Annotated in this window: 39 protein-coding genes and 1 pseudogene (2 of these 40 running past the window's edge); 15 read left to right on the plus strand and 25 right to left on the minus strand. The window is 71.4% G+C overall.

Going from position 1 to position 57,671, the window contains the following annotated elements; genetic code table 11:
• From ACWD3O_RS22240 to ACWD3O_RS22250, 3 genes are all read right to left on the minus strand, one after another.
• A protein-coding gene (locus ACWD3O_RS22240) for a DUF1996 domain-containing protein (RefSeq protein ID WP_451417077.1) crosses the window boundary here: on the minus strand, positions 1 to 203 show its 5' portion. It extends 880 nt beyond the left edge of the window; 203 of the gene's 1,083 nt are visible here — the first part of the coding sequence; its start codon is at positions 201 to 203; its stop codon lies off the left edge, out of view.
• A gap of 86 nt (positions 204 to 289) precedes the next feature.
• Entirely contained in the window at positions 290 to 2,455 is a 2,166-nt protein-coding gene (locus tag ACWD3O_RS22245; protein ID WP_451417078.1) for a discoidin domain-containing protein, read from the minus strand.
• Positions 2,456 to 2,772: 317 nt separating this feature from the next.
• Positions 2,773 to 4,968: a discoidin domain-containing protein gene (locus ACWD3O_RS22250; RefSeq protein WP_451417079.1), complete on the minus strand. Its 2,196-nt coding sequence runs from the start codon at positions 4,966 to 4,968 to the stop codon at positions 2,773 to 2,775.
• Between the two features lie 425 nt (positions 4,969 to 5,393).
• On the opposite strand from ACWD3O_RS22250, the gene panD reads away from it, so the two are divergent.
• Positions 5,394 to 5,813 (plus strand): aspartate 1-decarboxylase, encoded by a 420-nt coding sequence (gene panD, locus ACWD3O_RS22255; protein ID WP_451409404.1) that lies wholly within the window; start codon positions 5,394 to 5,396, stop codon positions 5,811 to 5,813.
• A 69-nt stretch (positions 5,814 to 5,882) separates the two neighbouring features.
• On the opposite strand, the gene hemE is transcribed toward panD, so the two are convergent.
• Positions 5,883 to 6,932: a uroporphyrinogen decarboxylase gene (gene hemE, locus ACWD3O_RS22260; protein ID WP_451417119.1), complete on the minus strand. Its 1,050-nt coding sequence runs from the start codon at positions 6,930 to 6,932 to the stop codon at positions 5,883 to 5,885.
• A gap of 214 nt (positions 6,933 to 7,146) precedes the next feature.
• Between hemE and ACWD3O_RS22265 the strand changes: the two genes are divergently transcribed.
• The 5 genes from ACWD3O_RS22265 to ACWD3O_RS22285 all read left to right on the plus strand — a co-directional run bounded on the left by ACWD3O_RS22265 (position 7,147) and on the right by ACWD3O_RS22285 (position 14,204).
• The gene (locus ACWD3O_RS22265) at positions 7,147 to 7,857 is read left to right on the plus strand and encodes a DUF3000 domain-containing protein (RefSeq protein WP_451417080.1); all 711 of its coding nucleotides are present in this window, start codon (positions 7,147 to 7,149) and stop codon (positions 7,855 to 7,857) included.
• Positions 7,858 to 8,620: 763 nt separating this feature from the next.
• Positions 8,621 to 9,280, plus strand: coding sequence for a helix-turn-helix transcriptional regulator (locus ACWD3O_RS22270; RefSeq protein WP_356129336.1), 660 nt, complete (start codon positions 8,621 to 8,623; stop codon positions 9,278 to 9,280).
• Positions 9,281 to 9,369: 89 nt separating this feature from the next.
• Positions 9,370 to 10,671 carry an HRDC domain-containing protein gene (locus ACWD3O_RS22275; protein WP_451409402.1) on the plus strand — a complete coding sequence of 434 codons (1,302 nt, stop codon included), beginning with the start codon at positions 9,370 to 9,372 and terminating at the stop codon, positions 10,669 to 10,671.
• Positions 10,672 to 10,860: 189 nt separating this feature from the next.
• Entirely contained in the window at positions 10,861 to 12,078 is a 1,218-nt protein-coding gene (locus ACWD3O_RS22280) for a thiolase family protein (RefSeq protein WP_451417081.1), read from the plus strand.
• Positions 12,075 to 14,204, plus strand: a complete 2,130-nt coding sequence (locus tag ACWD3O_RS22285; RefSeq protein WP_451417082.1) for a 3-hydroxyacyl-CoA dehydrogenase NAD-binding domain-containing protein — start codon at positions 12,075 to 12,077, stop codon at positions 14,202 to 14,204. Before ACWD3O_RS22280 ends, ACWD3O_RS22285 begins: the two co-directional genes overlap by 4 nt.
• Positions 14,205 to 14,323: 119 nt before the next feature.
• Here ACWD3O_RS22285 and ACWD3O_RS22290 read toward each other — a convergent pair whose 3' ends face one another.
• Together ACWD3O_RS22290 and ACWD3O_RS22295 are read right to left on the minus strand one after the other, a co-directional pair.
• A complete protein-coding gene (locus ACWD3O_RS22290) occupies positions 14,324 to 15,460 on the minus strand; it encodes a hypothetical protein (protein WP_451417083.1) in 1,137 nt (378 codons plus the stop codon).
• Between the two features lie 61 nt (positions 15,461 to 15,521).
• Positions 15,522 to 17,009 (minus strand): hypothetical protein, encoded by a 1,488-nt coding sequence (locus ACWD3O_RS22295; RefSeq protein WP_451417084.1) that lies wholly within the window; start codon positions 17,007 to 17,009, stop codon positions 15,522 to 15,524.
• Between the two features lie 173 nt (positions 17,010 to 17,182).
• Here ACWD3O_RS22295 and ACWD3O_RS22300 point away from each other — a divergent pair, with 173 nt between their 5' ends.
• Positions 17,183 to 18,031 carry an endonuclease/exonuclease/phosphatase family protein gene (locus ACWD3O_RS22300; protein WP_451409397.1) on the plus strand — a complete coding sequence of 283 codons (849 nt, stop codon included), beginning with the start codon at positions 17,183 to 17,185 and terminating at the stop codon, positions 18,029 to 18,031.
• Position 18,032: 1 nt separating this feature from the next.
• Here the strand turns inward: ACWD3O_RS22300 and ACWD3O_RS22305 are convergent, their stop codons facing one another.
• Together ACWD3O_RS22305 and ACWD3O_RS22310 are read right to left on the minus strand one after the other, a co-directional pair.
• Positions 18,033 to 21,884 carry a bifunctional glycosyltransferase/CDP-glycerol:glycerophosphate glycerophosphotransferase gene (locus ACWD3O_RS22305; RefSeq protein ID WP_451417085.1) on the minus strand — a complete coding sequence of 1,284 codons (3,852 nt, stop codon included), beginning with the start codon at positions 21,882 to 21,884 and terminating at the stop codon, positions 18,033 to 18,035.
• 420 nt (positions 21,885 to 22,304) lie between these two features.
• A complete protein-coding gene (locus tag ACWD3O_RS22310; protein WP_451417086.1) occupies positions 22,305 to 23,432 on the minus strand; it encodes a hypothetical protein in 1,128 nt (375 codons plus the stop codon).
• A 121-nt stretch (positions 23,433 to 23,553) separates the two neighbouring features.
• On the opposite strand from ACWD3O_RS22310, the gene ACWD3O_RS22315 reads away from it, so the two are divergent.
• Positions 23,554 to 23,925 carry an NTP pyrophosphohydrolase gene (locus ACWD3O_RS22315; RefSeq protein WP_451409394.1) on the plus strand — a complete coding sequence of 124 codons (372 nt, stop codon included), beginning with the start codon at positions 23,554 to 23,556 and terminating at the stop codon, positions 23,923 to 23,925.
• An 84-nt stretch (positions 23,926 to 24,009) separates the two neighbouring features.
• On the opposite strand, the gene ACWD3O_RS22320 is transcribed toward ACWD3O_RS22315, so the two are convergent.
• The 10 genes from ACWD3O_RS22320 to acnA all read right to left on the minus strand — a co-directional run bounded on the left by ACWD3O_RS22320 (position 24,010) and on the right by acnA (position 39,673).
• Positions 24,010 to 25,518: an amino acid permease gene (locus tag ACWD3O_RS22320; protein ID WP_451417087.1), complete on the minus strand. Its 1,509-nt coding sequence runs from the start codon at positions 25,516 to 25,518 to the stop codon at positions 24,010 to 24,012.
• A 444-nt stretch (positions 25,519 to 25,962) separates the two neighbouring features.
• Positions 25,963 to 27,888, minus strand: coding sequence for a 1-deoxy-D-xylulose-5-phosphate synthase (dxs, locus tag ACWD3O_RS22325; protein WP_451417088.1), 1,926 nt, complete (start codon positions 27,886 to 27,888; stop codon positions 25,963 to 25,965).
• 223 nt (positions 27,889 to 28,111) lie between these two features.
• Positions 28,112 to 29,410 (minus strand): sugar ABC transporter permease, encoded by a 1,299-nt coding sequence (locus ACWD3O_RS22330; RefSeq protein WP_451417089.1) that lies wholly within the window; start codon positions 29,408 to 29,410, stop codon positions 28,112 to 28,114.
• Positions 29,407 to 30,198 (minus strand): ATP-binding cassette domain-containing protein, encoded by a 792-nt coding sequence (locus ACWD3O_RS22335; protein WP_356129362.1) that lies wholly within the window; start codon positions 30,196 to 30,198, stop codon positions 29,407 to 29,409. Before ACWD3O_RS22335 ends, ACWD3O_RS22330 begins: the two co-directional genes overlap by 4 nt.
• Positions 30,199 to 30,474: 276 nt before the next feature.
• Positions 30,475 to 31,578, minus strand: a complete 1,104-nt coding sequence (locus ACWD3O_RS22340; protein WP_451417090.1) for a sugar ABC transporter substrate-binding protein — start codon at positions 31,576 to 31,578, stop codon at positions 30,475 to 30,477.
• Positions 31,579 to 31,705: 127 nt separating this feature from the next.
• A complete protein-coding gene (locus tag ACWD3O_RS22345) occupies positions 31,706 to 32,908 on the minus strand; it encodes an ROK family transcriptional regulator (RefSeq protein WP_451409389.1) in 1,203 nt (400 codons plus the stop codon).
• Between the two features lie 196 nt (positions 32,909 to 33,104).
• Complete coding sequence (locus ACWD3O_RS22350) at positions 33,105 to 34,052, minus strand: carbohydrate ABC transporter permease (RefSeq protein WP_451417091.1); 948 nt, start codon at positions 34,050 to 34,052, stop codon at positions 33,105 to 33,107.
• Positions 34,053 to 34,055: 3 nt separating this feature from the next.
• The gene (locus tag ACWD3O_RS22355) at positions 34,056 to 34,982 is read right to left on the minus strand and encodes a carbohydrate ABC transporter permease (protein ID WP_451409387.1); all 927 of its coding nucleotides are present in this window, start codon (positions 34,980 to 34,982) and stop codon (positions 34,056 to 34,058) included.
• A 100-nt stretch (positions 34,983 to 35,082) separates the two neighbouring features.
• Positions 35,083 to 36,549 carry an N-acetylglucosamine/diacetylchitobiose ABC transporter substrate-binding protein gene (gene ngcE / locus ACWD3O_RS22360; protein ID WP_451417092.1) on the minus strand — a complete coding sequence of 489 codons (1,467 nt, stop codon included), beginning with the start codon at positions 36,547 to 36,549 and terminating at the stop codon, positions 35,083 to 35,085.
• Positions 36,550 to 36,955: 406 nt separating this feature from the next.
• On the minus strand, positions 36,956 to 39,673 hold the full coding sequence (gene acnA / locus ACWD3O_RS22365; protein ID WP_451417093.1) for an aconitate hydratase AcnA: 2,718 nt from the start codon (positions 39,671 to 39,673) through the stop codon (positions 36,956 to 36,958).
• Between the two features lie 303 nt (positions 39,674 to 39,976).
• Between acnA and ACWD3O_RS22370 the strand changes: the two genes are divergently transcribed.
• Together ACWD3O_RS22370 and ACWD3O_RS22375 are read left to right on the plus strand one after the other, a co-directional pair.
• The gene (locus tag ACWD3O_RS22370; protein WP_451409384.1) at positions 39,977 to 40,171 is read left to right on the plus strand and encodes a DUF4236 domain-containing protein; all 195 of its coding nucleotides are present in this window, start codon (positions 39,977 to 39,979) and stop codon (positions 40,169 to 40,171) included.
• A gap of 138 nt (positions 40,172 to 40,309) precedes the next feature.
• Complete coding sequence (locus ACWD3O_RS22375; RefSeq protein WP_451409383.1) at positions 40,310 to 41,839, plus strand: UDP-N-acetylglucosamine 1-carboxyvinyltransferase; 1,530 nt, start codon at positions 40,310 to 40,312, stop codon at positions 41,837 to 41,839.
• A gap of 112 nt (positions 41,840 to 41,951) precedes the next feature.
• Here ACWD3O_RS22375 and ACWD3O_RS22380 read toward each other — a convergent pair whose 3' ends face one another.
• Together ACWD3O_RS22380 and ACWD3O_RS22385 are read right to left on the minus strand one after the other, a co-directional pair.
• Complete coding sequence (locus ACWD3O_RS22380) at positions 41,952 to 43,205, minus strand: McrC family protein (protein WP_451417094.1); 1,254 nt, start codon at positions 43,203 to 43,205, stop codon at positions 41,952 to 41,954.
• A complete protein-coding gene (locus ACWD3O_RS22385; RefSeq protein ID WP_451417095.1) occupies positions 43,202 to 45,055 on the minus strand; it encodes a DUF4357 domain-containing protein in 1,854 nt (617 codons plus the stop codon). Before ACWD3O_RS22385 ends, ACWD3O_RS22380 begins: the two co-directional genes overlap by 4 nt.
• A gap of 256 nt (positions 45,056 to 45,311) precedes the next feature.
• On the opposite strand from ACWD3O_RS22385, the gene ACWD3O_RS22390 reads away from it, so the two are divergent.
• Entirely contained in the window at positions 45,312 to 45,932 is a 621-nt protein-coding gene (locus ACWD3O_RS22390; RefSeq protein ID WP_451417121.1) for a hypothetical protein, read from the plus strand.
• Positions 45,933 to 46,100: 168 nt separating this feature from the next.
• Here ACWD3O_RS22390 and ACWD3O_RS22395 read toward each other — a convergent pair.
• Positions 46,101 to 46,310, minus strand: a pseudogene (locus tag ACWD3O_RS22395) (hypothetical protein); the annotation flags it as partial.
• On the opposite strand from ACWD3O_RS22395, the gene ACWD3O_RS22400 reads away from it, so the two are divergent.
• The 3 genes from ACWD3O_RS22400 (at position 46,309) to ACWD3O_RS22410 (ending at position 50,970) form a co-directional block, all read left to right on the plus strand.
• The gene (locus tag ACWD3O_RS22400) at positions 46,309 to 46,569 is read left to right on the plus strand and encodes an ATP-binding protein (RefSeq protein ID WP_451417096.1); all 261 of its coding nucleotides are present in this window, start codon (positions 46,309 to 46,311) and stop codon (positions 46,567 to 46,569) included. The pseudogene ACWD3O_RS22395 and the gene ACWD3O_RS22400 overlap by 2 nt on opposite strands.
• Positions 46,570 to 46,672: 103 nt before the next feature.
• Entirely contained in the window at positions 46,673 to 47,098 is a 426-nt protein-coding gene (locus ACWD3O_RS22405; RefSeq protein WP_451417097.1) for an effector-associated constant component EACC1, read from the plus strand.
• Entirely contained in the window at positions 47,095 to 50,970 is a 3,876-nt protein-coding gene (locus ACWD3O_RS22410; RefSeq protein WP_451417098.1) for a caspase, EACC1-associated type, read from the plus strand. The genes ACWD3O_RS22405 and ACWD3O_RS22410 overlap by 4 nt, the downstream gene beginning before the upstream one ends.
• An 18-nt stretch (positions 50,971 to 50,988) precedes the next feature.
• On the opposite strand, the gene ACWD3O_RS22415 is transcribed toward ACWD3O_RS22410, so the two are convergent.
• The 4 genes from ACWD3O_RS22415 to ACWD3O_RS22430 form a co-directional block, all read right to left on the minus strand.
• Complete coding sequence (locus tag ACWD3O_RS22415; RefSeq protein ID WP_451417099.1) at positions 50,989 to 52,026, minus strand: beta family protein; 1,038 nt, start codon at positions 52,024 to 52,026, stop codon at positions 50,989 to 50,991.
• A 627-nt stretch (positions 52,027 to 52,653) separates the two neighbouring features.
• Entirely contained in the window at positions 52,654 to 54,021 is a 1,368-nt protein-coding gene (locus tag ACWD3O_RS22420; RefSeq protein WP_451417100.1) for a cytochrome P450 family protein, read from the minus strand.
• 81 nt (positions 54,022 to 54,102) lie between these two features.
• Entirely contained in the window at positions 54,103 to 54,285 is a 183-nt protein-coding gene (locus tag ACWD3O_RS22425) for a hypothetical protein (protein WP_451417101.1), read from the minus strand.
• Positions 54,282 to 56,297, minus strand: a complete 2,016-nt coding sequence (locus tag ACWD3O_RS22430; RefSeq protein ID WP_451417102.1) for a prolyl oligopeptidase family serine peptidase — start codon at positions 56,295 to 56,297, stop codon at positions 54,282 to 54,284. The genes ACWD3O_RS22425 and ACWD3O_RS22430 overlap by 4 nt, the downstream gene beginning before the upstream one ends.
• A 228-nt stretch (positions 56,298 to 56,525) precedes the next feature.
• On the opposite strand from ACWD3O_RS22430, the gene ACWD3O_RS22435 reads away from it, so the two are divergent.
• Positions 56,526 to 57,671, plus strand: partial view of an MFS transporter gene (locus ACWD3O_RS22435; protein WP_451417103.1) — the 5' portion only. The gene runs 132 nt beyond the window's last position; only the first 1,146 of its 1,278 coding nucleotides appear in the window; it begins with the start codon at positions 56,526 to 56,528; its stop codon lies off the right edge, out of view.

Raw genomic sequence — 57,671 nt, forward strand, 5'->3', positions numbered from 1 at the left:
GCCGGTATGTATCCGTCGCCGTCGGGGTCGTCGCCGGACGCCCGGGTGGACACCGCCGCCGTGTGCCCGGTGTGCCCGGCGGCCGACGCGGCCGGGGTGTCACCGGGGCCTGCCGCGGTGGCGACCGTGCCGAGGCCGAGCACCGATGCGACGAGGGCGGTGCCGAGAAGGAGCGCGGGGAGTTGCTTCGAACGCCATGTCATGAAGGGCCTCCAGCCCAGGAGTGGGGGGGGGTGGGGACCCGGCAGGGGTTGGAGCGCCGCCCCCGCCGGGGGCCTGGCGTGGTGCGTCAGCTGTAGACGCCGAACTCGTGGAGCGAGTAGCCCCAGCCCGTCCCCCTGGACGTCAGGTGGAGACGGACGTGCCGTGCCGTCGCGGCGACGTCGATGGTGTCGACGTCGCCGTTCCCGGTCGTCGTGGAGTGGACCGTGCGCCAGGTGTTCGCGTCGTCGGACACCTGGACCTCGTAGGACCTGGCGTAGGCCGGATCCCACACCAGTTGGATCTTGCGGACGGCCGTGGAGGCGCCGAGGTCGACGCGGATCCATTGCGGGTCGCTCCAGTCGCTGGCCCAGCGGGTGTCGGCCCTGCCGTCGGTGGCCTTGGCGGGCTCGCAGGGGCAGTCGCCGTACGACGCCTGGTGGGAGGACGCGGTGGTCGGCTTGTTCAGCGCCACGTTGGTGCCGGTGACCGGCGGGGCGACGACCTTGACCGACCTCGTCTCGATGCCGGCGTTGCCGCGTCCGTCCTCGGCCTGGATGTACACCTTCCACACGCCGAGCTTCTCGGGCGCCGTCACCGCGAAGGCGCCGTTGCCGGTGGAGCGCCAGCGGGCCTCGACGAGACGCTTGTCGCCGTTCGCGTAGTTGCCGCTGAGGAAGACCTTGTACGTGATCGCGTCGCCGTCCGGATCGCGTACGTCGGCGCGCACGGTGAACTCGCCGCCCGCGGGGGCGGAGGAGGCGGGGCCGACGGTCATGTTCGTGATGACCGGGGGCGTGTTGTCGCCGGTCGTCGACCCGGTGTAGGCCTTCTTGACGGCGTAGTAGGACAGCCGCTTCAGGCCGTCGGGCAGGAGGTTGAACCAGACACCGCCGAAGTCGTGCTCGATGCCGTAGTGGAAGAGGGTGGCGCCGAGGGCGACGCCCCGGTGCCCGGTGACGCAGTCCCACGCCTTGGTGTACCCCTCGGCCTTCTGCACGTCGGTCGGCTCGTCGGGCACACCGTTGGCGTCGTCCGGCACCTCCCATTCACCTGCCGGTCCGCCCTCGGTGATGATGTACGGCTTGGTGTAGCCGCCCTCCTGCCAGTCCTCCCGGACCCCGCAGATGTCGCCGTAGGAGTTCATCGAGTACAGGTCGAGGTCGGGCGCGTTGCGCTTGTAGTAGGGCCAGGCTCCCGTCCAGGCGTCGGTCGAGGTGACCGGGTGGTCCGGGTCGATCGAGTGGATCTTCTTCGCGACGTCGTTGACGAAGGTGGTGTAGGCGTTGCGCTGGGCCTCGAGTTCGGCGCCGCCGTAGCAGTTCTGCAGGCCGAGCACCGACTCGTTGCCGACGTTCCACATCAGCGTGGCCGGGTGCGACTTGTAGGTCTCCACCCAGGTGGCGAACTCGGTCAGCATGGTGTTCTTGTACGTCGTGTCGGTCACGTAGTTCACGCAGCCGCCGCTGCCCGGACCGCCGCCCGGCTGGAGCCAGAAGCCGTTGATCACGCGGATGCCGTTGGCCGCAGCCGAGTCGAGCAGCGGTTTGGTCCCGCCGTCGGTGCCCCAGGTGCGGATCGTGTTGACGCCCATCGACTTCACGTCGGGCATGTACCGGGGTGCGTCGGCGATGGCCGGGCCCCAGGTCAGGCCCTTCACGGTGTACGGCTGCCCGCCGACGGTCAGTCGCCAGTCGCCCTGGGAGCCGGTGACCTGGACCGCGCCCGTGGCGGGCGGTGTGCCGCCCGTGGTGCCGTAGACCTGGAACTCCCACAGGGAGTAGCCGTAGCCGCCGGAGCGCTCGGTGCCGAGCATGCGGACGTAGCGGCCGGAGCCGGATACGGCGATCTCGTCGGTGCCGCCGTCGCCGCCGGTCACGCTCCGCAGCGTGCGCCAGTCCGTGCCGTTGTCGGATGCCTGGATCTGGTAGCTCTTGCCGTACGCGCCTTCCCAGGTCAGCACGGTGCGGCTCAGGTCGGACCGCTGTCCGAGGTCGACCTGGAACCACTGCGGGTCGCTCCACGAGCTGGCCCAGCGGGTGCCGGTGAGGTTGCCGTCGACGGCGGCCGAGGGGGCGTACCCGGCGCCTTCCTGGGACGAGGCGGTGGCGGGCCGCCCCTGCGAGAGCAGGGTCTCGGCCGCCTGGGCGGGCGGTGCGGCGAGGCCGAGGGCCGAGGCCGTCAACGCGCCGAGGGTCAGCAGGGAGAGGCCGGCGCGGCGGGCCGGGACGGCCGGTAAGAAGAGTCTGGACACTTCTGCTCCTGGCAGGTCGGAGTGCCGGACGGGGAGCGCTCTCCAGGGGGATCCCGGTCCCTGTTCGGCGCGTGGGCCGCGGCGCGGCGTACCGGAAGGGGCCCGGCACGGTCGCAGCGGGGGGGTGCGGAGGTGGTGCGGGGGTGCGGAGGTGGTGCGGGGGTGCGGAGGTGTGCGGGGTGCGGAGCCGGGGGCCGCGTTCGGGCCGCCGCGGGCCGCGGGCCCCTCCGGGCCGGGGCGCGGGCTGTCACCCGGACCGGAGGGGAGTCAGTGCCTGCCCGCTCGCCGGATCGTCCGGCGAGCGGGTGATCGGCGTGTCAGGGGAAGGACACGAGCATCGACGGCACGGTCGTGGTCCCCGCGGGGACCGTGGAGGCTCCGGTGTCGTTGATGACGTGGTTGTAGTGGCCCATGCCGCCGAGGGACACCACCAGCAGGCTGTGGAACCTCACCCCCGGCTTGACGGGGGTCTTGAAGCCGTGGTGCTGCCGGATCGACGGGTCGACGTTGTAGTTGCAGTAGCTGCCCAGGCCCCACGCCTCGTGGGTGTCGACGGAGTCGTCGACGCGGTAGGCGGCGTAGCCCTGGGTGGAGCCGTTCTGGATGGCCGCCTGGTTGGGCGCGTCGTACGCCTTCTCGTTCTGGTAGAAGATCGTGCGGCCGCGCTCGCCGTACCACTCGACGTCGTACTTGTTGAAGTGCTCGACGAACAGGCCGGTGGCCAGGACGTCGTCGCCGTTGACGCGGACGCCGTAGTCGGCGCGGTTGGTCTCCCAGCCGACGCCGTCGCCGTGGTCGGCACGCCAGACCCAGGTGTGGTCGATGATGGTGTCGTCGCTGTTGACCACCATGCTGGTGGTGGCCTTGCCGGCGTGCGCGCCGCCGATTCTGATGTAGACGTCCTGGACGGTGGTGGGGTTGGCGGCGTGGTCGGCGGAGGCGTTCTGAGGTCCGACCTCCAGCAGCGTCGGGGAGTTGACGGTGCCGGCGTCGATGAGGAAGCCGGCCAGGCGCACGCCGTCGACGTCGGCGACGCGCATCGCGGTCACCCCGTTGTCGGGGATGATCGTGGCCAGCCCGAGGCCCAGGACGATCGTGTTCGCCCGGTCGACGTTGATGGTCCGGTCCACGTGGTAGACGCCCGGCGTGAACAGCAGGTGCAGGCCCTGGGCGAGCGCCTGGTTGATCGTGGCGGCGGTGGCTCCCGGCTTCACGACGTAGAACCGGCTCAGCGGAATCGACTCGCCCTGCGGGGTGCCGCTCGCCCAGGTGGTGCCGCGGGCGTTGGTGCGCTTGGCCGGCGCGAAGACCTTGTACTCGTTGCCGTCCAGGTAGAGGAAGGGCTTCTCGCGGGAGATCGGGGTGGTGTTCAGGGTCGTGTAGCGGGGCTCGGGGAAGCTGGTGGCCGGAGCGCCCTCGACGCCGGAGAAGACCTGGTTCCAGACGGAGTTGGACCAGCCGCCGATGGCGCTGTCACGGGTGTACCACTGCTGCTGCGAGTAGTTGCCGACCTGACCGTCGATCTTGGAGTCGGCGATGTAGCCGCCGCTGGCCCAGCCGTAACCGTTGGGCGCGAGGTTCAGCCCGCCCTTGACGTGCATGCGGCGGAAGGACGCCGCCTGGGAGACCGCCCACCGGTTGGTGCCGCTGACCGGGTTCAACGCCAGGTTCTCGGCGGCCCGCCAGAAGTTCTGCGTGGCGTTCCCGTTGAACCAGCCGGCGTCGACCGTGACGTCGCCGTTGATGGTCGTGTCGTCGGGCTTCAGGCCGAGACCCGCGATCTGGGTGTAGAAGCCGATCTGGGCGTTGAGGTTGCTGTACGTGCCCGGCTTGAAGAGGAACGCGTGCCGGCCGTTGCCGAACTGCGCCGACTCCTGCTGCCGGAACACCTCGTCCAGCTTCGCCTGGATGCCCGGCGTCGACGGGTCGAAGACGTGCACGTTCGGGCCGAGGTCGCCGCCGCCGGGCAGTTGCGGGCCTCCGGTGCCGCTCTCGCCGTACACCTTGAACTCCCACAGGGAGAAGCCGTACTGGGTGGCGCGGGCGGTGCCGTACATCCGCACGTAGCGGGCGTCGCCCGTCACCGTGACGGTGTCCGTGCCGCCGTCACCGGTGGCGGTCTGGTAGGCCGTCGACCAGTCGGTGCCGTTGGTGGAGAGCTCGATGCGGTAGCCCTTGCCGTACGCCGTCTCCCAGTTCAGGACGACCTGGCTCACCTTGGTGGTCGCACCGAGGTCGACGCGGATCCACTGCGGCTCGGAGTGGGCGCTCGACCAGCGGGTGCCGGTGTTGCCGTCGACGGCGGCGGTGGCCGGCGTGCCGCCGTTCTCCTCGCTGGAGGCGGTGACCGGCTTGCCCTGGGAGAGCAGTACGGGCGCGGCCTCGGCCTTCTGGACAGGTGCGAGGGTGAGCAGCGTTGCGGCGACAGCGGTGACGACCGCGCCGACGATGCCTCGGCGTACGAGTCTGCGGGGTGGCGGCGGCGCCAGTGACGGTATGCCAACTACAGCCATGCGGGGGCTCCTTGGGCACGAAAGGGGAACGAGCGAGCGCTCTCGGGAACCTTGCCCGCCACGGGACGGGACCGTCAAGGATCCGTCACCACTTATCTTTCGTCTTTCATTAAGACCGCGCGATACACTGGGTCCCTCTGCTCGGAAACCGGTCCGGAACGGGTCCGCTCCGCCCCGGCCGCCAGTGACGGTCCTCACGGGACACCCCTGGGGCAGGGCTGCGTAGGCTTGTGCCGACGCCCCGGCAGGTCGGGAGAGCCGACCTCCACCCACCTGGCGAAGCGTCGGCGAGATCGGCAAGTGGTCGGCATGAGCCCCGAAGAACCTTGGAAGAGCCACCCGCACGTGCGCCACGTTGTAAGGTGAAAAAACAGCCCTTGACCTGCAAGAACGCAGGCAGGGAGCCTACCTCCAGGAGTACCCCGATGCTGCGTACGATGTTCAAGTCCAAGATCCACCGCGCCACGGTGACCCAGGCCGACCTGCACTACGTGGGATCGGTGACGGTCGACGCCGACCTGCTGGAGGCAGCGGACCTGCTGCCCGGCGAGCTCGTGCACATCGTCGACATCACCAACGGCGCCCGGCTGGAGACCTACACCATCGAGGGCGAGCGGGGGTCCGGGGTCATCGGGATCAACGGCGCCGCCGCGCACCTCGTCCACCCCGGTGACCTGGTCATCCTCATCAGCTATGCCCAGGTCGACGACGCCGAGGCGCGGAGCATGAAGCCGAGGGTGGTGCACGTCGACGAGGCGAACCGCATCGTGGCGCTGGGCTCCGACGCCTCCGCGCCGGTACCGGGCACCGACCAGCGGCGCAGCCCGCAAGCCGTCGAGGCCTGACCCCCGGGCGGCGGCGAAAACACCGCGGCCCCGCCGGAGCGGGGCCGCGCACCGTCGACGGGCGGTATGTCAGCGGGCGGTCTGCTCGTGGACGTACTCGGTGAGGCGGGTCAGTGCGCCGGGGTCGGTGGTGGGGAGCACCCCGTGGCCCAGGTTGAAGATGTGACCCTCGAGCCCGGAGGCCGCGTCCAGCACCTCCCGCGCCTTCGCCTCGACCGCCTCCGGCGTGGAGAACAGCACCGCCGGGTCGAGGTTGCCCTGCAGCGCCTTGCCGGGGCCGACCCGCCGCACGGCCTCGTCCAGCGGGACCCGCCAGTCGACGCCCACGACGTCCGCGCCGGCCTCGCCCATCAGCCCGAGCAGCTCGCCCGTGCCGACACCGAAGTGGATCCGCGGCACCTCGTACGGGGCGACCGCCTCGAACACCTTGCGCGAGGCCGGCAGCACCGAGCGCCGGTAGTCGGCCGGGGCGAGCGCGCCCACCCAGGAGTCGAAGAGCTGCACCGCGGAGGCGCCGGCCTCGATCTGCACCTTGAGGAAGGCGGCGGTGATGTCGGCGAGGCGGTCCAGCAGGTCGGCCCAGAGCTGCGGGTCGCCGTACATGAGCGCCTTGGTGTGCTCGTGGTTCTTGGACGGGCCGCCCTCGACCAGGTAGCTGGCCAGCGTGAACGGCGCGCCGGCGAAGCCGATCAGCGGCGTGGAGCCGAGCTCGGCGGTGAGCATCCGGATCGCCTCGGTGACGTACGAGACGTCCTCCGGCGTCAGGTCCCGCAGCCGCTCGAGGTCGGCGCGGGAGCGGATCGGCTGCTCCACCACGGGGCCGACGCCCGGCTTGATGTCCAGGTCGACGCCGATCGCCTTCAGCGGGACGACGATGTCGCTGAAGTAGATGGCCGCGTCCACCCCGTGCCGGCGGACCGGCTGCAGGGTGATCTCGGTGACCAGCTCGGGCCGCATGCACGACTCGAGCATCGGGATGCCCTCGCGCACCTTCAGGTACTCGGGCAGCGAGCGCCCGGCCTGACGCATGAACCAGACCGGCGTGTGCGGCACCGGCTCTCGGCGGCACGCCTTGAGGAAGGCGGAATCGGCGACGGCGGGGTTCTCGGGCTTGTCCATGGCACTCACGCGGGAATTCTCCCATGCCCCGGATGTCCGCCGTCGCCGACTCCCGCCGACCGGCCCCCGGCCGGTCGTCCGCCCGAGAGCGAACGGCCCGTCGGGCAAACCTCGGGCAAACCTCGAAAGTGTTCGCGCAACGCGATGAGGCCGCACCGCGCGTGCGGGGGTGTCCTTCACGCCACGGGGACCCGCCGCGCCGTATCTTCTGCGCATGGCTGCGGCTCAGGGACGACTGACGGACGGTGCCGGTGGAGCGGGCGACGGGAAGGACGGGGAGCGGGAGCTGAACGCGGACGCCTGGGCGCCACTGCCCTTCCGGGCCGCCGTCGACGCGCTGCGGACCGCGCGGCCGAGGCCGCGCGTGGAACTCGAGCCGGTGACCCCTCCCCGGCGGCTGGCGCCCTACGCCTACGCCCTGGAGGCGGCGGTGCTGGACGACGAGGGCGACGAACTCGCCGACGGACGCCTGATCCTGCTGTACGACCCGGACGGGCACGAGGCCTGGCGGGGCGCCTTCCGGATGGTCACCCTGGTCCGCGCCGAGCTCCACGAGCCGGAGATGGCGGCCGACCCGCTGCTCCCGGAGGTCTCCTGGTCCTGGCTGACCGGCGCGCTCGACGCCCGCGGCCTCGGCTACGAGGAGGCCGGCGGCACGGTCACCCGGGCCGGCTCCCACTACTTCGGGGCGCTGGCGGACCGCCCGAACGCCTCGCAGATCGAGATCCGGGCCTCCTGGACACCCACCGAGGGCCTGGGCGGCGTGCCGGACACCGCGGGCCACCTGGCGGCCTGGTGCGACCTGCTGGCCCAGGTCACCGGGCTGCCCCCGGCGGGCCCCACCGTGGCCGACGGCCCCCCGGCGGCCCCGGCCGCCCCGGTCGTCCCCCTCCCCCAACGCCGCGGCCCCCGCCCCCAGCGCTGAACCCGGCCCCGGCCCCGCCCTCGACCCCGGCCCCGAGCGCTGAACCCAACCCCGGCCCAGGCCCCGCCCTCCCGCGCCACCCGGCCTCCGCGGCCCTCCCCCGCACCGCCGCAGCCCTCCCGCCCCACCCGCACCACCCGCCCTCCGCGGCCCTTCCCCGCATCACCCGCACCGCCCGTCACCCTCCGCAGCCCTCCCGCACCACCCGCAGCCCTCCCGCACCACCCGTCACCCTCTGCGGCCTTCGCGCGCCACCCGCACCGCCCGCCGCCCTCCCGTGCCACCCGCGCCGCCCGCACTACTCGCATCTCCCGCACCACCCCGCGCCACCCGCCGCCCTCCGCGGCCCTCCCGCACCGCCCGCACTAGTCGCCCCCGGGCCACCCGCCGCCCTCCGGGACCCTCCCGCGTCACCCGCGCCGCCCGCATTACCAGCACCTCGGCACCACTCGCGCCACCCGCACCACCCCTCGCCCTGACGCGTCCCCTCCCCCCGCACCGGGACGCGCCGCGACGTGTTTGCGGTTTTGTCGATACGGACACTTTGCGACCTCGCCTGACCGCCCGTGGACAGGATTCGACTCGCCCCGTTCTTCGGATGATCGAGCGCGCGTCCGAATTGCCCCGATTTCCCCTCACCTAATCGTGATCACCCCCTAAAGGCGGACGGGTCCGGTGCCGAAGCAGACAGTGACCTAGCAAGCACGGTTCGTCCCGGCTTCATCCCCGTGAGCCGGCTCCGTCCCCCCACCCAGGAGGCCTGGTGTCCGTTCTCCTCGAGCAGCCCTCAAGCCTGGTCGCCTACCGCCCGAACAAGCCCACCGCCATGGTCGTCGTGGCCGATCCGCGTGTGCGCTCCACCGTGACCCGTCATCTCTGGGCGCTCGGCGTGCGTGACGTGATCGAGGCCTCGTCCGTAGCGGAGGCTCGTCCCCGCATCGGCAACCCCCGTGACATCTGCGTCGCCGACGTCCACCTGCCGGATGGTTCCGGCCTGACCCTCCTGTCCGAGACCCGGGCCGCCGGCTGGCCCAACGGTCTGGCCCTCTCCGCCGCCGACGACATCGGCGCCGTGCGCAACGCCCTCGCGGGCGGCGTCAAGGGCTACGTCGTCACCGGCACCCGCACCAACATCGGCCTGCCGGGCCGTCCCGGCGCCGCTCCGCTCGGCGGGGCCCACCGCATGCACCGCCGTCCCCCGGGCGCACCGAGCCACCCGGGCGGCTACCGCGAGCTCTCCGGCCGTGAGGTCGAGGTCCTGCGGCTGGTGGCGGAGGGCCAGTCGAACAAGGCGATCGGCGTCTCCATGGGCCTGTCCGCCCTGACCGTCAAGAGCCACCTCGCCCGCATCGCCCGCAAGCTGGGCACCGGCGACCGGGCCGGAATGGTCGCGGTGGCACTGCGTACCGGCATCATCCACTGATCACCGATCACACGACCACCGCGCCCGCCGAGGGAACGTTCCCTCGGCGGGCGCGGTGCATGTGCGCGGTACACAGATACCCTTGACAGGTGACCGACGCCCATGACACCGCAGCAGACAGTCCACTGCGAACCACCGGAGGCGCCCCTCCGGACGACGGCGGAACCGGCGGGACTTCTGCTTCCCGGGCGGCGGAGCCGGTTCCCCTCCTGGAGCCCCGCGAGGGCATCCCGCCGGTGATCGCCGACGCGGAGGGCCTGGCCGCCGTCGTCGCCGCCTTCGCCGCGGGGACCGGCCCGGTGGCCGTGGACGCCGAGCGGGCGTCCGGTTACCGCTACGGGCAGAGCGCCTATCTCGTGCAGCTGCGCCGCGAGGGCGCCGGCAGCGCGCTGATCGACCCGGTCGCCTGCCCCGACCTCTCCGCCCTCGGTGAGGCGATCGCCGACGCCGAGTGGGTGCTGCACGCGGCCACCCAGGACCTGCCCTGCCTGCGCGAGATAGGCATGGTCCCCGGTCGCCTCTTCGACACCGAGCTGGCCGGGCGCCTGGCCGGCTTCCCCCGGGTCGGGCTCGGCGCCATGGTCGAGAGCGTCCTGGGCTACACGCTGGAGAAGGGTCACTCGGCCGTGGACTGGTCGACCCGCCCGCTGCCGGAACCGTGGCTGCGGTACGCGGCGCTCGACGTGGAGCTCCTGGTCGACCTGCGCGACGCGCTGGAGAAGGAGCTGGAGCGGCAGGGAAAGCTGGAGTGGGCCCTCCAGGAGTTCGACGCCATCGCCACCGCCCCGCCGCCCGCCCCGCGCAAGGACCCGTGGCGGCGCACGTCCGGCATGCACAAGGTGCGCCGGCGGCGGCAGCTCGCCGTGGTGCGGGAGCTGTGGGAGGCGCGGGACCGGATCGCCCGGCGCCGTGACGTCTCCCCCGGCAAGGTGCTCGGGGACGCCGCGATCGTCGAGGCGGCGCTGGCACTGCCGGCCACCGTGCAGGCGCTGACCGCGCTCAGCGGCTTCGGCAACCGGATGGGGCGGCGCCAGCTCGAGCAGTGGCAGGCCGCGGTCGACCGGGCCAAGGCACTGCCGGAGAGCGCGCTACCGCTGCCGGGGCAGGCGGTGGCCGGGCCTCCGCCGCCGCGGGCCTGGGCGGACAAGGACCCGGCGGCCGCGGCCCGGCTGTCGGCGGCCCGTGCCGCGGTGTCGGCACGGGCGGAGGAGCTGCGGATGCCGCAGGAGAACCTGATCGCGCCGGACACGGTGCGGCGGGTCTGCTGGGCGCCGCCCGGCACCGTCGACGAGGCCTCGGTCTCCGCCGCGCTCGCCGCGCACGGCGCCCGCCCCTGGCAGGTCGAACAGGTCACCCCCCTCCTGCTCACCGCCCTCACCGCGAAGGAGTGACCCCCGGCCCGGGCGGCGCGGCCGCGCCGCCCGGCGACACGGCCGGGGTGTGACGTTCGACGCGTCGGCCGCCCGGGGTGGGCACAATGGTTACCCGCGAGTAGCATGACTCGGGTGAGCGGGCGCTCAGTCGTCCGCCCGCACAGCGTGCCGCAGTGCCACCCCGCACACCCCTGGAGGAGAGCCATCGTGCCTCGTACCGTCAGGGACGTCGTCTTCGTCGACGGCGTCCGTACCCCGTTCGGCAAGGCGGGCCCGAAGGGCATCTACCACGAGACCCGCGCCGACGATCTCGTGGTGAAGTCGATCCGGGAGCTGCTGCGCCGCAACCCGGGTCTCGACCCGGCGAAGATCGACGAGGTCGCCATCGCCGCGACCACCCAGATCGGTGACCAGGGTCTGACCCTGGGCCGCACGGCGGGCGTCCTGGCGGGTCTGCCGCAGAGCGTCCCCGGCTACTCCATCGACCGCATGTGCGCGGGCGCGATGACCGCGGTGACCACCACCGCCGGTTCCATCGCCTTCGGCGCCTACGACGCCGTCATCGCCGGCGGCGTGGAGCACATGGGCCGCCACCCCATGGGTGAGGGTGTGGACCCGAACCCGCGTCTGGTCAGCGAGAAGCTGGTCGACGAGTCGGCCCTGTTCATGGGCATGACCGCCGAGAACCTGCACGACCGCTACCCGGCGATCACCAAGGAGCGCGCGGACAAGTACGCCGTCGCCTCCCAGGAGAAGGCCGCCAAGGCGTACGCGAACGGCAAGATCCAGCAGGACCTGGTCCCGATCTCCGTGCGCCGCACCAACGCCGACGCGGGCGAGACCGGCTTCGGCCTGGTCACCGCCGACGAGCCGATGCGCCCGGGCACCACGCTGGAGAACCTGGCGAACCTGAAGACGCCGTTCCGCGTCCACGGCCGCGTCACCGCGGGCAACGCCGCCGGCCTCAACGACGGCGCCACGGCCGCCCTCCTCGCCTCCGAGGAGTTCGCCACCGAGAACGGCCTGCCGGTCAAGATGCGCCTGGTCTCCTACGCCTTCGCCGGCGTGGAGCCCGAGGTCATGGGCTACGGCCCGATCCCGGCCACCGAGAAGGCGCTGGCCAAGGCCGGCCTGTCCATCTCGGACATCGGTCTCTTCGAGATCAACGAGGCCTTCGCCGTCCAGGTCCTCGCCTTCCTGGAGCACTACGGCATCGCCGACGACGACGCCCGCGTGAACCAGTACGGCGGCGCCATCGCCTACGGCCACCCGCTGGCCTCCTCCGGCGTGCGCCTGATGACCCAGCTGGCCCGCCAGTTCGAGGACCAGCCCAACGTCCGCTACGGCCTGACGACGATGTGCGTCGGCCTCGGCATGGGCGCCACGGTCATCTGGGAGAACCCGAACTTCGAGGGGGACAAGTGAGCAACGTCGCCGAGCTGCTGAAGGGCGCCGCCGCGCTCTTCCCCGACGAGGTCGTCACCGAGGCGCACGTACGCCACTTCGACCTCCCCCTGGGTGCGGGCCGCTTCGCCCTGATCACCCTGGACAACGGCTTCGACCACACCAAGCCGAACACCTTCGGCCCGCAGTCGCTGGCCAAGCTGGACCTGGCCATCGACCAGGTCGAGCGTGAGGCCGCGGCCGGCGAGATCGTCGGCGTCGGCATCACCGGCAAGCCGTTCATCTTCGCCGTCGGCGCGGACCTCAAGGGCGTCGAGGCGCTGAAGGACCGCGAGCACGCGGTGGCGATCGGCAAGGGCGGCCACGACGTCTTCAAGCGTCTGGGCACCCTCGCCGTCCCGACCTTCGCGTACTACAACGGCGCGGCCATGGGCGGCGGCGTCGAGGTCGGTCTGCACTGCCGCTACCGCACGGTCTCGGCCGCGCTGCCGGCGTTCTCCCTCCCCGAGGTCTTCCTCGGCCTGGTCCCCGGCTGGGGCGGCTGCACCCTGCTGCCGAACCTGATCGGCGCGGACAAGGCCGTCTCGGTGATCATCGAGAACTCGCTGAGCCAGAACCGCCAGCTCAAGGGCAAGCAGGTCTTCGAGCTCGGCATCGCCGACGCCCTGTTCGAGGGCGCGGACTTCCTGGAGCAGTCGCTGGTGTGGACGGCGGCCGTCCTCAAGGGCGAGATCGTCGTCGACCGCCCGGAGATCGACCGCGGCGAGGGCTGGGACCAGGCCGTCGCGCGCGGCCGGTTCGTCGCCGACTCCAAGGTGCACGGCGCGGCCCCGGCCGCCTACCGCGCGCTGCAGATCATCGCCGACGCCAAGAACGGCGACTTGCAGGCCGGTTACGACGCCGAGGACGAGGCCCTCGCGGACCTCATCATGGGCGACGAGCTGCGCTCCGGCCTGTACGCGTTCAACCTGGTGCAGAAGCGCGCCAAGCGGCCGGCCGGTGCCCCGGACAAGTCGCTGGCCCGCCCGGTCACCAAGGTGGGCGTCGTCGGCGCCGGCCTGATGGCCTCGCAGCTCGCGCTGCTCTTCCTGCGCCGCCTCGAGGTGCCGGTCGTGCTGACCGACATCGACCAGGCGCGGATCGACAAGGGTGTGGGCTACGTCCACTCCGAGATCGACAAGCTGCTCGCCAAGGGCCGCGTCAACCAGGACAAGGCCAACCGCCTCAAGGCGCTGGTCACCGGTGTCCTGGACAAGTCCGAGGGCTTCTCGGACGCCGACTTCGTGATCGAGGCCGTCTTCGAGGAGATGGGCGTCAAGCAGCAGGTGTTCGCCGAGGTCGAGGCGGTCGCCCCGGCGCACGCGATCCTCGCCACCAACACCTCCTCGCTGTCGATCACCGAGATGGCGTCGAAGCTGAAGAACCCCGAGCGGGTCGTCGGCTTCCACTTCTTCAACCCGGTCGCCGTCCTGCCGCTGCTGGAGATCGTCCGCGGCGAGCGCACCGACGACGCCTCGCTGGCCACGGCGTTCGCCGTCGCCCGCAAGCTGAAGAAGACCGCGGTGCTGGTGAAGGACGCCCCGGCGTTCGTCGTCAACCGCATCCTCACCCGCTTCATGGGCGAGGTGCAGAACGTGATCGACGAGGGCACCCCGGTGGCCGTGGCGGAGAAGGCGGTCGAGCCGCTGGGCCTGCCGATGTCCCCGCTGGTGCTGCTGGAGCTGGTCGGCCCGGCGATCGGCCTGCACGTCTCCGAGACGCTCAACCGCGCGTTCCCGGACCGCTTCACCGTCTCCGCCAACCTCCGGCGGGTCGTCGAGGCCGGCAAGCGCGGCTTCTACGTCTACGACTCCGGCAAGCCGGAGCTGGACCCCGAGGTCGCCGCGCTCCTCCAGCAGGGCGACGTCGTCCTCACCGAGGAGCAGGTCCGCGAGCGGGTGCTGGGCGCGGTCGCCCAGGAGATCGGCCTGATGCTCGACGAGGGTGTCGTCGCCGAGGCGCAGGACATCGACCTGTGCCTGATCACCGGCGCGGGGTGGCCCTTCCACCTGGGCGGCATCACGCCGTACCTGGACCGCGAGGGCGTCTCCGAGCGGGTGAACGGCAAGCGGTTCCTGGCGCCGGGTGTGGCGTCGGTGCCGGTGTAGCAACGCCGCGGCAGACACGACGCGGAAGGGCCCGGGACGCACGGCGTCCCGGGCCCTTCCGCGTACCGGCGGATCCGCGTGCGCCGACCGGTGTCCGCCGACCGGTGTCCGGGGCCTGCTCAGCCCGCCGCGACGTGCGCCGCCGCAGTGAAGACGACCTCGGCGCGCGGCGACTGGAAGCCGGCCTGGTCCACCGCGAACACCTTCACGTGGTGCTGCCCCGCCGCCCACGGACGGTCGGGCTCCCAGGACCAGCCGCCGTCGGGTCCGACCGCGGGCGTGCCCAGGAACGCGCCGTTCTCCCAGATGCTCACCCGCACGGCGCCCGTGGCGCTGCCGACGAAGCGCGCACCGGTGGTCGGCTGCAGGGAGTCGGGCGCGGGGTGGAGGATCACCGGGGCGGGGAACTCGGTCGCGTCGCGGTGCACGCTGGTGGCCGCGAGGAACGCCTCGACGGGCGAGGTGTCGTGGTCCGGCTCCTCGTAGTTGTGGCGGGTGATGCCGAGCTTCGGCGCGATGCCCTCCGCCAGGAGGTAGCCGATCGCCAGCAGGGGCGGGACGTTGCGCAGGGTGACCTTGCCGTGGTCGGTGATGTGGGGCGACTCGCTGTAGATGAAGTTGAAGTTGGGGTAGCGCTGGAGCATGCCCACATAGGGCTCCACCTGCGTGGCGTACTGCTCGTCCTGCGGTGAGGACACCAGGTAGATGTTGGCCTGGGGGTTGGCGCCGGCGGCCATCAGGTCGGGGAGGATCCGGTCGAGGACGGCCACGTTCTCCGGGGCCGGGTTCTCGCCCAGCATGTGCCGCCCGATGTCCGGATAGACGTCCCGGACGAAGGTGCCGACGGCGAACTGGGGGACGCTGGCCACGATGTTGCGGAAGCCGTACCGCAGCCCGTAGTACAGCGCCGCGCTGCCGCCCTTGGAGCTGCCCCACAGCGTCACGTCGCCCGGTGTCAGCCCCAGCGCCCCCGCGACGCGGTTGATCAGCCCGATGACCGACCGCTCCACCGAGAAGTCCATGCCCCGGCAGAGGTAGTAGGTGTTGCCGCCGTCGAACCGGTCGCGGATCCAGAGGATGTTGGAGCGCAGACCGTCGAGGACACCGGTGCCCCAGCCGTAGTCGTCGGGGGCGAAGAGGTTGGCGAACACCACGGTCAGGTGGCGGTTCCCGCTCTTGGCGTGGGTGAAGCGGTACTCGACCGGACACGGGCCTGACGCGTCGATTCCGGTGAAGGTGCGGCGGGTGCTGGGCATGGTCGGCTTCGGCTTTCTGCGGTTGCGGGTGTGGGCGGCGGTCCCCGGCGGGGCGGGGCGGTCAGTGTCCCGGCGGCACGTGGTACCCGAGGGACGCGGACATCTCGACGGCGGTGAAGGCGACGCCCGTGGGCGGCCCTTCGATTCCGTGGTGGTCCGCCGCCACCACCTCGACCAGATGCGGCCCGGGCAGCCAGGGGCGGCCCGGGTGCCAGGCCCACCCGCCGTCGGGCGCCACCGGGCAGGCCCCCAGGTCGAACCCGCCCTCCCGGAACCGCACCTGTGCGGCTCCGGGCGCGAAGCCGCTGAACGGCGTCCCCGCCGCGGGCACCTCCTGGTAGGACACGGGCGTCCCCACCACCGGCGCGGCGGGCAGGGGCGGGCCGGAGACGGACACCGGCGGGGACGGGGCGACGGCGCCGGCCGCGGCGGTGAACTCGATCTGCGTCCTGGGCGACTGATAGCCCGCGGTGTCGGCGGCGTACAGCCGCACCAGGTGCCGGCCCGGCGACCACCGCTGAGGCTCCCAGACCCATGAACCGTCGGCCCCGACCGGCACGTTCGCGAGGAACGTGCCGTTCTCCCAGAGGCTCACCCGCTCCGCGCCCGGTGCGAGGCCGGTGAGCAGGGAACCGGTGACCGGGACCTGGGCGCCGGGGGCGGGGCCCGTGACCACCGGCGGGGGGAAGACGGAGGCGTCCTTCACCACCGCGTCGGCGGCCAGCATCGCGTCGATCCCGGAGCGGTCGCGGTCCGGCTCCTCGTAGCCGTTGCGCACATGACCGAGCCGGGGGGCGATGCCGTCGGCCAGGAGGTTGAGCAGGCCCAGCAGGGCCGGGACGTTGCGCCGGGTGACCTGGGTGTGGTCGGTGATGAAGGGGGACTCGCTGTAGATGAAGTTGAAGTTCTCGTAGCCGGCGAACAGCCCGAGGTAGGGCTCCACCTGGCTGGTGTACTGCTGGTCCTGCGGTGACGAGAGCAGGTAGACGTTGGCGGAGCGGTGCGTGCCCGACCGGACGAGGTCGGGCAGGATCGCGTCCACCGCCCGCACGTTCTCCGGGGGGACGCCCTCCCCCAGCATGAAGCGGGCCACCCGGGGATGGACCGTCTGCACGTAGGTGCCCACGGCGAACTGCGGGACGAGGGAGACGATGTTCCGGAAGCCGTAGCGCAGTCCGAAGAAGAGCGCGGCGCTGCCCCCCTTGGAGCCGCCCCACACGGTCACGTCGTCCGCGGTGATCTCCAGCGCCCGCATCACCTTGAAGATCAGGCCGGCCACCGACCTCTCCAGGGAGAAGTCCATGTCCTTGCACAGGTAGTAGGAGTTCATGCCGTCGAAGCGGTCACGGATCCACAGGATGTTGGCCCGCACCTGGTCGAGCACCCCGTTGGACCAGCCGTAGTCCTGGGGGGCGGCGAAGTTGGCGAACACCACCACCAGGCGCCGGTTGCCGGACTTGGCGTGGGCGAAGCGGTACTCGACGGGGAAGGCGCCCGAGGCGTCGATCCCCTGGATCAGCTGGCGCCCCTTCGGCGCGGCGTTGGACATCTGCGGGACCACTCTCATCGGCGTGCACGGGCGCGCTGCCGCCGGCGCCCGGGAGGAGGACAGGGAATTTGGTCACCGGTCGCCCGGCCGGAGATGATGCCGGGGTGACACGGGAGAGCGGTCGACGCGCGGCATCCCGCCGCGGCGGCACCGTTCTCCGTACGGTGCTCGCCGTGGCGGCGCTGCTCGCGGCGGTCTTCGGCGCCCGTGCGCTCCTCGCTCCGGACACCGGGCCGCCCACCGGGCGGCCGGGGCCGACCCTGACGGTCGCCACCTGGAACATGTGCGGCGTGCGGCAGTGGAACTGCGCGGCGACCGGTGACGCGGCGGCCAAGCGGAAGGCGCTGGAGGAACTCACCGCGGGCGGTGAGGGCGCCCGTGTCCTGCTGCTGCAGGAGGTCTGCGCGGCGGACCTGGAGGCGGTGCGCGCGCGGCTCGGTGCCGCGTGGCACGCGGAGTTCCGCGCGTACACCTGGCGTGCGGCCTCCGGCCGCCTGACGGCCGTGCGCTGCGACGACGCCGGCCGCGGCGAGGCCGGCTATGCGGTGCTCTCGGCGTACCCGCTGGAGGCCGCGCGGGTCGTACCGTCGCAGCAGCCGGCCGTGGGGGTGCAGCGGGGCCTGCTGTGCGCGGACGTCCCCGCCCACGACGTCCAGGTCTGCACCGCGCATCTCACGGTGCCGGGCGGTGACACCGCCCACCCCGGCTGGGAGTACCGCGACGACCAGCTCCGGGCCCTCTTCGCCGCCCAGGACGGCCGGCGCGCGGTGTTCGGCGGGGACCTCAACGTGACGCCCCCGGGCGCACGCGAGCCCGCCTCCTGGGTGTGGCCGGCCGCGGCCCGGGAGTACCGGGAGTGCGACCGGGCCGCCTCCTCGGCGGGCGGGCGCCCCACCCACGAGTCCGGCCACAAGCTGGACCATCTCTTCACCGGACTTCCCGTCGAGGGCTGCGAGGTGTCCGACACCGGCGCCTCGGATCATCGGGCCCTGCTGATGACGGTCCGCACCGGCGGGAACTGACTCACACGACCACGCCCAGGGGAGGCCTGGCACCGCCGTGGTCCGGGACGGCCTCCCCGGGGTGCGGCCGGCCCCACGGATCGCCCTGGGCGCCGGACCGTCCGGACCGGGCGACCCGCTGCCGCGGGGTGAACCACTCGGGAGCCCGGTGCACGGGTGTCATGGGCCGCACGGCGTGCCGGGTGTCGACGGTGCCGACGCGCGGCGCACGGGCGTCCTCCGGCCTCAGGTCGCCGCCGGCCACCAGCATCCGGTCGGCCAGCCTGGCCGAGGCGAAGCCGTCGTCCAGGTCGCAGAACTCGTGCTGGAACCAGCGGTACCGCTCGGCGTAGACGTGCTGGATGCGGTCGACGTCCTGGATGGCCGCCACCAGTTCCTCCGAGGTGGACACCAGCGGTCCGGGGGCGCTGGACTCGAAGTCGAAGTAGAACCCGCGCAGGGTGTCCCGGTAGTGGTCCAGGTCGTAGGTGAAGAACAGGATCGGGCGCCCGGTGTTGACGTAGTCGAACATCAGGGACGAGTAGTCGGTGATCATCACATCGGTGATCAGCGACAGGTCCGCCATGTCGGGGTAGTCGGAGACGTCGAAGACGAAGCCGTCGCCGGCCCCCGGCACCGGGTCCACCACGTTCGGGTGGCGGCGCACCAGCAGGACGTGGTCCGCGCCCAGCCGGGCACGGGCGTCCTCCAGGTCGATCCGGAAGTCCAGCTTGTACTTGCCGGGCGAGTAGAACTGGTCGTCGCGCCAGGTGGGGGCGTACATCACGACCCGCTTGCCGTCGGGAATCCCGATCCGGCTGCGGATCGCGTGTTCACGCCGCTCGGTCCCGCCCCTGCGGAGGATGTCGTTGCGCGGGTAGCCGCTCTCGACCATCTCCCCGGGGAAGCCGAAGGCGCGCTGGAGGATCGGGGTCGAGAAGCTGTTGGGCGAGACGAGCATGTCCCAGTTCTGGACCTCCTTCTCCACGCGTTCGAGGTAGCGCTTGTCCGCGAAGTGGATGGCCTCGATGTCGTGGCCGATCTTCTTCAGCGGGGTGCCGTGCCAGGTCTGGACGACGACCTGGCCCTCACGCTTCTGGAACCAGTCGGGGAGGTGGTTGTTGGCGACGACGTAACGGCTGGTGGCGAGGGCCTCGTACCACTGGGGCGACCACATGCGCACCGGGACGGCCGTGGGCGGCACCTGCACCTGGTCGTCGCGGACCACCCAGAGGTGCTCCAGGTCGGCGCCGCGCCGCAGCAGTTCCTCGTGCAGCGCGCGGGGGCTGTCGGAGTACTGGGTGCCCTTGAAGGCGTCGAAGAGCACCGCCGGGCGCACCGGGCGGCGACGGGCGGCCTGGTACTCCTTGGTGCGCAGGATCTTCTGCCGGTACGGGCCGCGGGCGTTGTCCGGCATCGCCGAGTGCACCAGCAGCGAGAGCCGGTCGTAGGCCTCGGCCTGCAGCTCGTAGCCCCGGCTGTTCTCCCGGTGCTCCTGAGGAAACGTTTCTACAAGATCCTGTTCGACCTTGAGCATCAGGTCCTCGAGGCGGTCCTCCCGCGCGATGGAGGAGTGGTCCTGGCGGCGGAGGAAGAAGTCCCACCGGCCGGCGGCGAGGGGGACGTCACCGGCCAGCGTGCGCATCGCCGCGGGAGTGACGACGCACCGGAACTCGTTGCCGTTCCAGTCGATCGGCACCGCGCGCTCGGCCCCGTGGGCCCGGGAGCGGACCACGACGTGGGCGTCGCGGTACTCGGACTCGGTCAGCGTGTCGGCGGCCGTGTAGCGGCCGACGATCTCGAGTGAGCCGTCCTCGTACCAGCCGTACCGGGTGACCCGGGGCAGCGTGGCGCGCTCGAACAGGACGAGGTAGCCGGAGCCGTTCCGGTGGACGACGACCTCACGGTCGCCCTCCCGGGTCTGCAGGCCCCCGGGCATGCGGTAGTGGCCGTCCGCGGTCTCCTCGGCCATGACCGGATAGATGGTCATCTTGCGGCCCTCGACGTGGAAGGTGGTCTTCCAGCCGTTGCTGCCCATGCTCCACGACGCCGGGACCTCCGCGCCCGCCTGGAGGTCGGCGCGGTAACCGGGGACGAGGGCGCGCAGCGGGATCCGGGTGGCGAAGGTGCACCAGCCCTCACCGCCGGGGGTGAACCAGACCCGCGCCTCGTGCCGGCCGGCGCCGCTCATGCTGGTGACCCGGAACTTGCCCCACTCCGGCACGGCCGGGCCGAGGTAGACGCCGCGCAGCTCCAGCTGATCGCCCACCAGGCGGTGCCCGGTGATCCGGCAGCGCACCACCTCGACGCGCAGCTTGAGCTTGCCCTGGAGGAACAGCGGCAGCACCCGGGTGTTCTTGTCGACATAGCGGTACGGCGGGTTGGCCGCGGAGCCGGCGCCGCCGCGGTCGATGCCGCGGTACCGGAACAGGCCGCGGCTGAGCACGCCGGCCGCCACGTCCCAGGTGCCTTCGACCCACTTGCCCTTGCGCATCAGCCGACTGGTGTCGATCTTGGTCTCGAAGCCGGACCAGTCGTAGCAGTAGCGGCTCTGGTTGGAGCGCTCGGTCGCCTCGGGCGCGTAGACGGTGCGGGCCGGGCTGATCAGCATCCGGTCCTGCTTCTTGTTCCGCAGCGCGATGGCCTTCACCGACATGTGCTTCTTGTGCACGTTGATGAAGCGCACGTAGGCCGTGCCGGTCAGGGTCAGCTGGGTGTCGGAGGTCCACCGGGCGTTGGTGAGCGACCCGTGCAGGGAGAGCTCCTTGTCGAGCCGGTAGTCCTTCTTGTCCAGCCCCACCTTGCGGTCACCGAGGTAGGGGTAGTTGAGGTACCGGTGGAAGCGCCGCTGCACGGGCATCGGGCCGCCCTTGCGCTCGAACTCGATCACGTCGAGCAGCTCGGGCAGCCGGCCCTCGCGGACCAGCAGCCACTTGACGCGGGCGTCCGCGGGAAGTTCGTCGAAGATCGTCGGGTCGGCCTCGTCGAGGAACTCGTTGGCCCACGCCATGAAGGCGTCCCGGTACTCCTCGTCCGCGTCCGGCAGGACCTTCAGGTGCAGCATCAGGTCGGACTTGAGGCAGGCCAGGTCGTACTTGCGCTTGCTCTCCTCGTAGAGGCGCGAGCGGCGCTCGCCGAGGAACCGGCTGACCGACCGGACGGCCGCGACGCGGTCCCGGAGGTTGGACAGCTCGGTGTGGCGCTGGGTGATGGAGGGCGCCGCCCCGCCTTCCCGGCGCCGCCAGAAGTAGACGATGTCGGTGATGACGTCGACCTTGGCGGCCCGGAAGTGGGCGTACATGTTCACCCAGGAGTCCTCGTAGAGCACTCCTTCGGGGAACTCGATGTAGTGGTAGTCCCAGAACGACCGCCGGAACATCTTGTTCCACACGGTGCGGTCGTAGATCAGCGCCTCGAAGCGGGTGATGTGGGTGCCCCGGCGGTTGGACCGCATCGGGCCGGCGTGCAGGGGGGACTGCCACTTCTTCGTGGAGTTCATCATCTGGACGTTGCCGGAGACGAAGTCCGAGCCCGACTCCTCCACGGTCCGGATGAGCAGCTCGTACGCGTACTCGGGGATGACGTCGTCCCCGTCGATGAAGGCGAGGAACTCGCCCTGCGGGTGCATGGCACGCAGGCCCGTGTTGCGGGCGTGGCCGGGACCGCGCGACTCCTGGCGGATCAGCTTGAACCGGGGGTCGGCGGCGCAGAACTCGGCGGCGATCCGCGTGGAGGAGTCGGTGGAACCGTCGTCGACCAGGATGACCTCGAAGTCGCGGAACGTCTGCCGTGCGATCGATTCGAGACATTCGGCCAGATAGACCTCGACGTCCTGGAAAGGCACGACGACGCTCAGACGCGGGTGGTCCGCCACTAGTTCACTCCTACGAAGTTCCCCTGTCCGCCTGGAACCCTTCGGCCGGCGTGAACATCCCCCCTGCGGCATCCGCCCGACAAGTCGGCCGGACACCTGGCGTTCACTCGACGGCGGCCTCCCCTGCCCCGCGAGTGCACATTTTCGCCACATCCTATGTCACGCTTACAGCCGGTCAAGGTCAGACGTGGGCTCACGAACGACACAAGTGACCCAAAAGCGACACGCCCGAAGTGACGTTCCCAACTCCGGGAAACCCGGCCGGACGTGCGGGAACGGGGAACGTCGGGGCTCGGGGGACGTCCGGGATCAGTGGGTGGCCGAGATCAGGGGGTGCCCGGACGAGAGGGCTTCCGGGTCGGAGGGGTCCGGGCGGGAGGGCGTCCGGGTCGGAGGGGTCCGGGCAGGAGGGCGTCCGGGTCAGAGGGTGTCCCAGCGGGCGAACGTCAGCCCGCCCCCGGGCTCCTGCCGGGCCACCCGCGGTCGGCCGTCGGGCCCGACCAGCGCCATGACGGCCCTGCCCTCCCCGTCGTGCGCCAGCGCGGGCGAGCCCAGGCAGCGTTCGGGGAGCACGTACCACCAGAAGCCGTGCGCCTCGTTCTCGGTGGCGCCGACGCCGAGCACCACGTGCCCGTCGGCGTCGCGGTGTGCGACGACCACGTAGTCGTAGCCGTCCAGCGTGGTGCGCAACAGGGCGTACGGGTGCTCCGGGACCGAGCCGCCCAGGGGAACCGGCCAGCCGCCCGGCCGCCAGGCGGTGCCGCCACCGGTGGCGGGATCGGCCCAGAAGAAGGTGGCCCTGTCCGGGCCGGTCTCCAGTGCGGCCACCGTGCCGCGGCGCGGGTGCAGGGGCACGGTGTGCGGGCCTTCGAAATCGCCGCCCGGCCGCGTCTGGCGCCAGACCGCCAGGCCCGTGTCCGTCACCGCGCCGACCTCGACCCGTCCGCTGCTCAGGGCCACCGTCGCGGGCATCGCGTCGACTCCGCCGCCCTGGCGCAGCGACTCCCACAGCCGCCACTTCCCGTTCGCGTCCTCCCGGCGCAGCGCCAGTCCGCCGCCGGACGAGCGCACGAGGACGTGCAGGGTGCCGTCCCGGGCGACGACGCCGGTCGGCTGCCCGATGCCCAGACCCTGCTCCCAGTGCTTGTAGTGCGGGTTGCCGATCGACCGCCAGTCGGTGAGGGCCCGGCCCGTCTGGTACTGGATGGCGTGCAGGATCTCCACCCCCCGCTCGCCGGTGGAGACGACCCGTTCACGGCGGCCCAGGAGGTGCACGTAGCCGTCCGCGCCCTGGGCCACGGTGAGGTGCGTCATCCCCTCGACGGGGTGGAGGTGCGGGCCGCTCCAGTCCGGCCCGCCCACCGCGGTCTCCGTCCAGCGGACCAGGCCGTCGTCGACGGGCGCGTACAGACTGAGGCGGCCGTCCTTGCCGAGGGTGAGCCAGTCGCCGAACGCGGCGTCCGCCGCCGGGCCTTGGAGCGTGCCGGAACCGCCCCGCCCGGACCGCACGTGCCCCTCGGCGCCCGCTGCGGGCGGCCTTCTCCGCATGGCCTGGATGTACCTTCCTGGAACCGCCGCATCCTGTACAGCTGATGCTCATCGATCGGCCACATCATATGCATGCCGCGCGGGAGGCCCGCCAGGCCGGAGTGCGTGAGAGCCTGGCCGCATGAGCTCCCCGCTGCTGGTGATCGTCGACGCCGCCAACGTGGTCGGGTCCGTGCCCGACGGGTGGTGGCGGGACCGGCGCGGCGCGGCCGAGCGCCTGCGGGACCGGCTGGCGGCGGAGGGCCTGCCGGCGGTGGACGGGCCGGTGGAGATCGTCCTGGTGGTCGAGGGCGCGGCGCGGGGGGTGGAGTCCGTGCCCGGGGTGCGGGTGGAGTCCGCGGGCGGGAGCGGGGACGACCGGATCGTCGAGCTCGTCACCGGTGCGCGGCCCGCGCGGGAGTGCCTGGTGGTCACCGCCGACCGCGAACTCCGCCTCCGCGTCACCGCCCTCGGCGCCCGGGTGGCGGGCCCCCGCACGGCCCGCCCCGCCTGACCGTGACGCGTCGCGCCGCCCGCCCGTGAGGCGCCCGGGGGTGCCGGAGGTGACCCGGGGGCAGGTCCGGGCCGCCGGTGGGGGTCAGGACTGGTGGGCGGCGTGGGCCTCGGCCTCGCGGCCGGGGGCCAGGAGACTCCGGCGGCGGCTGTACGCGAAGTACACGACGACCCCCAGCGCCATCCACAGCCCGAAGCGGATCCACGTCTCGGCCGGCAGGTTGAGCATCAGCCACAGCGACGCCAGCACGGACACGATCGGCAGCGCCGGCACCAGCGGCGTGCGGAACGCCCGCGGCAGGTCCGGCCGCGTGCGCCGCAGGATGATCACGCTGAGGGCGACGACCACGAAGGCGAACAGCGTGCCGATGTTCACCAGCTCCGCCAGCTCGCTGAGCCGCGTGAACCCGGCGACCACCGCGATGACCACGCCCAGCAGGATGGTCGGCCGGTACGGGGTCCTGAAGCGCGGGTGGACGCGGGAGAAGAAGCGCGGCAGCAGCCCGTCGCGGCTCATCGCGAAGAACACGCGGGTCTGGCCGAGCAGCAGGATCATGCAGACCGTGGTGAGGCCGACCGCCGCGCCGAAGCTGATGACCCCGGCGAAGAACGGGTGCCCGGTGGCCTTGAAGGCGTCCGCGAGCGGCGCCTCGACGGAGAGCCGGGAGTAGTGCTGCATGCCGGTGACCACGATCGACACCAGCACGTAGAGCGTGGTGCAGATGACCAGCGAGCCGAGGATGCCGCGCGGCATGTCGCGCTGCGGGTTGCGGGTCTCCTCCGCCGCCGTGGCGACCACGTCGAAGCCGATGAACGCGAAGAAGACCACCGAGGCGGCGGTGAAGATGCCGAGGACGCCGAAGTTGGCGGGGGCGAAGCCGAAGATGAGCTGGACGAGGGGTGCGTGCAGTCCGTCGCCCGCCTCCTGGGGGACGGACTCCGGGATGAACGGGCTGAAGTTCTCGGCCTTGACGAAGAACGCCCCCGCGATGATCACCAGCAGCACCACGCCCACCTTGACGGCGACGACCACCGAGGTGATCCGGGCGGAGAGCTTCATCCCGACGACCAGCACCACGGTGAGCACCAGCACCAGCAGCGCGGCGAAGAGGTCGAACCCGAAGCCCTCGGCGCCGTCCCGGCCGGAGAGCGCGGCCGGCATCGTCCAGCCGGCGTTCTCCAGCAGGGAGCGGATGTAGCCCGACCAGCCGACCGCGACCACCGCCGTGCCGAGCGCGAACTCCAGGACCAGGTCCCAGCCGATGATCCAGGCGGGCAGTTCGCCCAGGGAGGTGTAGGAGAAGGTGTACGCCGAGCCGGCGACCGGCACGGTGGAGGCGAACTCCGCGTAGCAGAGCGCGGCCAGGGCACAGACCACGCCGGCCACCACGAACGCGATGGCCACCGAGGGCCCGGCGTTCTCCTTGGCGACCTGGCCGGTGAGCACGAAGATGCCGGTGCCGATGATGACGCCGACGCCGAAGACGGTGAGGTCGAGGGCGGAGAGCGTCTTCTTCAGCCGGTGTTCCGGTTCCTCCGTGCCCTCGATGGTGTGCTCGACCTTCTTCGTCCTGAAGAGGCTCCTGCTGCTCACGCTGTTCCTCCCATGGGTCCCCGACGCGGTCGAGAGGGTGCCATCCCCCTTCCCCGATTCCGGCGCGTCCGGGCGGTCGGGGCGGCCGCGTCACCGGGACGGGCGACGGCGGTGGCGGAACCGGCCCAGTCGTCCTGCGCGACCGCCGGAAGGGTGCGAGAGCAGCCCGGAGGACCACCCGGAACGCCCCCCGGCACGCCGCGGAGGCCCCCGGCCGGCACGCCGCGGAGGCGCCCGGAACACGGCGGAGCTTCGCGCACGCCGCGGAGGGCCAGGGCGCCAGGCAGAGGCCCCAGGCGCCAGGCGGAGGGGCCGCGCACGCCGTGAAGGCCCACCAGACGGAGGGGCCCGGGCACCAGGCGGAGGCCCCCGGCCCGGGCAAAGGCCCCGGGGAACGCCGAAGCCCCGGCAGGCGGGCCTGCCGGGGCCGGGCGGGAAGGGGCGTCAGCCGCGGGGGGAGGCCGCCTTGGCCGGCGCCGGGTCGAAGCCCTCGCGGCCGTCGAGCTGGGAGACCAGCCCGGTGACCTGGCGCGCGACGTCCGGGGCGGTGAGCCCGATCTCGGTGAGGACCTCGGCACGGGAGGCGTGGTCGAGGAACCGCGGCGGGATGCCGAAGTCGCGCAGCGGGACGTCGACGCCCGCGTCGCGCAGCGCCTGGGCGATCGCCGAGCCGACGCCGCCGACCCGCGAGTTGTCCTCGACCGTGACGACGACCCGGTGGCGGGCGGCCAGCGGGGCCATCTGCTGGTCCACCGGCTTGACCCAGCGCGGGTCGACGACGGTGGTCGAGATCCCCTGCTTCTCCAGCAGGGAGGCGATCTCCAGGCACATCGGGGCGAGCGCGCCCACGGAGACCAGCAGCACGTCGGGCTTGTCGGTGCCCGCCTCGCGCAGCACGTCCATCCCGCCGACGCGGCCCACGGCCGGCACGGCGGGGCCGACGGCGCCCTTGGAGAACCGGACCACGGTGGGCGCGTCGTCGACCTCGACGGCCTCGCGGAGCTGGGCGCGGACCTGGTCGGCGTCGCGCGGGGCGGCGAGCCGCAGACCGGGGACGACCTGCAGGATCGACATGTCCCACATGCCGTTGTGGGAGGCGCCGTCGGTGCCGGTGACACCGGCGCGGTCCAGCACGAACGTCACGCCGCACCTGTGCAGCGCGACGTCCATCAGCACCTGGTCGAAGGCGCGGTTGAGGAAGGTCGCGTAGACCGCGAAGACCGGGTGCAGGCCGCCGGTGGCGAGGCCGGCCGCGGAGACCGCGCCGTGCTGCTCGGCGATGCCCACGTCGAACACCCGCTCGGGGAACTCCTGGGCGAACTTGTCCAGGCCCACCGGCTGGAGCATCGCCGCCGTGATCGCGACGACGTCCCGGCGCTCCCTGCCGAGCGCGACCATCTCCTCGCCGAAGACGGAGGTCCAGTCGGCGCCGGCGGTGGCGACCGGCAGGCCGGTGTCCGGGTGGATCTTGCCGACGGCGTGGAAGCGGTCCGCCTCGTCCTCGAGCGCCGGGCGGTAGCCGCGGCCCTTCTCGGTGAGGCAGTGCACGATGACCGGGCCGTTGAAGCGCTTGGCGCGCGCGAGCGCGGACTCCAGGGCCTCGATGTCGTGGCCGTCGATCGGGCCGACGTACTTCAGGCCGAGGTCCTCGAACATGCCCTGCGGCGCGATGAAGTCCTTCAGGCCCTTCTTCGCGCCGTGCAGCGTGTCGTAGAGGGGGCGGCCGACCACCGGGGTCCGCTCCAGGACCTCCTTGGTACGGGCGAGGAAGCGCTCGTAGCCGTCGGTGGTGCGCAGGGTGGCCAGGTGGTTGGCGAGGCCGCCGATGGTGGGGGCGTAGGAACGCTCGTTGTCGTTCACCACGATCACCAGCGGGCGGTCCTTGGCGGCCGCGATGTTGTTGAGCGCCTCCCAGGCCATGCCGCCGGTGAGGGCGCCGTCGCCGATGACGGCGACCACGTGGTCGTCCTTCTGAAGGATCTCGTTGGCCTTGGCGAGGCCGTCCGCCCACCCGAGCACGGTGGAGGCGTGCGAGTTCTCGATGACGTCGTGCTCGGACTCGGCCTGCGAGGGGTAGCCGGAGAGGCCGCCCTTCATCTTCAGGCGGGAGAAGTCCTGCCGGCCGGTGAGCAGCTTGTGGACGTAGGACTGGTGACCGGTGTCCCAGAGGATCTTGTCCTTCGGGGATTCGAACACCCGGTGCAGTGCGATGGTGAGCTCCACCACGCCGAGGTTGGGGCCGAGGTGGCCGCCGGTCTTGGAGACGGCGTCGACGAGGAAGGTCCGGATCTCCTCCGCCAGCTGGTCAAGCTGCGCCGGGGTGAGCCGGTCCAGATCGCGCGGTCCCCTGATGCGGGTCAGCAGCGGCACCCGTGCCTCCTTGCAGTAGAGCTGTTGAGCGATGCGGGGCCTGTCGAGTCTAATGTTCCGCTCCCGCTCCCGCAGGACGGCCCCGTGCGTCCCGAGGTCTGAACGCCCGGACGCGGGGAGCGGTTCCCCGGTGGCCCGCGGCCCCGCCGGAGGCGGAGGCCCGGGGAAAACGCCCGGTGCCCGGCATCGCGGGGATGCCGGGCACCGGGGACGGGCTCGGGCGTTACGCCCGGCCCGCCGCCTTCTGGCTCCGCCGGGAGACGGAGTCGATGACGACCGCGCCGAGCAGGACGGCGCCGGTGATCATGTACTGGATCGAGGCCTCCATGTTCAGCAGGGACAGGCCGGTGCTGATCGACTGGATGACCAGCATGCCCAGCAGGGCCGACCACACGGTGCCCCGGCCGCCGAAGAGGCTGGTGCCGCCGATGACCGCCGCGGCGATCGCCAGCATCAGGGTGTTGCCGCCGCCCGCCATCATGGTGGCGCTGGAGGTCTGGCCGGCGAAGAACATGCCGCCGATGGCGGCGAAACCGCCGGCGATGGCGAACACGGTGATGCGGACCAGTTCGACGTTGATGCCCGCGCGGCGGGCCGCCTCGACGCCGCCGCCGACCGCGAAGACCTTGCGGCCGAACGAGGTGCGGCGCAGGACGAAGTCGACGACCACCAGGCAGATCAGGAAGATCACCAGCGCGTTGGGCACGCCCGCGGAGTTGTTGAACACCATCGCCGCGGCGAAGGCGACCACCGCGAGGGCGACCACGCGGAGGGCGATCTCGCTGGTCGGACGGAACGGCACGCCGGCCGCGCGGCGGCGGCGCTGGTCCATGACGGAGCCGACCAGCAGGGACAGGACGGCGAGGCCGGCCAGCAGGTAGGCGCCGATGATGTCCTGGTCGAGCAGGAAGGAGTTCTTGCCCAGCAGGCGGACCGGGCCCTCGTCGGAGGGGATGTTGATGGTGCCGCTGGAGCCCAGCAGCCACAGCATCAGGCCGTTCCAGCCGAGGAAGCCGGCCAGGGTGACGACGAAGGCGGGCACGCCTATCTTGGCGAAGAACCAGCCGTGCAGCGCGCCGATGGCGACACCGGTGACGATGGTGAGCAGGAGCGCCAGCCAGGCGTCCATGCCGTGGCGGACCACGACCACCGCGAAGACGGCGGATGCCAGGCCGCTGACCGAGCCGACCGAGAGGTCGATCTCGCCGAGCAGCAGCACGAACACCAGGCCGATGGCCAGCATGCCGGTGGCGGCCAGGTAGTAGCCGATGTTCGACAGGTTGTCCGCGCTGAGGAAGCGGTCGTTGTTCAGCTGGAAGATCGTCGCGATGACGATCAGGCCGACGACGACCGGGATGGAGCCCAGCTCACCGCCCTTGACCTTGCGCTTGAACTCGGTGATGTAGCCCTTGAAGCCCTCTTCCCGCACCAGCAGGCGGGGGTCCACGGCGGGCGTGGCCACCGCGGCGGCGGTCGGGTCCTCGGCGGGGGCCGGGGAAGGGGTCTTGGTCGTGTCGCTCACTTGGCCGCCTCCGTGGTGCGACGCCCCGCGCGACGGGTCACGGCGTTGTCCGTGGCACCCGTGATGGCGGCGATGATCTCTTCGTGGCTGGTGTCCTTCACCGGGAAGGTGCCGTTGTTCTTGCCCAGGCGCAGCACGGCGACGGTGTCCGCCACCGCCTTGACGTCGGCCATGTTGTGGCTGATGAGGATGACGCCGAGGCCGCGCTCGCGCAGCCGCTCGACCAGGTCGAGGACCTGGGCGGTCTGCTCGACGCCGAGGGCGGCGGTGGGCTCGTCCAGGATGACGATCTTGGGGTCGCCGATCAGGGCGCGCGCGATGGCGACGACCTGGCGCTGACCGCCGGAGAGGCCGGCGATGGGGATGCGGACGCTGGGGATGCGGATGGACAGCGTGCTCAGCAGCTCGCGGGCCTTCTGCTCCATGGTGACCTCGTCGAGGACGCCACGACGGCGCAGCTCCCGGCCGAGGTACAGGTTGCCGACGACGTCCAGGTTGTCGCACAGGGCGAGGTCCTGGTAGACGGTCGCGACGCCGAGCTCCTGGGCGTCGTGGGGCTTGCTGATGGAGACCGGCCGGCCCTCCCACTCGACGACACCTTCGTCGATGGGGTGGACACCGGCGATCGCCTTCACCAGCGTGGACTTTCCGGCGCCGTTGTCGCCGACGAGCGCGACGACCTCTCCGGCGTGGACCTCCAGGTTGACGTCGGTGAGGGCCTGGACCGCACCGAATCGCTTGGAGGCTCCGCGCAACGCCAGCACGGGCGTAGCGGACACGTGAATCATCTCCTTCGCCGCCTGACCGGCGGGGATGCCGCGTTCTGGGACAGGACGCGGAGGGTGTGCGAACGCACGAGGATGTTTCGGGGGGGGGATGGCGCCCGCGGTGGGGCGGGCGGGGGGTCCCGTGACCGGCCGCTGCCCCGTGCCGTCCCACGGCGGGGACGGGACGGGGCAAGGGCCGGGCGGGGGCGGTGGGATCCGCGGGTCGGGCGGATCCCACCGCCGGGGCCGGGCGCCCTGCGGGGCGTCCGGCCGGAGCCGTTTACCGGCCCGGGCCGGTTACTTGAGGCCGGCCTTCTCGCAGGCCTTGGCGAACTCGCCGGCGCAGATCTCGTCGACCGTGTACAGGCCGTCCTTGACGACGGTGTCCTGGATGTTCTTCTGGGTCACCGACACCGGGGTCAGCAGCTGGGCGGGCACCTTGTCGCCGGAGCCGCTGGTGACCTCCTGCGTGGCGAGGGACTTGACGTCCTTGCCCTCGAGCAGGGTCACGGCGAGCTCGGCGGCGGCCTCGGCCTGCGGCTTGAACGCCTTGTAGACGGTGGCGTACTGGCTGCCGGCGACGATGCGCTGGATGGCGGCGAGCTCGGCGTCCTGGCCGGTCAGCGGGATGTCGCCCAGCTTCTCACCCTTGAGGACGTTGGCGATGCCACCGGCCATGCCGTCGTTGGCGGAGTAGACGCCGGCGATGTTCTTCTTGCCGAGCTGGGTGATCGCGGCGGACATCTTCTCCGCGGCGACGGTGTCCTTCCACAGACCGGTCTGCTCGTAGGCGATGTCGACCTTGCCGTCGAGGGCCTTGTGCGCGCCCTCCTTGAACTGGGCGGCGTTCGGGTCGGCGTCGTCGCCGTTGATCATGACGATCTTCGACTTCTCGGTCGCCTTGTCGCCGAGGCCCTCGAGGAGCGCCTCGCCCTGGAGCTGGCCGACCTTGACGTTGTCGAAGGAGACGTACGCGGAGACCGGGCCCTGGGCCAGACGGTCGTACGCGATGACCTTGACGCCCTTGGCCTCGGCCTCCTCGACGGAGGACTTGATGGCCGCGGAGTCCTGGGCGCTGACCACGATCACCTTGACGCCCTTGGTGATCATGTCGCTGACCTGCTGGGCCTGCTTGTTGGGGTCGGCACCCGCGTTCGCGTACTCGACAGTGCAGTCGGAGCAGAGCTCCTTGACCTTGTCCTCGAAGTACGGCTTGTCGAACTTCTCGTAACGAGCGGTGACAGTGTCGGGCAGCAGCAGGCCGATGGACTTGCCGCCCTTGTCGCCGGAGCCGGAGCCGCCCTTGTCCTCGTTCTCCCCCGCCTTGCCACAGGCGGCCACGGACAGAGCCATCGAGACAGCTGCAGCGCCGACCACGACGCTACGAATCTTGGCGTTCATTAGAGGAGTGCCTCCCTGACGCGGCCGCACCGTCGCGGCCGAGGTAAGTGACCGAAGTCAACTCGAAATTCAGGTTTGACGTCAAGAAGTGAATACTTAACGGTCTGGCAACATCGCCTTGTGTTCTCTAGGTGAACGAGTTGGCGACGGAGCGTAGCGGCGTACCCCCCAGCAGGGCAGCGTCCCCGACCTCGTTCAAGGCCAGGGCGAGCGCTCCCAGCACCTCGGCCCGGCCGCCCAACCCGCCCGGTTCCACGGACAGTTGACGCGCGGCGCTCGGGATCGCGTAGCGGCTCACGGACTCCCGGATCGGGCCCAGCATCAGCTCACCGGCCTCGGCGAGATCGCCGCCGATGACGATGCGGCCGGGGTTGAGGAGGTTGCAGAGGTTGGCCACGCCGCTGCCGACGTGGCGGCCGATGTCGCCGATCATCCGCCGGCACCCGGGGTCGCCCTCCTTGGCCAGGCGCACCATGGCCTCCATGGTGAGGTCCGGTCCGTGGGTGGGCCGCAGCAGCGGCAGCACGTAGCGAGCCGCGGTGAAGGTCTCCAGGCAGCCGCGGTTGCCGCAGCGGCACACCGGGCCGGACTCGTCGAGCGTGATGTGCCCGATCTCCCCGGCGGTGCCGCCGGGGCCGCGGTAGATCTTGCCGTCGATGACCAGTCCGGCGCCGACGCCGCTGGCCACCTTGATGTACGCGAGGTCCTTGACCCCGCGGCCGCTGCCCCAGGTCAGCTCGCCCAGGGCGCCGAGGTTGGCATCGTTGTCGACATGGACGGGGACGCCCAGCCGGGCCCGGAGCTCCTCGGCGGGGCGGGTGCCCCGCCAGCCGGGCAGGATGGCCGTGGAGCCGAGGGTGCCGGACTCCAGGTCGATCGGGCCGGGAACGCCCAGGCCGACGCCGGCGATCTTGGCCCGGTCGGCGCCCACGCCGTCGATCAGGCGCCGCACCAGCTGCTCGGCGCGGTCGAAGCCCTGGTCGGCGGAGACGTCGACGTCCAGCGGCTCGGTCTCCTCCGCCAGCACCTGGTGGGCGAGGTTGCCCAGCGCCACCCGCAGGTGGGTGTGGCCGAAGTCCACACCCACCACGATCCCGGCGTCCCCGCTGAGCGACACCGACCGCGCGCGGCGGCCGCCGGCCGAGGTAGGGGTCACCTCGACCATCCCGGCGTCCTTCAGTTCCCGGACGATGTTCGACACGGTGGCCGCCGACAGTCCGGTGGTCCGGGCGATCTCCGCCTGGGTCAGCGAGCCGGCGAGACGTACCGCTCTGACCACTCTCTCCAGGTTTGCCCGGTGCAGTGACGACTGCGACCCTGGAGTCTCCACGACGACCTCCCGCACGGGGCCGCTCCGGTGAGGCCCCGCCTTGTCCAACTAGTGAAGTCCAAGCTGATCGGTTTCCTTGCCGTTGCGTCAAGAGGTGGAACCGGATCGTTGAACGGGAGGCGAACCCAAAGGGGCCATATGGGTCGGGGCGGGGCGGGACGGCGGAGGGGCTGCGGCGGGGCGGCGGGGCGGCGGTCTACTTCAGGGCGCCCGCGGTGAGGCCCTGCACGACCTGGCGCTGGAAGACGATGTACGCGCCGAGCACCGGCAGCATGGCCAGCACCAGGCCGGCGAAGAGTCCGGACCAGTCGCTGCGGTAGCCGGCGGTCGCCGTCATCTGCACCAGGCCCTGGGTGAGGACCTTCCGCTCCGGGTCGGTGTTGAGCACCGTCGGCAGCATGTACTGGTTCCACTGGCCGAGGAAGTTGAAGATCCCGACGCTGATCAGTCCCGGCTTGGCCATCGGCAGCATCACCTGGAAGAAGGTCCGGGTGTGCGAGGCGCCGTCGACGAAGGCGGCCTCGGCGATGGAGGTGGGCAGCGTGCGGAAGAAGGCCGTGAGGAAGAAGACGGTGAACGGCAGCGAGTAGGCGATGTAGACCAGGATCAGCCCGTGCGTGGTGTTCAGCAGGCCGATGTTGTTGACCACGTAGAACAGCGGCACCAGGGCGAGCATCACCGGGAAGCTCATCCCGCCCACGAACAGGAAGTAGACGAAGCGGTTGCCCGGGAACTCGAACCGGGCCAGGACGTACGCCGCCATGGACCCCAGCACCAGCGTGCCGATGAGCGAACCGCCGACGACCACCACGGTGTTGAAGAAGTAGTCGCCGATCTGCGCCTCGGTCCAGGCCCGGGCGAAGTTCTCGAAGTGAAGGCGGTCCGGCAGCGACCAGGGCGAGGAGAAGATGGCCCGGTTGTCCTTGAAGGAGGTCATCACCGCCCACAGCAGCGGCAGGGTGACCATGATCGCCCAGATCACCAGCACGCCGTGCGAGAACACGTTGAGGACCTTGCCGTCCCCCTGCCGCCGGCGGCGCGCGGGGCGTTCCGGACGGTCCGAGGCGTCGGTGCTCGGGAGGGCGGGGGCGGGAGGGCCGCTCAGGACGGCGTCGTCGCCGGGCGGCGGGGTGTTGGTCTTCATCTCTCAGAACTCCAGCCGCTCGCGGCGTCCCAGTCGCGTCACGAGGGCGGCGAACGCCAGCGTGACGACGAGCAGGGCGACGCCGATGGTGGTCGCGTAGGCCGCCTGACCGTCACGGAACGCCTTCTGGTAGACGTACAGCACCATGACGGTGGTCGAGTAGTCGGGACCGCCGGGGCCGACCGTCATGATCTGCACCACGGCGAACGACTCGGCGCCCAGGGCGAGGATGCCCATGTAGACCCAGCCGGACTGCACGGTGTCCCAGAGCAGCGGCAGGGTCACCTTGAAGAAGGTGGTGAACCTGCTGGCGCCGTCCAGCAGCGCGGCCTCGTACAGCTCGGCGGGGATGGAGGCCATGCCGGCCGAGAACAGCACCACGAAGAAGCCGACCGTCGCCCAGACGACGACGGCCATCACGCACCACAGCGCCAGGTCCGGATCGCCCAGCCACAGCGGCTGCAGCCCGCCCAGGCCGACCGCGTCGAGCGCCGAGTTGATCGCGCCGCTGTTCGGGTTGTAGATGAACTGGAAGAGCAGGGCGACGATCACGATCGACAGCACCTGCGGGAAGAAGTACAGGATCTTGTACGCGGCCGATCCCCGGACACCGGTGATCGCCGGACCGCCGCGCCGCTTGCGCCCGCCGACGTTGACCATGAAGGCCAGGAACAGCGCCAGGCCGATGGTGACCAGCGGCACCAGCACCGCGAAGAGCACGCTGTGCCAGAGCGACTTCCAGAAGATGTCGTCCTCGAGCATCCTCGTGTAGTTGTCGAGCCCCACCAGCGAGAACTCCGGGCTCAGCCCGGACCAGTTGGTGAACGAGTAGAAGATCGACTGGACGAACGGCCAGATCACGAAGATGGCGTACAACGCCAGGGGGGCCGTCAGGAACCCCACGATGAACCGGTACTTACCGTGCTGCATCCGCTGGTGACCCGATCTGTGCGGCGGTGGGTGCGACGGTGGCCGGCTCCGCCGGGCGCGGCCCGCCCTCGAAGGGACGGGCCGCGCCCGGCGGGCGGACTCACGCGTGCTTGTAGTGCTTGATGGAGTCGTCCTTGGCCGCCTCGTCGGCGAAGCCCTGGATCTTCTTGATCGCCTCGGCCGGGGTGATCCGGCCGGCCATCATCTCGCCGATGCCGGCCGTGCCGATCTTCTCCTTCTGGAGGGCGACGTACCAGTCCTGGATGCGCGGGTTGAGGATGTTGTCGCCCGCCTTCTCCAGGGCGGCCACGCCCGACTCGAGGCCGGGGGTGAGCTCGATGCCGTCGGTGCCGCCGTTGAGCGCGGACAGCGACTTCACCTTGGAGGTGAAGTTCTTCGACGACTCCTCGCTGAGCATGATGCGCAGCTGCTCCATGCCGCCGGCCGGGTTCTTCGCCTTCGCCGGGACGATGAAGGGCTCGGCGCCGGACGCCCACAGGGTGCCGAAGGGCATCTTGTCGGAGCTGTCCAGGCCGGACGGGGCTCCTATCGACACCCCGAAGTCGGCCGGGATGTCCGCCGCCGACTCGTTCTCGACCCAGGAGCCGTTGGGGATGAACAGGGCCTTGCCCTGGCCCCAGGCGGCCTGGGACTGGGTGTGCGAGAGGCCCGGGGTGCCCTTGAGGATGTACCCCTTCTTGTAGAGCTCGTAGTACGCCTCGAAGCAGGCCTTGACGGCCGGGTCCTTCCAGGCGTTGGGCTCCAGGTTGTCGATGGCCTTCAGCACGTCCGCGCCGCCGACCTTGCCGATCATCGCGTAGAGCGAGAAGGGGATGTAGTACGGGTACTGACCGGGGTAGGTCCAGCCCGCGATGCCCTTCTTCTTCGCCTTCGCGCAGACCGCGAGCATGTCGTCCCAGGTCTCCGGGTACTCCACCTCGAGGTCCTCGAGGGCCTTCTTGGAGTACCAGACGCCGTAGGTGGTGTACGCGTAGTACATGATCCACACGGGGCTGCCGTCGAACTGGCCCATCTCGACGATGCCCGGGCGCAGGGTGTCCCGCACCTTCTTGTTCGGGTCGTCGTAGGACGGGGCGTCCAGCAGCGGGGTGAGGTCGGTGAGCTGCTTCTGGCCGACCAGGACGCCCATGTCCATCTGCTCGGCGCCGGAGTTGTCGATCAGGTCCGGCGGGGTGCCGCCGTTGAAGCGGGGCTGCAGCGTGGACTGGATCTTCTGGGTGGCCGTGAAGGTCACCTTGGACTTCGGGAAGTTCTTCTCGTAGATCTTGACGGCGTCCTCGCCGTACTCCTTGCCGAAGCCCCCGTTGAAGAGGACGAACTCCATCGGCGCGCTGTCGCTGACGCCGAGCGGGTTCTTCGCCGTCTTCGACCCCTGGGCGGGCCGGTCGGTCTCGTCCCCGCCGCCGCTGGCGCAGGCGGAGAGGAAGCCCGTGGCCGGCACGGCGGCCAGGCCGAGCGCGGCGGACCGCTTGATCAGGTCACGGCGACCGACGCCGTCGACCGCGCCGCTCTTGTTGTTCTCGGCATCGGCGGAAGTGGATCCCATGCGCAAGTCCTCGCCTTCTCCAGGACTCAGGCGGTGAACCGGATCCTCCCCGGCACCGCGATCGGTCTAGCTGGGTCGTGCAGGGGTGGTGCGGTGGTGCGGTGGTGCGGTGGTGCGAGAAACACATACAGCGTTAGGAGCCCGACGGGGGCGGAACGGTGGCGCCTCGGTGTGTTGCCGCCGCTCCTCCCCCGTCCGGGATCCGGACGATTGAGCGACAGGTATAGTCCACTCGCCGCGCGTGGACAAGATCGTGCGCAGGGTTCGCGCCGGGTCTTTTCCTAGTTGAGACCTCCGGGAAACCCTCCTCAACCGGACGCCGGCCCCTCCGAGGGGGCGGAACGCGCGACGGCCGGGTCGCGCCCTCCCCGCGGGGAAGGTGCGACCCGGCCGTCGGCGGGGGTGACTACTTGCGGATCAGGTTCCGCAGCACGTACTGCATGATGCCGCCGTTGCGGTAGTAGTCCGCCTCACCGGGCGTGTCGATGCGGACGACCGCGTCGAACTCGACACCGGTGTCGGTGGTGACCTTGACCGTCCGCGGCGTCGTGCCCTCGTTCAGCTCGGTCACGCCGGTGAAGGAGAAGGACTCCTCGCCGGTGAGGCCGAGGGAGGCGGCGGACTGGCCCTCCGGGAACTGCAGCGGCAGGACGCCCATGCCGATGAGGTTCGAGCGGTGGATGCGCTCGTACGACTCGGCGATGACGGCCTTGACGCCCAGGAGGGCCGTGCCCTTGGCCGCCCAGTCGCGGGACGAGCCGGAGCCGTACTCCTTGCCGGCCAGGACGACCAGCGGGATGCCGGCGGCCTGGTAGTTCTGCGAGGCGTCGTAGATGAAGGCGACCGGGCCGCCCTCCTGCGTGAAGTCGCGGGTGTAGCCGCCCTCGGTGCCCGGCGCGATCTGGTTGCGCAGGCGGATGTTGGCGAACGTGCCGCGGATCATGACCTCGTGGTTGCCTCGGCGCGAGCCGTAGGAGTTGAAGTCACGACGCTCCACACCGTGCTCGGTGAGGTACTTGCCGGCCGGGGTGTCGGCCTTGATGGCGCCGGCCGGGGAGATGTGGTCGGTGGTGACCGAGTCGCCCAGCTTGGCCAGGACACGAGCGCCGGTGATGTCCTCGACCGGCGTGGTCTCCATGGTCATGCCCTCGAAGTACGGGGGCTTGCGCACGTAGGTGGACTCGGCGTCCCACTCGAAGGTGTCGCCGGTCGGGATGGGGAGCGCCTGCCACTGGGCGTCGCCCGCGAAGACGTCCTGGTAGGACTTGGAGAACATGTCCTCGCCGATGGCGGAGGCGACGACCTCGTTGACCTCGGCCTCGGAGGGCCAGATGTCCTTGAGGAAGACCGGGTTGCCGTCCTGGTCGGTGCCCAGGGCCTCCTTGGTGATGTCCACCTTCATGGAGCCGGCGAGGGCGTACGCGACGACCAGCGGCGGGGACGCCAGGTAGTTCATCTTGACGTCCGGGTTGATCCGGCCCTCGAAGTTGCGGTTGCCGGAGAGCACCGAGGTGACCGCGAGGTCGTGCTCGTTGACCGCCTGGGAGACCTCGTCCGGCAGCGGGCCGGAGTTGCCGATGCAGGTGGTGCAGCCGTAGCCGACCAGGTTGAAGCCGACCTTGTCGAGGTAGGGGGTCAGGCCCGCCTTGTCGAAGTAGTCGGTGACGACCTTGGAGCCCGGGGCGAGGGTGGTCTTGACCCACGGCTTGCGGGTCAGGCCCTTCTCGACCGCCTTCTTGGCCACCAGCGCGGCGGCGACCATGACGTACGGGTTCGAGGTGTTGGTGCAGGAGGTGATCGCGGCGACGGTCACGGCGCCGTGGTCCAGCTCGTAGGTCGAGCCGTCGGGGGCGGTGACGGTGACCGGCTTGGACGGCATGCCGTCCGGGATGGTCGACGGGGCGTCGGAACCCGGGAAGGACTCCTTGCTCGCCTCCATCTCGTCGTTGACGTAGTTGAGGACGTCCGACCCGAACTGCTCGGCGGCGTTGGCCAGGACGATGCGGTCCTGCGGGCGCTTCGGGCCGGCGATCGACGGGACGACGGTGGACAGGTCCAGCTCGAGCTTCTCGGAGAAGTCCGGCTCGGCGGACGGGTCCAGCCAGAGGCCCTGCTCCTTGGCGTACGCCTCGACCAGCGCGACCTGCTGCTCGCTGCGGCCGGTGAGCTTGAGGTAGTTCAGCGTCTCGTCGTCGATCGGGAAGATCGCGGCGGTGGAGCCGAACTCCGGCGACATGTTGCCGATGGTGGCGCGGTTGGCCAGCGAGGTGGCGGCGACGCCCTCGCCGTAGAACTCGACGAACTTGCCGACGACGCCGTGCTTGCGCAGCATCTCGGTGATGGTGAGCACCAGGTCGGTGGCGGTGGTGCCGGGCTGCAGCTCGCCGGTCAGCTTGAAGCCGACGACGCGCGGGATCAGCATGGAGACCGGCTGGCCGAGCATGGCGGCCTCGGCCTCGATGCCGCCGACGCCCCAGCCGAGGACGCCGAGGCCGTTGACCATGGTGGTGTGCGAGTCGGTGCCGACCAGGGTGTCGGGGTAGGCCTGGCCGCCCCGCACCATGACCGTGCGGGCCAGGTGCTCGATGTTCACCTGGTGGACGATGCCGGTGCCCGGCGGGACGACCTTGAACTCGTCGAACGCGGTCTGGCCCCAGCGCAGGAACTGGTAGCGCTCGCGGTTGCGGCCGTACTCCAGCTCGACGTTCTGCGAGAACGCCTCGTGGGTGCCGAACTTGTCGGCGATGACCGAGTGGTCGATGACCAGCTCGGCCGGGGCCAGCGGGTTGATCTTCGACGGGTCGCCGCCGAGCTCCTTCACGGCCTCACGCATGGTGGCGAGGTCCACGACACAGGGCACGCCGGTGAAGTCCTGCATGATCACGCGGGCCGGCGTGAACTGGATCTCCTGCGAGGGCTGCGCCTGCGAGTCCCAGTTGCCGAGCGCACGGATGTGGTCGGCGGTGATGTTCGCACCGTCCTCGGTGCGCAGCAGGTTCTCCAGCAGGACCTTGAGGCTGTACGGCAGGCGGGCCGAGCCCTCCACCTTGTCCAGCCGGAAGATCTCGTACGACTCGTCGCCCACCTGCAGCGTGCTGCGGGCGTCGAAGCTGTTCGCCGACACGACAGTCTCCTTCATTTGTGTGCGCGTACCACCGCGCCGCCTGGTGCCGCCACACCGGTTTGGCGATCCGCCACGCGCAAGGCTAAGTTAGGTAAGCCTTACTAGAGCGGCAGCAGCGGCGTTCCTCCGACAGATATCTCGATGTCGAGATAACTCTAGTACATAGGGTCGGCACGGTCATGCCCCGGCCCCGGTCGGCATGCGCCGTCGCGGTTCCGGGAGCCATGCGAGCCCCGCCACCGGGTATCCGCTCGGAGACGAGTCCAAAAGGCGCTTCGCCGGACCTGGAGAGAGGATCGAACCGTGCCGCTCACGTTCCGCAAGAGTTTCCGCATATTCCCGGGCGTCCGCCTCAACATCAACAAGAAGTCCTGGTCGCTGACCTTCGGCAACGGGACGGGCCCGCGCCACACCTACAGCTCCACCGGCCGCCGGACCACCTCCATGGACCTGCCCGGCCCGTTCGGCTACCGGCACACCACCACCCGGCGCCGCTGAGGTCCGGGCGCGAGGCCCGGGCGCGCGGTCAGGGCACGAGGTCAGGGCGCCGGGGTCCGGGCGCCGTCGTCACCCGGACGGCCCTGTGACCCCCACCCCCGACATGCGTCATCTCATATCTGAGATAGCCTCAGTCACATGGCAGACGACTATCTCGTACGCATCGGCCGTCTCATCCGTGACGCGCGGCAGCATCGCGGCTGGTCACAGGCGCAGTTGGCAGAGGCCCTGGGCACCAGCCAGAGCGCGATCAACAGGGTGGAACGCGGCAACCAGAACATCAGCCTTGAGATGATCGCCCGTATCGGCGAGGCACTCGACAGCGAGATCGTCTCGCTCGGCTATGCGGGCCCGATGCACCTGCGGGTGGTCGGCGGGCGCCGGCTCTCCGGCTCCATCGACGTCAAGACCAGCAAGAACGCCTGCGTGGCGCTGCTGTGCGCCTCGCTCCTCAACAAGGGCCGCACCACCCTGCGACGGGTGGCCCGGATCGAGGAGGTCTACCGCCTGCTGGAGGTCCTCAACTCCATCGGCGTACGGACCCGCTGGATCAACGACGGCGTGGACCTGGAGATCGTGCCGCCCGCCGAGCTGGACATGGCGTCGATCGACGCGGACGCGGCCCGCCGCACCCGCTCGATCATCATGTTCCTCGGCCCGCTGCTGCACCGCCTGGGCGAGTTCAAGCTGCCGTACGCCGGCGGCTGCGACCTCGGCACCCGGACGATCGAGCCGCACATGATCGCGCTGCGCCGCTTCGGCCTGGACATCGCCGCGACCGAGGGCCTCTACCACGCCCAGGTGGACCGCTCGATCACCCCGGGACGCCCGATCGTGCTGACCGAGCGCGGCGACACGGTGACCGAGAACGCGCTGCTGGCCGCCGCCCGCCACGACGGCGTCACGGTCATCCGCAACGCCTCGTCGAACTACATGGTCCAGGACCTCTGCTTCTTCCTGGAGGCGCTGGGTGTCAAGGTCGAGGGCATCGGCACCACCACGCTCACGGTGCACGGCATGCCGGAGATCGACGTGGACGTCGACTACTCCCCCTCCGAGGACCCGGTCGAGGCGATGAGCCTGCTGGCCGCCGCGGTGGTCACCGAGTCGGAGCTGACCGTCAAGCGGGTGCCGATCGAGTTCCTGGAGATCGAGCTGGCCGTCCTGGAGGAGATGGGCCTCGACCACGACCGCTCCCCCGAGTACAGCGCCGACAACGGCCGCACCCGGCTGGTGGACCTCACCGTCCGGCCCTCCAAGCTGGAGGCGCCGATCGACAAGATCCACCCAATGCCGTTCCCCGGCCTCAACATCGACAACGTCCCGTTCTTCGCCGCCATCGCGGCCTCGGCGCAGGGCCAGACCCTGATCCACGACTGGGTCTACGACAACCGGGCCATCTACCTCACCGACCTCAACCGCCTCGGCGGCCGCCTCCAGCTCCTCGACCCGCACCGGGTCCTGGTCGACGGCCCCACCCGCTGGCGCGCGGCCGAGATGATGTGCCCGCCGGCGCTGCGTCCGGCCGTGGTCGTGCTGCTGGCGATGATGGCGGCGGAGGGCACCTCGGTGCTGCGCAACGTCTACGTCATCAACCGCGGCTACGAGGACCTCGCGGCCCGCCTCAACTCGGTGGGCGCGCAGATCGAGATCTTCCGCGACATCTGAGCAGCCTCGGATGCAACGCCGACGAATCCCCTCCTGACCTGCGTGTGTGTGAGCCGGGAGGGGATTCGCCTGCGTCTGTGGGACTTGTCTGGGACTTTGGCTCGGGCTCGGCTCAGGTATTCGATGGACTCACAGAGGGCGCGCTGCCCTGACGTGCCTTTGCTGATCCGTGCAGCATGCGCCGAGCCAGTGCGTCGATCTCGCCAAGCAGCCCCGCGGACTGCTGGTCCAAGTCAATGGCGTGCTGGTGGAGGACCGTACCGGCGTGTCGCACACGGTGACTGACGTGTGGAGCATTACCCTTCGCGTACACCAGGTGCCCCTCCGGCAGCCCCAGGGCAGTGCAGTAGGCGAGCATTTGGTAGAGGTCCTCATTCGGAAAGCCGCTCTTTCTTCGGGCCTTGTACTTGGCGTCCGCGACAATCAGTGGGGTGCCGGACTCCCCGTACCAGACGAAATCGGGTCGCAGGCGGATCGCATCCCCTTCGTCCATGTGCATGTTCCGGTCCTGGAGGACACTTCTGCCACCGTGGGGGCGCATGGCCTCCCGTAGTGCCGTACAGATGAAGTCCTCGAAGATGCCGTTCATGTCGAACAGGAATGCGTTCATGCGCAGCTGCCCGGGCAGGTGCTCGGCCGACCATCCCCTCAGCACCGCTTCGGAGAGGTGGAGTGCCGGGTGATAACGGGTGCTGAGCCGCGTCGGATGCCAGCCGAGTGAGGTCTGCCCCCGGGTGAGCGGTGTGATGTCCACCAGCCGGGACCGCTGGTGCATCAGGCCCGTACGTACGGTCCGGGGGACACCGGGGAGGCGCAGGAGACGGTCGACAGCCGCGCGGAGGATGCGGTTCTCGGCGATGTCCGTGGTGAAGTCGTCGTACACCACCTCCGCGGGCACGGGCATGCCGAAGCGGCGGCGGATCTGTTCGGGCTCGCGGAGCCGGCCGCGTACGACAGGGGACGACTCCTCGGTCGACCGGTAGCCCTGTAGCAGGCCCTGCCGCAGTGCGCGGTCTATCTGACGCTCGACGGCGTGCGCGAACGCCGGGAGGAGGTCGTCGTGCGCGGCCAGGCCCACGGTGCCGTCCCGCCAGCCCCGGGGGTCGCTGCTGTAGCCGAGCAGGAAGAGCAGGCGGGCGATCGGCACCTTGGTGGTGATCCGCACCGTGACGCCTTCGCCGTTGGGGACGGTGATCGTGACGGCGCCTACCCTGCTGCCGGCGCGTAGTCGCCAGGCGCCCGGGTCGTAGGGGTCCGGACCGGCCTCTTCCAGGATTCTGGAGGCGGCCAGTGCGCGGCCCACGGCGTCGGGGAGCCGGACCGAGCGCGCGGGTCCGTGTTCGACGAGCAGAACGTCGGAGGTCACTGTGCGTCGGTCCCGTCGCCCGGTTCGGGCGAGGTGGTGCGTGACGCGAGCGCTCTGCGGAGTGCCGACAGGCCGTAGCGTCCCTCGATGTCCACGCCTTCGCCGTAGTGCTGCTCCTCCAGGAGCGGGAGGATCTTCGTCCGCCAGGTCCGTTCCAGTCCGCCTTCGCGGTAGACGCCGGGCTTCATCAGGTACGAGGGTCCGATCTTGAAGTCCGGGTCGTTGATGCGGGCGTTGAGGGCGTCGAGCAGGTCCGCGGGCTCGGCGTCCTTCTCCTCGGCCCGCAGCCAGGAACGCAGCAGCCCTCGGGTGGGGTCGATGCGCGGGGACAGTTCGACGAACGCGAAGCGCCGGCGCATCGCCGCGTCGACGAGGGCGATCGAGCGGTCGGCCGTGTTCATGGTGCCGATGACGAAGAGGTTGCGGGGCAGGAAGAAGTCCTCGTCCGAGTAGGTCAGCCGCACCGACAGGTCGCGATATTCGAGGAGGAAGTACAGCTCACCGAAGACCTTGGCGAGGTTGGCCCGGTTGATCTCGTCGATGACGAGGAAGTGCGGGATGTGCCGGTTGCCCTCCCTGCGGGCAAGTTCGGCGAACTCGCGCAGGGGGCCGGCCGTGAGCCGAAAAGCGACCTCACGCGTGCCGGGGTCCTCGCGGGGGCGGAAGCCTTCGAAGAAATCCTCGTAGGAGTACGACGGGTGGAACTGGACCAGTTCGACCTGCTCCGGTCCGCCGCCGAAGAACGCGGCGAGCTTCTGCGCGAGGAAGGTCTTTCCCGTCCCGGGAGGACCGTAGAAGATCAGCTGCTTCTCGTCGTGGAGCAGTTGCCTGATCTCCTGCAGCCATTCGAGGTGGTGCACGTGGAGTTCCTTCCGCAGCTCCTCGGTGGGCTCCGGCAGCTCCACGTCGCGGCGGGCGGTGACGGCCAGGGGCTCGGCGCTGAACCTGGTGCCTTCGGCCAGGGCCTCCTCCACGAGTTCCTCGTCGCTGACCCCGAGGCCGTCGACGATGGCCTTGACGGTGGTGAGGTCGACCACGTCGTGGCGCGACGAGAGCTTCTGACGCAGTTCCTGCGGCAGTTCGTCCAAGGGAAAGCCGTCGCCTCCCCACTCCACGGGGCGCCGGAGGACGCGGCTTCCGTCTTCGGCGACTACTTGCTCGACGTTGCCTGTGATCTTCCCGGTATGGAGCCGGCCGTCGGAGAGCGCGCATACCGTGTCGCCGGGCCGCATCCGGGAGAGGAAGGCGTGCAGTTCCTCGACGAGCTGCGGCTTCTCGGTGTACGTCGCCGTCGAGCCATAGTCCTCGTCGACGAAGGTGCGCAGCTGTTCCTTGCTGATGCCCTGGGTGACGGCGGGACGCAGGTGGGCGGCGGTCAGGGACACCCTGCCTTCGGGGAGCCACGCGCGCAGGAACAGGTCGGGGCCGGCCGAGTGGGGCCCCCGCACCAGCCAGGCGCGGCTCGGACCCGACCACACCTGGCCGAGGAAGTCGGCGAGTGGCCGGCCGTCTTCGGTCTTCCACTCCATCCACCCATTGCTACTGCGGCCCAGGAGGATCTCCCCCGCCGCGGAGGGCGAGTTGCACTCCACGTCCTCGACCACTTCGAGCCAGCCGGACCACGTGGACGTTTCGCGTATCACCCCTTCCGCGATGAGCCGTTCGCGCAGGCGGTACGAGGAGGGCGTCTTCTCCGGGAACGACGGGACGACGTCAGGTCGCGCCGGGGAGCCCGCGAGCACCACCATCTTCTGGCTGCCGTTGGTCCCGCTCTCGGTCAGGAGACGGCCCCTGGCCATGGGCCCGCCGTACGGCAGGCGCAGCTGGAACTCCGGGTACGAATCGAGCATCGGTGTCCTTGGGTCGGAAGGTACGGCCGGGTGCATTGTGGGTCGCTCGTGAGCCACTTCGGCTTCGCTTCGGTAATTTCCGGCCACCTCCGACGCCTCGGTCGGCGCAGATCCGGCCGCGCGTTGCCGTTCAGGGCGGCCGACGTCCATGATCGGGAGCGGAGCACCGGCACGGCGAGGGGGAACGGTGGGCACCGGAACGACGAGTGGACCGATCAGACAGCGACACACCGAGGACCTGCTGGCGGCGGTGTCCATGACGTCCGCGCAGCTCGCCCAGGCGGTCGGTCGGTTCGACGGTGACACCCTGGCCATGGTGACGGCAGCGATCCGCACGGCGGAGCGCGCCTTCGAGGAGCTCGACACCTGCTATGACGTCATCGACGACGCCTCGGCCAGAGGCCGTGCGATCGCCGCCCGGCTGAGCGCCCTGCTCTCGGCGGTGGACGAGCCGGGCGTCGGTCGGGAGCTGGACGCCTTGGACGCGGTATCCGCTCGCGTCCGTGCCACGGACCGCGCCCGAGAGCTACTGCATCGTGTCCTCGGACGGGAGGAGACCACCCAGCGCGCCCTGCCGGCAGTACGCCGTCTCACCGGGGCGGACCTGCCCGCTCTCCCTTCCGCCTACGCGGACGAAGCGGGTTTCGACGACCTGATGGCCTTTGCCGCGCGCGAGGAGGAGCTGGCACCACGGCTGCGCGAGGCGCACGCCGAACGCCTCCGCGAGGTGGCCGTGCACCTCGTCCACGTGGTGGAGCAGGTAGCGGCCGTGGGATTCGCCGACGAGGCCTTCGCCAGGGAGTCGGCGCACGAGGCACGCCGGGCCCACGAACTGTGGGTCCGCTGCCTCGCGGAGCGCAGGCGCGACCTCGGATAGCAGGCCATCTCCGCGCCCGTACGGCATCGGTTGCCCTGCCCTTTGTCTGCAGCAAACGGGTGACGGTGTGCGTGTCGTAAACATGAAGCTCAACCGCTTCCGCCTCCGACTTCGCCGCAGGACCTCGCCCGCGTGCAGCAACTCGACCGCCTGATCGGTGAAGCGAGGCGGCGGGACCCTCCGCCCCTGCTCGTGCGCCGCTATCGTCGACGCCGAGTACCCGAGCCGCGCCCGACTCGGACCGCTCCACCCCGGCCCGCACAGGGAACCGTTGCAGCTGGCGACCGAAGACTCGCAGGATGCCCGAGCCCGGATGCGGTGCGACGGCGTCGCCGACCGGGTCGTCGTCCTCTGCCCGCGGGGGGGGGATTCGTTCATGCCAGAGTTGACCGGTAACGCCGTGCACCACGGATTCCACCTCCGGCACACCTACTCGGCGGACACCCTGCGTATCGAGGTCACCGACGCCCGCACCGAGCGCGTACCGCCGCTGTCCTCCCACGAGCCGCCCGGGGACGTTGAGTCGGGGCGGGAGCTGCTCTTCGTGGCGCAGCTGACGAGTCGGTGGGCGGTGGCGCCGCGTGTGGGCGCTCCCGGCAAGACCGTCTGGGTCGAACTGTGCCTTTCCCGCCAATGACCAGCAGGTTTCGGAAACGAGCCGACGGCCTGTCGGTGCCTGCCGCTAGCGTCGTTCGTCCGTCTGTGCACTGCACGGGGGAGCCCGAAGGAGAACAGCGCACGTGAACAGCACCACCCACACCGACCCGGCCGCCGCTTACCGCATCTCCCTTGTGGACGAGGATCCGCTGCGCGCCCGCCGCGAGGCCCGCGAGTTGCTTGCCGCCCTCGCCGAGACAGACCCGCAGGCCGCGCTCGACGTTCCGGCCGGCCCCGCCACCACCGGCACCACCACTGACAAGGGCGGACCGGTCGCGGATCTCCTCAGTCTGGTGTTTGCCGGCGGCTCCCTGGCCGCCGCCACCCTTCAGATCTGGCTGGCGCGCGTGCCGCAGCGGACGATCCTCGTGACGCGGCCCGACGGGGCGACGCTGACCATCTCCGGGAAGCAGGCCCGCGCGGACGACGCGCAGATCGAGCGGTTCCTCAACGGAGGTGCGGGTTCGGCGGACGACGGCGGTACGCAGGACGGGCCGGACGCGGCGTGAGTGACAACGACCGGTACGCCATGCTCGTCGGCGTGTCGACGTACGACAGCGACCGGTACCACGATCTGCCTGCGGTGCGGGCGGACCTGCACTACATGCAGGCGGTCCTGGAGAGCACCGAGATCGGCATGTACAACGACTGCGCGATGGTCGCGGAGCCGACGCGCGCCGAGATGCTGCACGCCGTGGAGACGTTCCTGGAGGAGCGGCAGGCCAGTGAGACGGCGCTGCTCTACTTCAGCGGGCACGGGGAGTTCTGTGCGGCGGACGGGCAGCTGTACTTCCTGACCCGGGACGCCGATCCGGATGACCTGCCCGGTACCGCCGTGCCGGCCGAGTTCCTGGAGCGGATGCTCACGTCGTGCCGGGCCTCCTCGAAGGTCGTGCTGCTCGACTGCTGCTCCAGCGGCTCCGTCGTCCAGGGATGGACGGCCAAGGGGGCGGTCGACGGGAGCGTACGGCCCGCGCCCAGCACGCTGCTGCGGCCGACCGGTGTGTACTTCATCACCGCCTCGGACGCCCTGCAGGCCGCCTCCGCACTGGCTCCGGCCGGTTCCTCGCTCGGCACGTCGCGGTTCACCGGGGAGATCGTCGAGGGGCTGCGCAGCGGGCGGATCAAGGACAGCGGCTGGATCACACCGGACGACCTGTTCGAGTACCTGACCGCGCAGATGGTGCGCATCGGCGTGCCCGAGGAGCAGCGGCCCACGAAGTCCACCATCCGTGCGACGCATTCCCTGCCCCTGGCCCGCTCGGTGGCGCGGGCCGTTCAGCTCGCCGGGCCGCCGCCGGAAGCCGGTGGCGGCCTCCCGGTCTCCCCGGCGCTGTCGAAGGCCCGCACCCTTGTCGCGCAGGACGCGCACGACGGCGTGGACCGGGAGCGTCTGCTGCGCTACTACGCGCACTGTCTGAGGGCGCAGGCCGAGTCGAAGATGCTGCCCGACCGGGACGGCGGCCGGAATTCCGCGTACTTCCTGCTGGGTCAGGGGCCGGAGACGATCCAGTCGGGATTGGGGTCCGATCTACCCGCACCCGGTGGGCTGCCCAAGGCGAAGAGCACGGGTTCGAAGGTCGACGAGGCGGGGCTGCAGGAGTACTGGTACGGATACCCGGCCGTCACGCTGCCCGAGCGCGGCGGGAACGGCGGTCGGCGGGCCACCGTGCGCATCGCGCCGCTGCTGGTCCAGCCGATGGAGCTTGCGCCCGACGAGAACGGGCGGGACCGGTTGCGGCCGAGCGGGGTGCCGTCGCTGCACAGCGGTGTGCTCACGGAGCTTCTGGAGGACGAGGAGGCGGCCGAGTTGCTCAGCCGCTGGCAGCCGACCTGGCAGGAGGGCAACGCCGCCCAGATGGTGAAGGCGGTGCGGGAACTCCTGACGCGGCTCGAACTCCCGGAGCTGGAGCCGCTCGACCTGTCCGCGCTCAGCGATCGTTCCGTCATGGACGCGCTGCGTCCCGGCGCCCACAACGCCGCCGTCCTTCTCGCGCCCTCGGGTCTGGAGCGGACCGCGACCGAGGGCCTCGTGGAGAACCTGCTCCAGATGTCCACGCGCGCCGACCGGATGTCCGGCACCGCCCTGGACACATTGCTCACAGGTGGTGGCGACGGCGGGCCGGGCGGGCTCGACGCGCCGCCGGTCCTGGTCTCCCCCGGGCCGTGCAACGAGAGCCAGGCGCGGGTGATCACGTCGGCGATGACCCGGCCACTCACGGTGTCCACGGGGCCGCCGGGGACAGGGAAGAGCGAGGTGGTGGCGGCGGTGGTCGCCACCGCGGTGGCCGCCGGGCAGTCCGTCCTCGTCGCGTCCACCAACAACGAGGCCGTGAACGTGGTGGCCGAGCGCTGTGACGCCATCTCCCCCGGGCTGCTCATGCGGACGGGGAACTCCGAGGCTCTGGAGGCCGAGGCCGCGAAGCTGGAGCGACTGCTCGCCGAGCCGGTCGAGGCCCCGGCGCGGGGTGCGGCGACCGTGGCGGGCGACCTCAGGAACCGGCACGTCCGGGCCACCGAGCACGAGGCCGAGGCGGCGCGGCTGGTCGGCGAGGAGGCACGGCTGCTGGAGCTGCTGCGGGAGCGGGCGCGCCGCGCGGACGAGCTCGGGCTGCCGGTCGAGCTGTTGGAGCGCGCGTGGCGCGAGGGCGGGAGCTCGGCGCTCGCCGGCTGGGAGGATCAGGCGCGCAGGGCCGCCGTCGCCCGTTGGTACTCCCTCGGCCGGTGGCGCAGGGGGCGGGCGCTGTCCGCGTTCGTCGCCTCCGCCGGGGAAGGCGGTACGGGCGCGTGGCCGGACTGGGCCGCGGTACGGCCCGCACCGTCCGAGCTGCTGCTCGCCCTCGCCGAGGCCGCCGGAGTGGAAGGCGCGCTCAGGAGCCTCGTGCCGGGGCATCTCGCCCTGGACGAGGAGGCGCTGAAGCGGGCGCGGCTGGAAAGTCGGGCGGGCCTGTCGGAGGTGTCGGGCGAGCTGGCCCGGGCCGTGTCCGCCGAGGCGATGACCCGGGGGCGGTCGCTGATGGCCCAACGGCTCCAGTCCCTGCGCCGGCGTTCCGGCTTTTGGAAGAGCCAGCGTAATCTGATGGCGCATCTGAAGGGCTGGGCCATCAGCACGCACTCGGTACGTCAGCTCGAACTGGTCCCGGCGCTCTTCGACCTCGTCGTGATCGACGAGGCCAGCCAGTGCTCGATCCCGGCGGTGCTGCCGCTGCTGTTCCGGGCCAAGCGGGCGCTGATCATCGGGGATCCGATGCAGCTCGGGCACATTCCTGGGATCACGACGCAGCAGGAGCGGCAGGCCCGGGTACGGGCGGGGCTGAGCGCAGCGCAGCTGGAGGATCACCGGCTCGCGTACCACGTGTACTCCGCGTACCACGCCGCGGCGCAGCACGGCGAGAAGACGCTGCTGCTCGACGAGCACTACCGGTGCCATCCGGCGATCGCCGATGTCGTCAACGGTCATTGCTACGCGGGGCAGTTGCAGGTCCTCACCGACGTCAGGAAGCAGGTTCCGACGCTCGATCCGGTCGGGTCGGGCGGTCCGGTGCCTGCCCTCGGCTGGGTCGACGTGCCGGACGGCGCGTCCGCGCTGGGCGCGGGCGGCAGGTCCTCGCGGAACGCGGCGGAGGCCGCCCGGGTGCGGGAAACGGTGGACGAGCTGCTGGCGCGGCTTCCCGAGGACACGACGGTGGGCGTCGTGACGCCGTTCCGTGCCCAGAAGGACGCTCTGGCCCGGGTGTGGGCGGACGACGACCGCGTGCGGGTCGGCACGGTGCACGCCTTCCAGGGCGGGCAACGGGACGTCATGGTCCTCAGCCCGGTGGCCACCGACAACACCCCGCCCCGTACGACGCACTGGGTGTCGAGCCAGGTCAACCTGTGGAACGTGGCCGTCACCCGGGCGAAGTCGCAGCTGATCACCGTGGGCAGCCATACCTTCTGGCAGGGGCAATCGGGGCTTCCGGCGCTCCTCGCGGAGCGGTCGGAGGTGCTGGGAGCGGGATCGTCGGCGGACCGGCCCGGCCCGGCCTTCGGCGCGAGGTCGCGGAGCGCCTTCCGTGAGGAGCTCACGGACCGGCTCCAGGACTTCCTCGGGCGCCGTGGCGTGACCGATCTGGAGCGCGAGGCGGTGGTCGGCGGGCACGTCGTTGACCTGCTGTTCACGGTGGACGGCGTCAATACCGCCGTCCTCGTCGACACCGGGCCCGAGCACGGGCAGGAGCCGGCCCGCCATCTGCGTCTGACGCACGCGCGCGGCGACCTGCTGCCCGGGCTGCCGTCCGGCGGCTCAGGCGCGAAGCCTGGGCCGGTGGCGCGGACGGTCCGGGTGCCGGCATGGCGGATCCTGGCCGGTGACGTGACGCTGGAGCCGCTCTTCGCCTGAGCGCGTACCCCGACGGGGTCAGGTTCGCAGACTCCGGACGACGTGGGTCATGTGCTGGATGTTGCCTACACGCAGCCAGACTGCGGGGTTTCCTGTGCCTTCGGCGCCGTGCCCGCGTGCGCAGTCGCGCAGCCAGGTCTCGCCTGCGCTCGCCGTCGGCCCCCGGAAGTCCGGCAGGGCGAGGATGTCCCGCGCGGCGGCCCGGACGGTGGCGGCCCGGTCGTGGCCTCGCGTCGGTACCTTCACGAGGACGTACGACTCGTCAGTGGTGTACCGCAGCATGCCCCAGGGCGGGCCGGCGCCGTCGGTGGAAGGTCCGCGCGTGATCGCCCGGGTGGAGTCGATGCCGTAGTCGCCGTACGCGAGGGCGCGGACGAACCCCCGTCCGGCGCGGTGCAGATCACGCCACACCCACCAGTCCCAGCGGGGCTCCACGTCCGTGCCGTGTTCCGGGAGCCCGGTGGGGAAGGCGCCGCCCAGGACTGCAGCCGTTCGCCAGGAAGTCAGTGGCATCAGGGCTTCGAGCGCGCGCAGCGACTCCTTCGCCGTGTCGGTCCGGTCGGCTCGGACGGCGTCCAGGTCCAGCAGAAGGTCTGTCTCCACGGCGGGACCGGCGCGGGCGACGAGTTCGCGGACGCCCTGGCCGACGGCGTCGTCCCACTCGCCGGGCAACAGGACGCGTATGCCGAGCCCGTTGCCCGTGAACCGGGCGTGCTCCAGCATCGCGGCCTGGTGAGCCTCGGAGCGGTCGGGACCCGTCACCGAGCGCAGCGGACTCACGTCGGCGTCCGCGGACAGCACCTCCGCCAGCGCCGACTGCTGCGCCTCGGGGGCGAACGGACAGTCGACCCAGGCCGGATGATGACGATGGGCCTTCCGCACACGCCACAGATCGTCCCGTATGCCCGCTGTGAGAGCGTCGGGGTGCGCGCCCGCGCGGGGCGGAAGGTTCCACAGCGGCACGACGGCCTCTTGCACCGGTGGGATCAGCTGGCGGTACGCCTGGCAGGCGTGCTGCTTGGCCGGCAGGACGGGAACGTACAGCGGTCCGGACATGGCGGCTCCCCTCGGCACTGCCCGCGTCCTATTCGCCGCGCCTGTCCTCGTCCGTCCTGTTGTCCGTTCAGCATCCGCCGCGTCACCGCCACACGAAACAATGTCTTTTCAGCCTCATGGCTGAAACTTCGATGAACCTGGAAGCACTGTGATCGCCGAGGTGCTGCTCGTGAGGCTCGGCAGCGGTATCGGCAAGGCGAAAGGCACCTCGTGAAGCCCGCCATGGCCGCCGCCCAGTTGCCCGGCAGTCTGACGCAGTACCTCACGACCCCCCGGATCCCGACGCCGTTCCACGTGGCTGACGACCGCTGGCAGCGGGAGCTGGAGTGGACGGCCGGTTTCCCCGGCTTCGCACTCGCCACCAACCAGGTCGGCCGCGTCGGCGACGCCCGATGGGAGCCCTCTGGGACTTTCGGCCGCGTCGACGGGCACGACCGTGAAACAGTCGGAAGACGATCTGCCCAGGTCAGTCACTCAGGGAGATGGATCGCGGCAGGCCACGGAACCGTCGCATCTTTTCCGCGACATCTGACACGACGATGCCGCCGCGCCCCTCCCGCCCTGCTGTTCAGCAGGGCGGGAGGGGCGCGGCGGCGGGTCCGCGACCTCGACGCGAGCGTGGGCCCGTCAGCGGCGCAGGGTGACGGGCAGTGCCTCCAGGCCGCGCAGCATCATCGTGTTGCGCCAGCGCAGGTCGCGCTCCTGGCAGGCCAGGGTCGCTCCGGGGAATCGGGCGAGCAGCGCGGTGAGCGCGATCTCGGTCTCCAGCTTGCCGAGCAGGGCCCCGAGACAGCGGTGGATGCCACCGCCGAAGGCAAGATGGCCGGCGTCCCGGCGGTCGAGGACGAGGCGGTCGGGGTCCTGGAAGCGCGCCGGGTCGCGGTTGGCCGCGCCGAGGGACAGCAGCACGAACTCGTCCTTCGGGATCTCCACCCCGCCGACGTCCACCGGCTCGGTGGTGAAGCGGGTGGTGGCCATGCAGATGGGCGAGTCGTAGCGCAGGAACTCCTCGACGGCCCCGGGCATCCGGGTGGGATCGGCGCGCAGCCAGGCGGCCTGGCCGGGCTCGCGCAGCAGCGCGAGGCAGGAGGTGCTCAGCAGGTTCACGGTGGTCTCGTGGCCGCCGATCAGCAGCAGGGCGACCATGCCCACGATCTCGTCGTCCGTCAGCTCCCCGCGCTCGCGGGCCTCCAGCAGTTCGGTGAGCAGATCGGCGGGACGGTCGTCGCGGCGGACACGCCGGTCGGCGACGGCCAGGACGTACGAGCCCATCTCCTGGACGGCCCGCCGGAACGCCGCGTGGTCACCCTCCTGGGTGACGATGGCGGTCGACCACTTCCGGTAGAGGTCGCGGTCCTCGGGCGGGAGTCCGAGCAGTTCGCAGACGACGAGGATCGGCAGCGGGAAGGCGAAGTCGCGTACCAGGTCCACCGTGGCGGTGGTGGTGCGGGTCGTGTGGCGCGCGGCTGCCGCGTCCAGCCCGTCGAGGAGTTCGAGGGTGATGCGCTCGACCATCGGCCGCATCGCCTCGACCCGTTTGCGGCTGAACGCCGCCTGGACCACGCGGCGGAGGCGGGTGTGGTCGGGCGGATCGCTGCTGAGCATGTGGGTGATCTCGGCGCCCAGGTTGACGCCCTCGACCCGGCTCTCGGCCAGGGCCTGGGCGCGCCGCACGTCCTGCGCGAAGCGGCGGTCGGAGAGCGCGGCCCGGACATCGGCGTAGCGCGTGACGATCCACAGCCGCAGGCCGCCGTCGCCGTGCAGCACGGAGACCGGGGCCGATTGCCGCAGCCTGGCCAGGGTCGGGTACGGGTCGCTGAGGAACGTCGGCGGGTCCTGGCGCGGTTCCGTCGCCCCGGGCCTGTCCGGCCGGTACTCGTCCGGCCGGTGCTCGTCCGGCCGGTGCTTCTCCGGCCGGTGCTTCTCCGGCCGGTGCTTCTCCGGCCGGGGACTGTCCGTCCCGGGTGCTGCCGTCGCTGCCGTAGCTGTGGTCATGATGTCTTCCTGTCCTCACCGGCACGGCCGGCGCCGCGGCGGGGTGCCGGGCGTGGCACCCCGCTGCGGCGCCGCTTGGGCTCACTGCAGGGGCGACTTCTTCTCCGTGTTCTCCTTCGTGCGGGTGGCGCAGGTGCGCGCCGAGCCGTTCGGCCGGACCGGGACCGCCTTGTCCAGGGCGGCCTGGGTGTCCGGGTGAATGATGAGCCCGCGCTCCCGCTCGGTGGCGCTGATGGGGTCGACGCGCAGTCCGTGACGCTTCATGGGGTTGCCCTTTCCTTGGTTCTGTCGGGTTCTTCGGTTTCTTCGGTGTCGTGGATGGTGTGGTGGACGGGGTGGTGCGAGCCGGTCCGCCCGCTGTCGCGGGGGTCGGCGGTTTGGGGGAAGGCGCGCAGCGCGTCGTCGGCGTAGCGCACCATGGCGGCCCAGGCGGCGGCGTATCCGGCCGGGTCGCGGACCACATCGTGTCCGCCGCCGAGCCACCGGACGCGATGCGGGACGTCGCGGCGCCGCAGCGCGGCGAGATAGCGCTCGATCTGTTCCGGCGGGCACTTCTCGTCGTCCGCCGAGGCGGCGAGGAAGAGCGGGCCGCGTACGCGGCCCACATAGGTCATCGGGCAGGCCGCGCGATAGCGGTGCGGCACCTGCTCGGGGGTGCCGCCGAAGAGCCGGTCGTCGACCTCCCGCAGCGCCGGCGTCGTCGCCCGGTACGCCGCCGTGTAGTCGGCCACGGGGGCGACGGCCAGCCCCACGTCCCACAGCCGGGGCTGGACGCCCATCGCCAGCAGCGTCAGGTAGCCGCCCCAGGAGTAACCGCACAGGCCGGTACGGCCCGGCGCCGAGACTCCAGCGTCGATGAGGTGGCCGCGTACCGCGGCGAGGTCTTCGAGCTGGGCGAGGCCTACCCGGTGGCCGAAGTCGTCCCGCCAGCGGGGGCCGTAGCCCGTCGAGCCGCGGTAGTTGGTGCGCACCACGGCGAATCCGGCCCGGACCAGGTCCTCGGTCCGTGCGTCGTAGGCGTCCCGGTCGTGGGTGTGGGGTCCGCCGTGGACGAGGAAGACCGTCGGCCAGGGGTCGTGGCCCGCCCCGCGGCCGGGCGGGGTGGCCACGAAGCTGTGGATCTGCCCGTACGGCCGACGGGTCCACAGCTCGCGGCGCCTGGATCCGGTCGTCCCGCCGGGCGCCGTGCCGCGTGACACCGTCGTGGAGCGGCCGGGACGGTCGGGGTGTCCGGAGGGGCCGGGACGTTCCGGAGGTTCCGGGGGTTCCGGGTGCTCCGCACTGCGCGGGCTTTCCGGGCCTTCCGGCCGGCGGATCAGCGGCCGGGGCGGTTCGCCGTCGCGGCTCCACAGGCAGTGGACCGTGCGGTCGGGTGCGCAGGAGAAGTCGATGATCGTGCCCTCGGGCGTGGGAAGCACCGTCGTCGTACCGCGGTCGAGGTCGGCGCGGAGCAGGCGGCTGCGTCCCGCCCGGTCCTGCTGGACCAGCGCCGTGCGGCCGGGCCCGTACCAGCAGGCGGTGATCTCCGTGTCGAAGTCGAGGGCGGAGCCGGGAGCGTGCGCACGGATCCCCTCGCCCTGCCGCCAGAAGGCCAGGGTGTGGCGGCCCGCGCGTTCGAGGACGAGCAGCAGTTCGGGCCGTGCGGTGGTGCAGTCCGGGCGGAAGCCCAGCGCCCACGCCGCGCCGCCGTCCCCTGCCGCGCCGCCGTCGCCGTCCCCCGCCGCGCCGGGGACGGTGTCCACGAGGGCGCCGGAGGCCGGTGACCACAGCCGGACCGCGGCCGGGCCGGCCTGGCACCCCGCGGTGGCCAGCAGCCGGCCGCCGGGGGCCAGGCCCACCACTGCCGCGTAGCCGGGCTCCTCGGCCACCAGGCGGGCGCGCCCGCCCGGCCGGCCGAGGTAGTACCGCGAGCGGTCCGCGACCCCGACGCCGACGGCGGCGAGGCCGCTGCGGGGGTCGAAGGCCAGGCCGTGCATCCGGCCGACGGGTACGCCGTCGAGCGCCGGGCGCGGGTGCCCGCCCTCGAACGGCCCGCGCAGCCAGCGGCCCTGACCGCCGGGAGCGGCGTCGAACCACCACAGGCCCTGGCCGTCCGGCTCGATGGCGGCGGTCTCCACACCCAGCTGTGCGGTGGTCACCTGGCGGCGCCGACCCGTCGTCAGGTCCCAGGCCACGATCTGCGGGAGACCGTCCACGTACCGGGTCTCGACCGCTCGCCGTCCGTCGCCTGCGGCGAAGGACGGGACGTGCACCGCCGTTCCGATACCGCCGCTCATCGCCGTCCCTCCCTTCGTCGGTCCGCTTCCGCCGCCGGTGGCCTGGGGTGTGCTGGGCTCCGACGGCCATCACACTGCCGGACGGGCGAGCCGCGTGGCAGGGAAGAAAGCGCAGCGGCACCGGCAGTGAGCCACTGCCGGTCCTTCCCTGGCACCCGACGGTGGGCGGCCGACAGGGTGCGGGGGCGACCACATGCCCGGACCCACCGAGGAGAAAGGGGCGACCGGATGACGATCCCGGCGACCCGGCCCGGCGCAGCCCCCGTCCCACCCGGCGGAGCGCCGAACGACACAGCGGGTGGCCGGCCGAGCCGTGCGCTGACGGCGCTCTACGTCGCCGGCGCGGCGACGGCGTTGGGCACCCAGACGACCATGTTGGCGCTGCCCTGGCTGGTGCTGGAGACCACCGGATCGGCCACGCGGGCGGGCCTGGTCCTCGCGGCCCAGGTGCTGCCCATGGCGCTGTTCGGCTTCGCGGGCGGAGAGGTCATCCAGCGCCTGGGCGCCCGCCGGACCATGGTCGTCTCCGATCTCGCCCGCGCTCCGGTGGTGGCGCTGATCCCGCTGCTGCAGACCCTGGGCGCGCTCGAACCGGCCGTCCTCGTGGCGATCGTCGTGGCGCTCGGGGCGTTGGCCGTTCCGTACCACGCGGCACAGCGGGTGCTGGCGATGGAGCTGCTGAGCCCGCACGCCCGCTCCCTGGCCCGCGCCAACAGCGCGCTGGAGGGTGTGCAGCACGGCTCGGCGTTCGCCGGACCGGCGCTCGCGGGCGCGCTGATCCCGCTGGTGGGGACCACATCGGTGGTGTGGCTGAACGCGGCCACGTTCGCCTTCTCCGGGTTGCTGCTGCTGCGCCGCGTCCCGGCAGGGGGTGGCGGGGCCGGAGGGTCCGCGGCCAGGCCCCGCGGCCTGTGGGCGGGGGTGCGGCATCTGTGCGGCGACTGGTTCCTCGGCCGGGCGATGCTGTCCACCGTGGTGTTCGGGCTGATGCTGCGGACCCTGATGATCACCATGCCGGTGCTGGCGTTCGCCCGGTTCGAGGGGGACGCCAGGGTCGGCGGCCTGCTGATCGCCGCCCTGGGAGCCGGTGGCCTGGTGGGTTCGGTGGCCGCCTATGCGCTGGCGGCGCGGGTCGCCCCCGTACGACTCGCCTGCACGGCCCTGATCTGCGTCGCCCTGCCCCTGTGGACGCTGCTGGTGCCCGTGCCGGCCGGCGTGCTCGTCGTCGCCGTCGGCCTGTCCTCGGCCGCCGCGCCTCTGGCGAACGCGCCGCTGATGGGCCTGCTCTCCGCGCGGCTGCCGGACGGCTTCGGGCCCAAGGTGTTGCAGGCCGTGGTCACGATCAGCACCCTGGCCGGGCCGCTGGGCTTCCTG

This window comes from Streptomyces sp. NPDC002640 (assembly GCF_053592575.1).

Bases quoted from the DNA above. Each gene is read 5' to 3' on its own strand.
- ACWD3O_RS22420 (WP_451417100.1), bottom strand. From the start codon at position 54,021: ATGACCACAGCTACGGCAGCGACGGCAGCACCCGGGACGGACAGTCCC.
- ACWD3O_RS22385 (WP_451417095.1), bottom strand. From the start codon at position 45,055: ATGCTCGATTCGTACCCGGAGTTCCAGCTGCGCCTGCCGTACGGCGGG.
- ACWD3O_RS22250 (WP_451417079.1), bottom strand. From the start codon at position 4,968: ATGGCTGTAGTTGGCATACCGTCACTGGCGCCGCCGCCACCCCGCAGA.
- ACWD3O_RS22375 (WP_451409383.1), top strand. From the start codon at position 40,310: ATGGCAGACGACTATCTCGTACGCATCGGCCGTCTCATCCGTGACGCG.
- ACWD3O_RS22265 (WP_451417080.1), top strand. From the start codon at position 7,147: ATGGCTGCGGCTCAGGGACGACTGACGGACGGTGCCGGTGGAGCGGGC.
- ACWD3O_RS22335 (WP_356129362.1), bottom strand. From the start codon at position 30,198: ATGATTCACGTGTCCGCTACGCCCGTGCTGGCGTTGCGCGGAGCCTCC.
- ngcE (WP_451417092.1), bottom strand. From the start codon at position 36,549: ATGGGATCCACTTCCGCCGATGCCGAGAACAACAAGAGCGGCGCGGTC.
- hemE (WP_451417119.1), bottom strand. From the start codon at position 6,932: ATGGACAAGCCCGAGAACCCCGCCGTCGCCGATTCCGCCTTCCTCAAG.
- ACWD3O_RS22295 (WP_451417084.1), bottom strand. From the start codon at position 17,009: ATGTCCAACGCCGCGCCGAAGGGGCGCCAGCTGATCCAGGGGATCGAC.
- ACWD3O_RS22310 (WP_451417086.1), bottom strand. From the start codon at position 23,432: ATGCGGAGAAGGCCGCCCGCAGCGGGCGCCGAGGGGCACGTGCGGTCC.
- ACWD3O_RS22315 (WP_451409394.1), top strand. From the start codon at position 23,554: ATGAGCTCCCCGCTGCTGGTGATCGTCGACGCCGCCAACGTGGTCGGG.
- panD (WP_451409404.1), top strand. From the start codon at position 5,394: ATGCTGCGTACGATGTTCAAGTCCAAGATCCACCGCGCCACGGTGACC.
- ACWD3O_RS22430 (WP_451417102.1), bottom strand. From the start codon at position 56,297: ATGAGCGGCGGTATCGGAACGGCGGTGCACGTCCCGTCCTTCGCCGCA.
- ACWD3O_RS22290 (WP_451417083.1), bottom strand. From the start codon at position 15,460: ATGCCCAGCACCCGCCGCACCTTCACCGGAATCGACGCGTCAGGCCCG.
- ACWD3O_RS22400 (WP_451417096.1), top strand. From the start codon at position 46,309: ATGCCAGAGTTGACCGGTAACGCCGTGCACCACGGATTCCACCTCCGG.
- ACWD3O_RS22390 (WP_451417121.1), top strand. From the start codon at position 45,312: ATGACGTCCGCGCAGCTCGCCCAGGCGGTCGGTCGGTTCGACGGTGAC.
- ACWD3O_RS22415 (WP_451417099.1), bottom strand. From the start codon at position 52,026: ATGTCCGGACCGCTGTACGTTCCCGTCCTGCCGGCCAAGCAGCACGCC.
- ACWD3O_RS22350 (WP_451417091.1), bottom strand. From the start codon at position 34,052: ATGAAGACCAACACCCCGCCGCCCGGCGACGACGCCGTCCTGAGCGGC.
- ACWD3O_RS22425 (WP_451417101.1), bottom strand. From the start codon at position 54,285: ATGAAGCGTCACGGACTGCGCGTCGACCCCATCAGCGCCACCGAGCGG.
- ACWD3O_RS22355 (WP_451409387.1), bottom strand. From the start codon at position 34,982: ATGCAGCACGGTAAGTACCGGTTCATCGTGGGGTTCCTGACGGCCCCC.
- ACWD3O_RS22340 (WP_451417090.1), bottom strand. From the start codon at position 31,578: ATGAACGCCAAGATTCGTAGCGTCGTGGTCGGCGCTGCAGCTGTCTCG.